Annotated in this window: 45 protein-coding genes and 1 rRNA gene (1 of these 46 running past the window's edge); 31 read left to right on the plus strand and 15 right to left on the minus strand. The window is 37.2% G+C overall.

Features of this window, described 5'->3' with window-relative positions:
• Positions 1-108: 108 nt before the first annotated feature.
• The 5 genes from LEP1GSC202_RS14140 to LEP1GSC202_RS14155 are packed head-to-tail and all read left to right on the plus strand — an operon-like array spanning position 109 to position 3,454.
• Positions 109-375, plus strand: coding sequence for a transposase (locus LEP1GSC202_RS14140; RefSeq protein WP_015675631.1), 267 nt, complete (start codon positions 109-111; stop codon positions 373-375).
• Positions 372-629 carry an IS3 family transposase gene (locus LEP1GSC202_RS19915; protein ID WP_015678486.1) on the plus strand — a complete coding sequence of 86 codons (258 nt, stop codon included), beginning with the start codon at positions 372-374 and terminating at the stop codon, positions 627-629. Before LEP1GSC202_RS14140 ends, LEP1GSC202_RS19915 begins: the two co-directional genes overlap by 4 nt.
• A complete protein-coding gene (locus tag LEP1GSC202_RS14145) occupies positions 623-1,174 on the plus strand; it encodes an integrase core domain-containing protein (RefSeq protein ID WP_015678435.1) in 552 nt (183 codons plus the stop codon). Before LEP1GSC202_RS19915 ends, LEP1GSC202_RS14145 begins: the two co-directional genes overlap by 7 nt.
• On the plus strand, positions 1,171-2,472 hold the full coding sequence (locus LEP1GSC202_RS14150) for a hypothetical protein (RefSeq protein WP_015678510.1): 1,302 nt from the start codon (positions 1,171-1,173) through the stop codon (positions 2,470-2,472). Before LEP1GSC202_RS14145 ends, LEP1GSC202_RS14150 begins: the two co-directional genes overlap by 4 nt.
• A gap of 49 nt (positions 2,473-2,521) precedes the next feature.
• On the plus strand, positions 2,522-3,454 hold the full coding sequence (locus LEP1GSC202_RS14155) for a hypothetical protein (protein ID WP_015678526.1): 933 nt from the start codon (positions 2,522-2,524) through the stop codon (positions 3,452-3,454).
• Positions 3,455-3,660: 206 nt separating this feature from the next.
• Here the strand turns inward: LEP1GSC202_RS14155 and LEP1GSC202_RS14160 are convergent, their stop codons facing one another.
• Complete coding sequence (locus LEP1GSC202_RS14160; protein WP_051125367.1) at positions 3,661-5,955, minus strand: TonB-dependent receptor family protein; 2,295 nt, start codon at positions 5,953-5,955, stop codon at positions 3,661-3,663.
• Between the two features lie 541 nt (positions 5,956-6,496).
• Here LEP1GSC202_RS14160 and LEP1GSC202_RS14165 point away from each other — a divergent pair.
• Both LEP1GSC202_RS14165 and rrf read left to right on the plus strand, forming a co-directional pair.
• A complete protein-coding gene (locus LEP1GSC202_RS14165) occupies positions 6,497-7,444 on the plus strand; it encodes a hypothetical protein (RefSeq protein ID WP_015678545.1) in 948 nt (315 codons plus the stop codon).
• 57 nt (positions 7,445-7,501) lie between these two features.
• A 5S ribosomal RNA gene (gene rrf, locus LEP1GSC202_RS14170) occupies positions 7,502-7,618 on the plus strand.
• Between the two features lie 709 nt (positions 7,619-8,327).
• On the opposite strand, the gene LEP1GSC202_RS14180 is transcribed toward rrf, so the two are convergent.
• Positions 8,328-8,573: a hypothetical protein gene (locus LEP1GSC202_RS14180; protein WP_039929087.1), complete on the minus strand. Its 246-nt coding sequence runs from the start codon at positions 8,571-8,573 to the stop codon at positions 8,328-8,330.
• 73 nt (positions 8,574-8,646) lie between these two features.
• On the opposite strand from LEP1GSC202_RS14180, the gene LEP1GSC202_RS14185 reads away from it, so the two are divergent.
• From LEP1GSC202_RS14185 to LEP1GSC202_RS14220, 8 genes are all read left to right on the plus strand, one after another.
• Complete coding sequence (locus LEP1GSC202_RS14185) at positions 8,647-10,614, plus strand: PAS domain-containing hybrid sensor histidine kinase/response regulator (protein WP_015678548.1); 1,968 nt, start codon at positions 8,647-8,649, stop codon at positions 10,612-10,614.
• A gap of 38 nt (positions 10,615-10,652) precedes the next feature.
• On the plus strand, positions 10,653-11,900 hold the full coding sequence (locus LEP1GSC202_RS14190) for an Nramp family divalent metal transporter (protein WP_039929090.1): 1,248 nt from the start codon (positions 10,653-10,655) through the stop codon (positions 11,898-11,900).
• Between the two features lie 3 nt (positions 11,901-11,903).
• Positions 11,904-13,274 (plus strand): Na+/H+ antiporter NhaC family protein, encoded by a 1,371-nt coding sequence (locus LEP1GSC202_RS14195; RefSeq protein ID WP_039929111.1) that lies wholly within the window; start codon positions 11,904-11,906, stop codon positions 13,272-13,274.
• A gap of 95 nt (positions 13,275-13,369) precedes the next feature.
• A complete protein-coding gene (locus LEP1GSC202_RS14200; RefSeq protein WP_015678518.1) occupies positions 13,370-14,182 on the plus strand; it encodes a hypothetical protein in 813 nt (270 codons plus the stop codon).
• 63 nt (positions 14,183-14,245) lie between these two features.
• Positions 14,246-14,587, plus strand: coding sequence for an STAS domain-containing protein (locus LEP1GSC202_RS14205; protein WP_002989181.1), 342 nt, complete (start codon positions 14,246-14,248; stop codon positions 14,585-14,587).
• Positions 14,588-14,608: 21 nt separating this feature from the next.
• Positions 14,609-17,644 (plus strand): LIC_11026 family protein, encoded by a 3,036-nt coding sequence (locus LEP1GSC202_RS14210; protein ID WP_015678514.1) that lies wholly within the window; start codon positions 14,609-14,611, stop codon positions 17,642-17,644.
• Positions 17,645-17,651: 7 nt separating this feature from the next.
• Complete coding sequence (locus tag LEP1GSC202_RS14215; RefSeq protein ID WP_015678454.1) at positions 17,652-18,227, plus strand: hypothetical protein; 576 nt, start codon at positions 17,652-17,654, stop codon at positions 18,225-18,227.
• On the plus strand, positions 18,224-26,158 hold the full coding sequence (locus LEP1GSC202_RS14220; protein ID WP_015678473.1) for a PD40 domain-containing protein: 7,935 nt from the start codon (positions 18,224-18,226) through the stop codon (positions 26,156-26,158). The genes LEP1GSC202_RS14215 and LEP1GSC202_RS14220 overlap by 4 nt, the downstream gene beginning before the upstream one ends.
• On the opposite strand, the gene LEP1GSC202_RS14225 is transcribed toward LEP1GSC202_RS14220, so the two are convergent.
• Positions 26,155-27,240 (minus strand): aminopeptidase, encoded by a 1,086-nt coding sequence (locus tag LEP1GSC202_RS14225; RefSeq protein ID WP_015678533.1) that lies wholly within the window; start codon positions 27,238-27,240, stop codon positions 26,155-26,157. The genes LEP1GSC202_RS14220 and LEP1GSC202_RS14225 overlap by 4 nt on opposite strands.
• Before the next feature lie 3 nt (positions 27,241-27,243).
• On the opposite strand from LEP1GSC202_RS14225, the gene LEP1GSC202_RS14230 reads away from it, so the two are divergent.
• From LEP1GSC202_RS14230 to purM, 4 genes are read left to right on the plus strand one after another with little or no spacing between them, the layout of a single operon-like run.
• Entirely contained in the window at positions 27,244-28,374 is a 1,131-nt protein-coding gene (locus tag LEP1GSC202_RS14230) for a S1C family serine protease (RefSeq protein WP_015678530.1), read from the plus strand.
• Between the two features lies 1 nt (position 28,375).
• Positions 28,376-29,677 carry a pyridoxal phosphate-dependent aminotransferase gene (locus LEP1GSC202_RS14235; protein ID WP_015678477.1) on the plus strand — a complete coding sequence of 434 codons (1,302 nt, stop codon included), beginning with the start codon at positions 28,376-28,378 and terminating at the stop codon, positions 29,675-29,677.
• Positions 29,678-30,490: a glutamate racemase gene (murI, locus tag LEP1GSC202_RS14240; RefSeq protein ID WP_015678488.1), complete on the plus strand. Its 813-nt coding sequence runs from the start codon at positions 29,678-29,680 to the stop codon at positions 30,488-30,490.
• Positions 30,483-31,511 carry a phosphoribosylformylglycinamidine cyclo-ligase gene (gene purM / locus LEP1GSC202_RS14245; RefSeq protein WP_015678541.1) on the plus strand — a complete coding sequence of 343 codons (1,029 nt, stop codon included), beginning with the start codon at positions 30,483-30,485 and terminating at the stop codon, positions 31,509-31,511. The genes murI and purM overlap by 8 nt, the downstream gene beginning before the upstream one ends.
• Here the strand turns inward: purM and LEP1GSC202_RS14250 are convergent.
• From LEP1GSC202_RS14250 to LEP1GSC202_RS14295, 10 genes are all read right to left on the minus strand, one after another.
• Positions 31,501-33,987: an ATP-binding protein gene (locus LEP1GSC202_RS14250; RefSeq protein ID WP_039929091.1), complete on the minus strand. Its 2,487-nt coding sequence runs from the start codon at positions 33,985-33,987 to the stop codon at positions 31,501-31,503. The two genes, purM and LEP1GSC202_RS14250, sit on opposite strands and share 11 nt — an antisense overlap.
• Complete coding sequence (locus LEP1GSC202_RS14255) at positions 33,974-34,354, minus strand: response regulator (RefSeq protein WP_015678468.1); 381 nt, start codon at positions 34,352-34,354, stop codon at positions 33,974-33,976. Before LEP1GSC202_RS14255 ends, LEP1GSC202_RS14250 begins: the two co-directional genes overlap by 14 nt.
• Positions 34,355-34,358: 4 nt before the next feature.
• Positions 34,359-34,718: a response regulator gene (locus LEP1GSC202_RS14260; RefSeq protein ID WP_015678528.1), complete on the minus strand. Its 360-nt coding sequence runs from the start codon at positions 34,716-34,718 to the stop codon at positions 34,359-34,361.
• Position 34,719: 1 nt separating this feature from the next.
• Complete coding sequence (locus LEP1GSC202_RS14265) at positions 34,720-35,976, minus strand: hybrid sensor histidine kinase/response regulator (RefSeq protein WP_015678506.1); 1,257 nt, start codon at positions 35,974-35,976, stop codon at positions 34,720-34,722.
• Positions 35,973-37,016 carry a protein-glutamate methylesterase/protein-glutamine glutaminase gene (locus LEP1GSC202_RS14270; RefSeq protein WP_039929092.1) on the minus strand — a complete coding sequence of 348 codons (1,044 nt, stop codon included), beginning with the start codon at positions 37,014-37,016 and terminating at the stop codon, positions 35,973-35,975. Before LEP1GSC202_RS14270 ends, LEP1GSC202_RS14265 begins: the two co-directional genes overlap by 4 nt.
• Positions 37,013-38,932: a chemotaxis protein CheA gene (locus LEP1GSC202_RS14275; RefSeq protein WP_015678507.1), complete on the minus strand. Its 1,920-nt coding sequence runs from the start codon at positions 38,930-38,932 to the stop codon at positions 37,013-37,015. The genes LEP1GSC202_RS14270 and LEP1GSC202_RS14275 overlap by 4 nt, the downstream gene beginning before the upstream one ends.
• Before the next feature lie 3 nt (positions 38,933-38,935).
• Positions 38,936-39,436: a chemotaxis protein CheW gene (locus LEP1GSC202_RS14280; protein ID WP_015678450.1), complete on the minus strand. Its 501-nt coding sequence runs from the start codon at positions 39,434-39,436 to the stop codon at positions 38,936-38,938.
• 8 nt (positions 39,437-39,444) lie between these two features.
• Positions 39,445-41,193, minus strand: coding sequence for a HAMP domain-containing methyl-accepting chemotaxis protein (locus LEP1GSC202_RS14285; RefSeq protein ID WP_015678537.1), 1,749 nt, complete (start codon positions 41,191-41,193; stop codon positions 39,445-39,447).
• Positions 41,194-41,317: 124 nt separating this feature from the next.
• Positions 41,318-42,640: a hypothetical protein gene (locus tag LEP1GSC202_RS14290; protein WP_015678457.1), complete on the minus strand. Its 1,323-nt coding sequence runs from the start codon at positions 42,638-42,640 to the stop codon at positions 41,318-41,320.
• Positions 42,600-43,625 carry a hypothetical protein gene (locus LEP1GSC202_RS14295; RefSeq protein WP_015678513.1) on the minus strand — a complete coding sequence of 342 codons (1,026 nt, stop codon included), beginning with the start codon at positions 43,623-43,625 and terminating at the stop codon, positions 42,600-42,602. Before LEP1GSC202_RS14295 ends, LEP1GSC202_RS14290 begins: the two co-directional genes overlap by 41 nt.
• A gap of 19 nt (positions 43,626-43,644) precedes the next feature.
• On the opposite strand from LEP1GSC202_RS14295, the gene LEP1GSC202_RS14300 reads away from it, so the two are divergent.
• From LEP1GSC202_RS14300 to LEP1GSC202_RS14335, 8 genes are read left to right on the plus strand one after another with little or no spacing between them, the layout of a single operon-like run.
• Positions 43,645-43,989 carry a hypothetical protein gene (locus tag LEP1GSC202_RS14300; RefSeq protein ID WP_015678529.1) on the plus strand — a complete coding sequence of 115 codons (345 nt, stop codon included), beginning with the start codon at positions 43,645-43,647 and terminating at the stop codon, positions 43,987-43,989.
• Positions 43,986-45,353, plus strand: coding sequence for a PP2C family protein-serine/threonine phosphatase (locus tag LEP1GSC202_RS14305; RefSeq protein WP_015678512.1), 1,368 nt, complete (start codon positions 43,986-43,988; stop codon positions 45,351-45,353). The genes LEP1GSC202_RS14300 and LEP1GSC202_RS14305 overlap by 4 nt, the downstream gene beginning before the upstream one ends.
• 11 nt (positions 45,354-45,364) lie before the next feature.
• On the plus strand, positions 45,365-46,129 hold the full coding sequence (locus LEP1GSC202_RS14310; protein ID WP_015678456.1) for an enoyl-CoA hydratase-related protein: 765 nt from the start codon (positions 45,365-45,367) through the stop codon (positions 46,127-46,129).
• An 8-nt stretch (positions 46,130-46,137) separates the two neighbouring features.
• Positions 46,138-46,605, plus strand: coding sequence for a DUF192 domain-containing protein (locus tag LEP1GSC202_RS14315; protein ID WP_015678505.1), 468 nt, complete (start codon positions 46,138-46,140; stop codon positions 46,603-46,605).
• A 52-nt stretch (positions 46,606-46,657) separates the two neighbouring features.
• The gene (locus LEP1GSC202_RS14320) at positions 46,658-49,171 is read left to right on the plus strand and encodes a glycogen/starch/alpha-glucan phosphorylase (RefSeq protein ID WP_015678448.1); all 2,514 of its coding nucleotides are present in this window, start codon (positions 46,658-46,660) and stop codon (positions 49,169-49,171) included.
• A 49-nt stretch (positions 49,172-49,220) separates the two neighbouring features.
• Positions 49,221-49,691 carry a response regulator gene (locus LEP1GSC202_RS14325; protein ID WP_015678497.1) on the plus strand — a complete coding sequence of 157 codons (471 nt, stop codon included), beginning with the start codon at positions 49,221-49,223 and terminating at the stop codon, positions 49,689-49,691.
• On the plus strand, positions 49,672-50,751 hold the full coding sequence (locus LEP1GSC202_RS14330) for a HEAT repeat domain-containing protein (protein ID WP_015678441.1): 1,080 nt from the start codon (positions 49,672-49,674) through the stop codon (positions 50,749-50,751). The genes LEP1GSC202_RS14325 and LEP1GSC202_RS14330 overlap by 20 nt, the downstream gene beginning before the upstream one ends.
• Entirely contained in the window at positions 50,748-51,434 is a 687-nt protein-coding gene (locus LEP1GSC202_RS14335; RefSeq protein ID WP_015678556.1) for an LIC_11959 family protein, read from the plus strand. The genes LEP1GSC202_RS14330 and LEP1GSC202_RS14335 overlap by 4 nt, the downstream gene beginning before the upstream one ends.
• Before the next feature lie 8 nt (positions 51,435-51,442).
• Here LEP1GSC202_RS14335 and LEP1GSC202_RS14340 read toward each other — a convergent pair whose 3' ends face one another.
• Positions 51,443-52,972, minus strand: a complete 1,530-nt coding sequence (locus LEP1GSC202_RS14340; protein ID WP_039929118.1) for a hypothetical protein — start codon at positions 52,970-52,972, stop codon at positions 51,443-51,445.
• A gap of 303 nt (positions 52,973-53,275) precedes the next feature.
• Here LEP1GSC202_RS14340 and LEP1GSC202_RS14345 point away from each other — a divergent pair, with 303 nt between their 5' ends.
• Genes LEP1GSC202_RS14345 through LEP1GSC202_RS14360 form a run of 4 tightly spaced genes read left to right on the plus strand, consistent with a single transcriptional unit; the run spans position 53,276 to position 56,854 of the window.
• Entirely contained in the window at positions 53,276-53,491 is a 216-nt protein-coding gene (locus LEP1GSC202_RS14345; protein WP_015678433.1) for an LIC12298 family protein, read from the plus strand.
• Between the two features lie 56 nt (positions 53,492-53,547).
• Positions 53,548-54,297, plus strand: a complete 750-nt coding sequence (locus LEP1GSC202_RS14350; protein ID WP_039929093.1) for an ABC transporter permease — start codon at positions 53,548-53,550, stop codon at positions 54,295-54,297.
• 6 nt (positions 54,298-54,303) lie between these two features.
• Entirely contained in the window at positions 54,304-55,491 is a 1,188-nt protein-coding gene (locus tag LEP1GSC202_RS14355; protein WP_015678461.1) for an ABC transporter ATP-binding protein, read from the plus strand.
• A 58-nt stretch (positions 55,492-55,549) separates the two neighbouring features.
• On the plus strand, positions 55,550-56,854 hold the full coding sequence (locus tag LEP1GSC202_RS14360; RefSeq protein ID WP_015678519.1) for a UDP-glucose dehydrogenase family protein: 1,305 nt from the start codon (positions 55,550-55,552) through the stop codon (positions 56,852-56,854).
• Positions 56,855-56,895: 41 nt separating this feature from the next.
• Here LEP1GSC202_RS14360 and LEP1GSC202_RS14365 read toward each other — a convergent pair whose 3' ends face one another.
• Positions 56,896-57,671, minus strand: partial view of a thioredoxin fold domain-containing protein gene (locus LEP1GSC202_RS14365; RefSeq protein WP_039929120.1) — the 3' portion only. The gene runs 46 nt beyond the window's last position; 776 of the gene's 822 nt are visible here — the last part of the coding sequence; the start codon falls outside the window, past its right edge; the stop codon is at positions 56,896-56,898.

Here is a 57,671-nt window from a genome sequence, read left to right on the forward strand (position 1 = left end):
TGAATGGATCATCGTTAAGCAAATTCAGAAATTCATGGCAATGACCTGCTCCCCAAAAACTGCACCGATATTTAAGTTAGTTTTCTCCGATATTAAGGAGAGAGCATTATGGCAAGAAAGAAGATAGAAGAAAGCGAGATTTTTCGGATATTAAAGGAAGCAGAAACAGGTATTCCAATCAAGGAACTTTCACGAAAATACGGAATCACTGAACAAACATTTTATCGCTGGCGTAACAAGTATGGAGGAATGGAGCTTAGCGAAATCAAGAAGATGAAGGCACTCGAGCAGGAAAATTCAAATCTCAAAAGATTGGTAGCTGACATGGCTCTCGAAATCCAAGCAATTAAGAATGTTTTGGGAAAAAAGTTTTGAGCAGATCAACGAAGGAGAGAGCAGTTGATCTGCTAGTTGAAGAGGGACTTTCTCTAAACAGAAGCCTAGATGTTGTTCTTCTTCCTAAATCAAGTTATTATTATCAGCCGAAAGCTATTGATGAAGAGACAATGAACGAAATTCGAAGACTTGCTTTTCGATGGAAACGGGAAGGCTATCGACGAATTTACCGAAGGTTAAGAAGGTCGGGTAGGACAATCAATCATAAGAAAGTATATCGACTATATTGCTAGAAGGGCTTAAAATAAGGACAAAACCGAAGCGAAAGAAAAGAAATGCATCATCACAGCAACTACCATTGCCTAAGAATTCAAACGAAGTTTGGTCAATGGACTTTGTTTTCGAACGGACGATTGATGGAAGAAAGCAAAGAATTTTAACAGGTATTGATCATTTAACAAGAGAGAATACCATACTTCAGGCAGAGTTTACTTTTTCGTCAGAAAAGTTGATCAGATATTTAAACACCCTCGAAAGACTTCCAAGAGCATTTGTTTTGGATAATGGAACAGAATTTACATCCAAAGACTTCCAGAAATGGGCAGAAGATAAGGGGATAGAAATTCACTTTATTGAAAAAGGAAAACCAACACAAAATGCATTTATAGAAAGTTTCAATGGTAAACTTAGAGATGAGTGTTTGAATCTACACTACTTTAAAAATCAAAGAGAGTTAACCGATGCTTTGCGAATTTTCCAAAAGGAATACAACGACGAGCGTCTTCACTCTTCATTGAATTACTTGACTCCTTCAGAGTTTAAGCGATCTTATGGTTGAAATGTTTAGAGAAAACTAACTTATCCATTGGTACTGAAAATGGGGGCAGGTCAGTAAACCTAATATTTCTTTTCTTAATTTTAGTTAGCCCATTTATTGTATCTATTTGGCCTCACATTACACTTTTTTCTTCCGTTATTTTATTTTTATTGGTGTATTCTTATCTTAATAAGAAGCTTTCTCTTTTTGTCTTACTAAGTTTTGTTTTAGCATATACAAGAGTTGAGTTTTTTGCATTTGCAGTAATAAGTGTTATATTTACCTTTCCATTTCTTTTTGACAGAAGAAGGTTGGGGGCATGGTCAAGTCTATTGGTTTATTGTTTAGGGATTCTAGCTTTAATTTTCAATAATCCAACGACTCAAAGTAGGGCGTATATAGCGTTTTGCCAGCATTATGCATTATCGAAGTTTAACAAAGGTGTTTATTTCGATGATCCATGGACTACGTGTGATCTTTTAATAGAAAAAGATTTTGGTAAAGCAGGACAGATTAAAGAAATTATTTTTGGGAATTTTTCGGCATTGTTAGATCACTTCTCCTCAAACCTAGTCGATTTTTTTAAGGTTTTATCTACTCGCCTGAATGTACCGACTTTTATAGTTTTTGTTCTCATCTTTTTCATGGTTTCATTTGAATTGTTTCGTTTGAAGAGAAGTATTACCAAGAAAAGGCTAATTCCAACTTTTCAGTCCCTAGCTTTGCTTTTTCTCTTAGTATTAACTTTATTCGGTCCTATTTTTTATTTTCCAAGAGATCATTATTTGATTCAAGTGTTGGTTGTCGCTCTGGTTTTTGTGAAGCGAAGTTTAATACTATTTAAGCTTAATTTTATAAGAGCTTTTCCTTTTAAATTTAAGAAGATTTTCATTATAATCGGATTGGTTTTAATTGCATTTTTCGCAAATTGGAGTATCAAAAGTTTTAAAACTTTGAGGAATTCATCTCTGATTGATGAATGTAGTATGGTTCGCTTAGTTGAAATGGTAAAATATGAGGGAATGTTGAGTTATAGCATTTTAAATCCAGAAGGAGATTTCTGTGTATATCTGAAGAATGTCCCGTGTAAAACTACTTTCCCCTTTGAAAAAAAACAAAATTATTTCGGATTTCTGGAAGATCGAAATATAAATATGATAATACTTACCGACTATTATAAGAACAGTCCCATATATAAGGAAGATAAAGAATTTAAACAATTTTTGAGCAATGGTTATGTCGTTAACGATAAAATCAGTTTTCGAGAAAGCCCTTTGGTAAACTGTAAAACAAGGAAGGTATTGATTAGGAATCCTTAATCATCGTTAAAATATTTTTTTAACGTAAATTCTAAAAATCAAAAAAGCTATGAAAAAATATATTATATTTCTATTATTTATTTTACTTGTTCCTTCGCTCCTCAATGCCCAAGACAACTCACAATTCACAGAAGGACCTGTTCAAGAAAAGCCAAGATATCGGTATATCTCCATCAACCCTGGAGTGACTTTGGAGAGTGTTTCTTTATCTATCCAAGGAAGAAGTCGAGATGCATTAATGGTGCAAGATGATCCAGGACGTGTTTCCTGGTTACTCGATGTGAAATCACCAGAATGGCAGATTTCAAAATACTTTGGAATCAATTTACTACTACACAATTCGAACTTCTCTTTGAATCGCCAATCTATCCCTCGCATTTTATCCAGGTCAGCCTCTGTAGAAACTAGCTCTTCTGAATCTGGCTCGTCTAGTTCCGACAATGATTCTGTCGCACCTAAGAGAAATAAGGTGACAGAAGATGTTGGCACTCAAATAGAGGGTTCCTATTCCATGCTTGTGCCTATTTTTTATATCGGGAATCCTGATACTTTTCGTTTGGGGTTTGGAATGGGTCCAGCACAAGTGCGGATGAGAGGCAATGTTGACTTTAAGGATGCTGCTTCTAATTTGCTAATCGCTTTTTCTGGACCGGGACGAGATAATTTTTTAAATAATCTTACTGCCTTTCAATTTGTTTCCGGAAATATCAACCCAGAATCGGATCCAACACTGAGTTATCTTGTTGCGAATCTTTCCAGTGGAAACAATTTAGAGTTAGTTGGATACTATCTGGCAAGTCAAGGATTGTTAAGAGCTGATGCTACTGCATTAACAGCCTATTTAAGTGGCCGTTATAATGCTGTAGAGTCATTAGCAATTAGCAGTTTGATGCGTAACCAAGTAAGTGTGAACGCAACGGCAAGATTCGCATTTATGATGTATTTAGAGTCTCCTGAATTTATTGGATTACGAGCGAGATAATCCTTTGGTGGTCCTATTGTGAAAGAAAATGGTTACACTTATGAACTAAGAACATTCCATCTAGCCCTATATAAACCAATAGAATTTTAAAGTGATAAGAACGAAACGACCTGTTTTGTGTTTCCCTTTGAAGAGTCCTTTTTTTTACTGAAGAAAGTTGTACGTATCCTCAAACATAGAATGTGAGGATACGAATCATGATTGGATTAAAATACGGCGCTTAGTCCTATGAAATAAAAGATTCCATCACCAGGCATGATACCTGGACCAGGATAACCACCTGCACGGCGTGTGAAATACATTTGATTTGTTAGGTTGTTTACGCCACCACGGAGTGAAAAGTTTTCATAAAAATTCCAAACAAAAGTAAAGTCCCTAACAGTATACGAAGGGATTAAACCAATTTGTCCATTTGCTGTGAATGGCCCAGTGTTGGCAGCATCTGCATAGGCCGCTCCCGTATAACTGATCAAATACGTGAAACTAAAAACATTTTTATAGTGATACGTGACACCATAACGATGGATTTGTGAAGGAGCATTCTCCACAAGTTTACCCACTCGGTAAAAGTTTTGCGCATTGGATGGATTTGTTAACACACGAGGGTCTTCCCACTTGATATAACGTGCGTTTACGTTGGCACTAGACGTGAAGAAACTAAATGAACCAAAGGGTTGTGAATCCGTAAGAGCAACAATTGGATCGATTTCAATATATGCTTCCACACCTCGGTGTAAAGAATCTCCTACATTCGTTTGGAAATTTGCCTGTCCAGGAAGAAGCCCTGGAAGTTGTCCCACACGATTGTTATAACGAAGTTCAAAAACACTCATGTCAAATTGAATCCATTGGCCGAATTTACCTCGGTAACCAGCATCTGCATTGTAACCTGATTGGTCTTTAAGGTTGGGATCAACTTCGTTTAAAGTAGCTGTGGGTGCAAATAACTCTGAATACAATACTGGTCGGAAGGCTCTCGAGTAGTTCGCGTAGAAATTAGTTGTTTTTGTTGTTTGGTATTGGGCACCAAGACCATATAAAACTTGTCTCTGTACGCGTTCTAAAGGTTGGATCATTCCACCAAACGGCCTAGTGGCGCTCGGCATCGATTCATTCACTCGGCCTGATGCAGTGGACCGAATCCATTCATATCTTACTCCAGGTGTAAGCGATAGAGCATCTGTAATACGGAATAAATTCTCAACAAAACCAGCATAGTTTAACGTAGAAAAATCTAAATCCGCCACTCTACAATTTCTGGAACCATCATAACATAAGTTATTGAGATTGGTCTCTCTAAGATCAAATTTTGTTCCAGTAGTTCCGTTAGGATTACGGAAACGGTCTGTATTACCATTGAAATAACGACCACCAAAAGAGAGAGTATGTGTTTTATCCAACAAATCATAGTTAAAGATTTGTCTTGCTTCCATACCATAATTGCGATAAGTATCTCTGCCAATTTGTCTTGGACTGTATTCCAATGTCCTTGATTGGATTGAATCTGCAACATTAGCAGCAGACACCACTCCGACAGCATTCCTTTCTCCGTAGAGACCAAAAATTTTTACATTGGTGCGAGAAGTAGGACTTTGTTCGTAATCAATATTCATTGCCGGAACATTCCAAGGTGCACTGAACCAATTCCTTGTCCTACTGGATTGTCTTGGATCTACACGGAATTGTTCATCAGTAAGACCTCCTGCTTGTTGGCTCATGTAAGTGGACTTGGCCATCTCCAAAGAAATTTTTAATTTTTCTGATACTTTATAACCTAAGTTCACAAAACCAGTTTGTATGTTGTATTGTGAATTTTCTCGCCATCCATCAGAACTTCTTCCTTGGTAAAAAACGAAATAACTCCAATCTCCCACTGTTCCACTAACAGAACTATATTGGTTGAGTGTATTATAAGATCCACCAGTGGTTTTTGTTTCCACTTTCACCGGGCGCGTTGGGTCAGCCTTTTTCACAACATAATTGATCATACCACCGAATTGTGGTCCATATTGTAAGGCGCCAGCCCCTCTCACGATTTCCACTTTTTCCAAAGCTTCTAACGGAGGATTGAAATAAGCCTCTGGGTATCCAAACGAATCCGAAGCAATATCGTGACCATTCATCCGAGTATTGAATTCCCAATTGCGATTTGGCGATAAACCTCGCGCCCCAATTCCAGGTTGGATTCCACTGCCTTCGTTTTCCCAAATGGTAATCCCCGGAACTTTCGCATACACCTGACGAGTGTTACCAAGTGCTAAGTTTGCATTGGCTTTGTCCAAACGAATCACTTCGTTTTTCTTACCTGCGTAGATATTGGTTCCCTCCACATCGCCTAGGAATTCGCGATCCGTTTCTTTTTTGGCCTTCACGCGGATGGATGGTGTTTCTTCCTTCGTTTGTGGTTCCGTTTTTGGATCTGGAGTTTTCTCTACACCTTCATCTTGAGAAAATAAGAGAGTGGGGATGATGAATGCCAAAAGGATGAGCCGAATGCTCATTTTTCCTTTAGACTGAGTTTTGTTCTCATTTTCATTTAGCATAACGCCATTGTTTTTGGGAACAGTTCACCATCTACTTTTTTTTCATTTCTGTACCGATTCTTTTGGTTTCGAGTCTAAAGGAGTTTTTCTCGAGGATAGAGTGAGTGATCACTCTGTTAAGATTGAGGAATCGAAACATCGGTGCCAATGCATATGGGTATGGCATTTCCATAGGATAGAAATTCCTACACTGAGGGAGTGGACCATCGTTCGGTTACCAGACAAGGAGCCATTGGAGCATTTGAGATTCTTCTTTCGGCAGTGGTTCGATTGTTTCCTATAGAGGATCATCCTCTAAAAGCGACATTTTAGCAAACGTCATTGTGTGATCCTTTTGTTACCTCGAATTTTGAATGATTTGTGGGGAAGTGAATAGCAAAAGGATGAGAGAATTCATGAAGGAACCAAACAAGTTGGTTCCAAAAAGTAAAGTAGAGATAAAAATTTCCTTGAGTGGGCATCCTATCATTTGTTATTGGATGTAGAGGTAATTCACATAATGAAACGATATTTCGTTTTTCTTTTGGTTCTATTTGCTCTGTTTACGACACCTACCTTTGCACAAGGGAAAGTGGAAGGGAATGCCCTAAGGTTAAAAGGCGGTTTATTTTTAGGTAGTCTCAAAACCGATCTGGAAAAAAGAAATTTTTATACAGATATCGTTGGATTGGAATACAACCAACCTTGGCAAAACAATAATTCGTCTAGCCTAATCAATGACTGGGGTTTTGATTATTTTAAAAGCATCAACGCTGGGATTTTGTCCAATGTCTTTTTGGGATTGCATATCAATCGATTTTCAAGGGGGTATGAATGGAATTCTTTTTACGCAACAGGTCTTGGAATCAAGGAAGCAGATTACCGCTTGTTGTATTCTGATATCAATTTAGGTGTCACTTTATCTCCTACTTCCAATTTTCGAATCCTACCTAAATATGTTTTAAGAAGTTTAAGCCAAACTCTCGAAGGAACCTATTTAGGGTTAGGTGCTCCAAGTTATTATGGCCAAGATTCTAAGACAACAACAGGAACATCCGGACTTGTAGGAGTGGGATTTGAATTCGATTTAAATGATCGAGCGACTCTGTTTGGCGATGTTTTACTCTTTGGACCTTTTTTACTAGGCTCCTCTGGTTTGTACAGTTCGGAACAATTCCGCATTTACAATGGAGGATTTGCATTTAACTATGCGAACGGTGGTTATACTTTCTATTCCGAAAAAATTAGTTTGGGAGCAAGTATTGTTGTCATGCCAAAACTTCGTTTATTTCTCACATTAGATCGTGAGAACATGATTGCAAAAGCAAAAAGCCCTGTTGCTTTCAGCGTGAGCGGAGACAATTTAGATCGTTTAGGCACTCTTATGGAATATGTTGCGGCCACTGCGGACCACAAAATTGAACTCTCCGGTTTGAAATTTGGAGCTACATACGATTTAAATTTATAACTTTTTCTTTAATTTGTACTTGCAAATCCGGTCCACTTAGAAGTAATGGTATTTACTCCTGGTGATTATGGAGAGAAGGCCATACCCGTTCCCATTCCGAACACGGAAGTCAAGCTTCTCATCGCCGATGGTACTATTGGGTTCGCTCAATGGGAGAGTAGGACGTTGCCGGGTTAGCACTCATAACGTATGATAGAGCGTTCACGAAAGTGAGCGCTTTTTTTGTTTTTAGAGCTCGGTGTGAGCCGGCTACCGTCCGCGACTCGCAGTAGCGGTCGCTGCCTCAAACACAGAGCAAGGTGTCTTGCTCAGTGTTTTCCGGCATGATTGCCGGGTGGAATTGGATCCTTTCTTCAAATGAAAGCCAACCGCAAGGTTGGCTTTTTTTATGTACCAAACAAACTGGCTTGAGCGAACCCAATCGTACAGACACGAAAGAATGGTTCGCGAAATGGGTGAGGCTTCCGTAAGAAGCCGAAGCCTGCTAGGATTTTTCCAAAGGAAAAATAGGGGGGCAATAGAATTGGATCGAGCAAGGCTCAGGGCGTATCGCCCGCGGAGCGGAGAAGCGAGTGGGGGTGGAAGTAGGACATTGCCTCTGTTAGCTATTATTGATGGTGAGGGCGTTCATGAAAGTGAGCGCCTTTTTTATTTGTAAGGCGATGTTTGTTCCGGCGAATGTCCGCGACTCGCAGTTGCGGTCGCTGCCTCAAACACAGAGCAAGGTGTCTTGCTCAGTGTTTTCCGGCATGATTGCCGGGTGGAATTGGATACTTTCTTTAAATGAAAGCCAACCGCAAGGTTGGCTTTTTTTTATGTACAAATCAAAATCCATGGAGGGTACACAATCGCAAAGGCTTGGGAGCATACACCGCAATTGGCATCACATCACAAATTGGATCCCGTGGTCTAGATTGGAATTGTATCTTTTCGGATTGATTCTAAATCCAAAATCGTAGTGCTTCCTTCGTTCTTTGGTATCATTTGTTTGCCATGCAAAAAATTGACTGGCCACTGGATTGGAAAAACAATTTGAGTTTCCCATTGAGTCGTGTTGATTCGGAAATTTTCCTTGCATGATGAAGGGAACAATTCCACTCGCAAATGTACCAAGAATGCCTTCCTTCATAGGAAAAGCAAATCAGATGAATTTTAAGGAATCGCTTGCACTTTTCAAGAAAACTCCCCGATATTAGTGTACGATGGACCATAACATTCCAAAGGAGGCTTATTCCTCACTCATCCTTCAATATTTTTATGATGCAGTGATTGTCACAGACTTACAGTTCCAAATTACAAGTTGGAATCTCGCCGCCGAAAGGATTTACGGATACAAAGTGGAAGAAGTCATCGGTAAATCCACGAAAGATATATTAAAAACCATTATCCTGGAAGGAGACCGAGCCAAAAGTATTGCTGACTTACAATCAAATGGAATATGGCAGGGAGAGGTGTTTCAATTCAAGAAAGATGGTTCCAAATTAAAAATTCGATCTGCTGTTAGTTTTCTCAAAGACAAAGAAGGAGAAACAATTGGTGTAATTGCCATTAATAGAGATATCACAGAAGAAAATCGAATCCAAGAAGAATTGGCAGATAGTGAAGAACGATTCCGCATGAGTTTTGAAAATGCTGGCATTGGTGTTTGCCTTCTCGACTTAGAGGGAAAATTTTTACGAGTGAATAAAAAACTACAATCAATGTTAGGTTATCATGAAACCGAACTAGTGGGTAGGCCATCTAAAGATTTTGCATATAAAGAAGACCAAAATATTTTCCATCAATACCGTGAGTCTGCGTTAAAAGGTAAAGATGTAGATGTTGTTTATGAAAAACGATATATCTCAAAAACAAATCAAATTTTGTGGATAGAGATATCCAATTCTCTTGTAAAAGACAGAAATGGAGCTCTTTTATATTTTGTAGTCCATTTCAATAATATTACGGATCGAAAAAATGCAGAATTACATTTGATCCATGCAAAAAAAGAAGCAGAACGAGCAAACCAAGCAAAATCAGATTTTGTCGCGAATATGAGCCATGAGATTCGAACACCATTAAATGGAGTGATTGGATTTAATGAATTACTTTTGACCACAAACTTAGATGAAGACCAAAAGGAATTCGTGAAAAATGCAATCAGCAGTGCACATGGTTTACTCGGTATCATCAATGATATATTGGATATGTCAAAAATTGAAGCTGGTAAATTGGTTTTAAATGAAACAGTTTCCAACCTCAAACATATTATAAAAGATTCCATTGGTGTATTGAAGTGGAAAGCCAATGAAAAAAAAATCCAATTGGAGTCTTTTGAAAATGAGAATGTACCTGAATGGATTCTGGTTGATGCAACAAGGCTTAGGCAAATTTTAATCAACCTACTTGGAAATGCAGTTAAGTTTACGGAAGAGGGAAGTGTTCGGTTGAGCATCACTTCTTTTCCTTTAGAAAACGAAAAAACAAAACTCAAGTTTAGCATTCGTGATACGGGAATTGGGATCCCTGAAACTCACAAAAATAAGATCTTCCAATCATTTTGGCAAGGAGAGTCCAATTCCACTCGAAGGTTTGGTGGGACAGGTTTAGGCCTTCGGATCACCAAATCCTTAATCGATTTGATGGGAGGAGAAATTGAGTTTATTTCCGAGGAAGCCAAAGGAACTGAATTCCAATTTTCCATTGATTGCCTTACTGTAAAAAATGCAAAGGATATGGATGGGGACAAGGAAAACCTTCAATCGGAAATTTGGGAAAAAATCAACCAATCGAAATTGTTAGGCATCACACCGAAAATATTGATCGCTGAAGACAACGCCATGAACCGGGACCTTCTGAAACGAATGATCCTCAAATACATCCCCAATGCCAAGATTTTGGAAGCGGAAAATGGAAAGGATGCTGTTCAGATGGCAAAGGAATTCCAACCCCATTTGATTTTTATGGATGTTCAAATGCCCGAGATGGATGGTTTGGAAGCGTCAATTGAAATCCGAAAGCAGAAACCAAAACAACAAATTCCCATCGTCGCCTTAACCGCTGGTGCCCTTTATGAAGAACGAAAAAAATGTTTTGAAGTGGGTATGGATCATTTTTTGACCAAACCGATTGATATTTTGGCTTTAAACCAAGTCTTATACCATTATTTGAATCCAACTAAACTCGATTAGAGTAGCAAAAACTTTCTCCCTTCGTCATTTTGTCCAAAATGAAACGATTTCCTTTTTTGGCTTATCTCGGTCCAGGTCTTTTGTACGCAGGAGCCGCCGTTGGTGTTTCCCATTTGGTTCAGTCCACACGTGCCGGTGCCGTATATGGATATGGTTTACTTGCTGTTGTTTTATTTGCCAACTTAATCAAATATCCATTTTTTGTTGTCGGTACAAAATATACAATTGTTACAGGGAAATCATTGTTAGATGGATACGAATCCTTGGGAAGATTGCCACTTTGGATTTTCTTTTGTATCTCCGTGGGAACAATGTGTATTATTGTTGCAACGGTAACACTCGTGACTTCAGGATTGTTTTCCAATTTACTTGGGTTAACGATGGAACCTTGGTTACTTTGTTCCATAATATTGTTATTTTGTTTTTTATTATTGGCCATCGGTAAATTCCAGGCTTTAGACGGCCTCATGAAATGGATCGTTGTCTTATTAACAGTGGCAACAATCCTTGCCATGTTACTTTCTTTTTATGCGGACATTCCAAAATTAAACACCGATGGAAAAACTTTTTCGATTTCGGATTTAGGTGATGTAGCATTTCTCATAGCGCTTATGGGTTGGATGCCGATCCCAATTGAGGCAGCCGTTTGGCAATCTGATTGGACGTTGGCAAAAAAAACTCCCGATGGGAAATTACCTCCGATGAAGTACGCACTTCTCGACTTTAATATAGGTTATATTGGTACAACTTTTCTTGCTGTTTGTTTTTTGGCATTGGGTTCTAATATGATGTACAATACTGGAATGGAATTTTCGCCACAAGCAGTTGGATTTGCATCACAACTTGTTAATTTATACACAACTGCGATTGGATCTTGGTCGTATCCTATCATTTTAGTAGCTGCATTTTTTACAATGTTTTCGACAACTTTAACTTGTTTTGATGCATACCCGAGAGTTGTTTCCAACGCAAGTCGTCGTTTGTTTGCAAAGCTTAATCAAATGTCCTCTGAAAAATTATATTGGTATTGGATTTTGGTTGTTGGTTTAGGTTCCATCTTGCTTTTGTTATTCTTTCGAACGAATATGAAAAGTTTGGTAGATTTTGCGACAACTGTATCTTTTCTCAATGCACCTATTTTAGCATTGATCCACCATTTGATTTTATTTGGAAAAGAGATCCCCAAAGAACAAAGACCAAAACCTTGGATGAATTTATTATCTTGGTTTGGAATCCTCTTTTTATTTGGATTTTCAATTTATTATATCAACATTACCTTTTTGTAAATGATGGACGGAGAGAAAAAAAACATACTTTTTTCTCTCACACCTATATTTTATTTAATCCTTTCTATTTTACTCTTTCGATTCGTTTTCGTAATTCCATACCCACATCCATTTGCTTTGTGTCTTGCCGGGATTTTGTCATATTTACAACGTTATCATCGAAATCTAAAATTTTTAAAATCTGCCTTTCGTAAAAACTTACAGTCAGTTTTTCCTGCGATGGAGATTCTATTTTTTGTTGGTATTTTAATTGCTGCTTGGGCCTACTCAGGAGTTTTATTTACGATGATGCAAATAGGTACAAAAATCATCAAACCTGAGTTTTTTTTACCTTCCCTTGCACTTGTGTCAGCAATTGCTGCCATGGTTTCAGGTTCTTCTTGGACCACAGCGGGTACGTTAGGCGTCGCGCTGATGGGTGTGTCTCAAGTATTGGGGTTTGCTGATATGATGTCGGCGGGAGCGATTGTGAGTGGTTGTTATTTTGGGGATAAACTTTCTCCTCTTTCCGATACTACGAACCTTGCTTCCAGTTTGACCCATGTTCCAATCTGGATACACATTCGCCATATGTTAAAAACAACTTTTATCAGTTTTGGATTGGCGGTGTTTTGTTTTTACATTTTAAACATATTTGTTTGGGATCCGATCGGAAATGGGTTATTACCAAATGAAAATCAGTTGTCTCTCCTATTACAAAAGAAAGTTGTAGTTTGGAAATTGATCCCAGTATTCATTGTTTTTAGTTCTTCGTTTTTCCATTTGCCTGTTCGAATTTCTTTTTTCCTCGGAATTGTATCCGCACTTGTTTTTCCCTTTTTAGAAAATTCTTTATCGTTTGGTGTTTGGCATTCTTTGGCATTCGGTTACCAGTCACAAACGGGAGTGGAAACCTGGGACAAATTCCTCAGTGGAGGTGGGATATCTTCAATTTTGCCTACTGAGTTCTTAATAGTAACAGCTGTTTGGTTTGGTGCTGTAGTTGAAGGATTTGGTTATCTAAATGAAATCCTGTTGCGTATCAAAATCTGGGCAAAGGACAAGTTTGATATCCTTCTATCTACCATGGGCACTTCTTTTTTACTCAATTTAGTGACAGCAGACCAATACCTTTCTCTCGTCATTCCAGCACGTGCATTTCGTACCCTTGCCGAAGAAAAATCAATCCCTGAAAAAGACATTTCGCGTGCATTAGAAGATTCAGGAACCATCACATCTCCCTTAATCCCTTGGAATAGTTGTGGTGCCTTTATGGCATCTTCGTTAGGTGTTTCTGTGATCAGTTTTTTACCATTTGCATTTTTTAATTTGATCCATGTTTCCTTTACGATTTCCCTTTTATACTATCAAAAAATAAAAACAAAAAGTTCATAATTGAACATTTAATTTTCATTCTAGTATATTATAACTTTTGTTAAGAATTGAATAATAGTTTTCATTCAGATATAGGTTAGGTATTAACTTTGGCTATGTTACCAAAGATATTAGATGAAAACATTCTTCCCATGATCAGCCAAGCAAGGATCACAGATGAACTTGGACTAGTGAAAGAACATTTACCAATTTGGATGGTGGATCGTTTGGCCAAAAAAAGGAATATTTCAGAAGATGAAAGTTCCGAAATGGTGGTAACGATACTGGAAGTATTCTCCAAAATGTGGGTCTTAAGTTTGAAATACCAACTGACACATGTGCTCGGCTTTTTTGTTACCTATGTTTTCAACCAATACCGAAATCGATTTCGTAAATCAGATATTCCTGAATCAGGAGAATTGTATTTACAACTTTGGAATTATGAAGTTCCAGCGAATGAAGAAGATCCGTATGAGGAAAAATTAGGACTTCTCAAAGAAAAATTAGAAACTTTACCCGCCCTCACTGCCTTAGTGCTTTCCTTACAATATGACCTTCCCATGAAACAAAATACCAAACAATACTTACTCTGGAAATTGCGAGAAAATCAATTGGATGCGGATTCTTTTTTTCGTGAATGGGAGGAGAGACGGTGTGAACAAAGAGAAATGATCCAACGCCTTTCGGTGATGATCACTCGTTATACTAGAAAATTATACGAGTGTAACGATCACCATCGCAGGTCTTGGTATGGAAAACAGAAAAAAATCTGGATGTTACGCAGGTCGAGGGCCCTTGATCGTAGTTTTTTTTCCGAACGTGAAATCGCAAAAACGTTAGGCATCACAAGAAAGGCAGTTCGCAATCTTTTGTCACAAGGAAAACATGAACTTAGGAAAGTCGGCAAAGATTTATTGCACTCCGCATAAAAATTTGCTTTACATTCGGAAAATTCGACAGATCGTATTGGCAACACCATCTTCCGAAGGGTTATGAAAATCAAAGTTACTAGTAAAAACGACGTGCACATCATTAAAATTGAAGGTGCCATCAAAGCTGGAAATGAGTTCGAGTTGTCTGAAAAGATAGAACAGTACATCAAGAAAGGCCAAGTCCCGAAATTCATTATCGATTTGAAAAAGGTTCCATTCATCAATTCCGCAGGTCTTGGAACATTTCTCAATATCTATAAACACATTGATGGGCTGAACGGTCGTCTTGTATTTGCGAACTTAAATTCCGATATCGAAAACCTGATGGAGATTACAAAACTTTCCAGCGTGTTTGAGATTTACAAAACTTTGGAAGAGGCTGAAGACTCCTTCGAATATTAGACGCTAGAGGCGATTCTTGTGATGAATCCAATCCTGAAGAGTAGTTTAGGAATCGCCAAAACCAAAACATTTCGAGGGCTATTTGTCCTCTTCCTCCTCTACAAATTAGTATTTAACCAATTCACTGCCAACTGGCTCTTTCCTAAACTTGTTTCCCATTTCACAATGGCAAAAGTTGAGGGCAAGTTTACTTGTTTTTCCCTTTTTTATGGAATCGAAATCCAAAACCTCAGGGTGACTCCAGGCGGTCCTTTTTCTGAATCTCCGCTTTTGACTGCAAAAGAAGTCAGGCTCCGTTACAATTTACCCTTATTCGCATTCGGTAAAATTCGAATTTCCGATTTCGGCATCACGGAAGCCAACATTCGCATCGAAGAAAGAGCGGGTGAGTGGAACCTTGCATACCTTTTAAAACCAAAGGACAAAGAAGTAGAAGAAACGATTGCGGAAGAACCCAAAGAACCCAGTTCTGAAATTTCCACTTACCTTCCACTACAACTAAGTGCCTATCTAAACCTGAAGGGAATTTCTCTCCAGTACATACGTGAAACGGGCAACCTCCGTTATTTCTCACTTCAGAATTTTGATTTTCAAACCAAACTCATCACCAATCGGTTCACTTCGATCCCGCTTGGAATGGAAGCCTTAGACCAGTTAGATGAAATTCTCGTCCATTTGAATTCGGAAAGGCCACTTTTCATTGAACTGGATTCCAATCAAGTCAAGTGGAAAGAGTCTCTTCCTATGTCCCTAAGGTTGGAATGGGATCGCACTGAATCTCCCGAATTGTTTTTATTTGCGACTGATTTAGGAAAGGATGAAATCCATTTGGATGTTCGCGGCAAAGCAGTCCAAACTGGATTACGTTTGTTATCCGATATCCATTTTGATGCAAAAGAAGATGTTTTAAAAGTGCAACAATTTGACCTACGGGTGATTGGGCAAACTTGGATCCAATTATTTGGTTCGATCTCAAACCTTTCCAAAGAATCACCAGATGTAAATTTAGATATCATTCGTTCTCAAATTCAGTTAGGATCCTTGCAGAACACCTTACAACAGTTACAAGGAATTCTTCCAGAAATTAAAGTTTTAGGTGAACTTTCTTTGGAAGGAACTGGAATTCATGGAAATTGGAATGAGTCCAAAGCTAACGTAAAAGTAAAAGCAAATCAAGTTTATGTGCGTGTTGGAACATCGAAACCACATTCTTTAGATACAGCAAATGTAGATTTGACGGCAACACTCAATCTTTCGAATCAAAAGGAAAAAACTGCAGAATTTCCTTTGCCATTCCTTAAATCATTTCGAATCTCTCCTTCACAATTGGTTTATAATCAATCTTCCATTTTTTTATCTGGAGAATATTCAAAAAATTCAGGGATTAATCTATCGTTATCATTAGACAAACTTCAATTAGGTGAGTATGCAAAGGGAGTTGCTGGGAAACTAAAACTAAACTTAGTTGTATTAGGTGAGACGTTTCAAAATTTGTTATTACAATCGAAAATTAACATCGATGGATTCCGATACCAAATTGATCGTTCAAGGTCTCCTGCTTCCATTTTAGGTTTGGATTTAGAAACAAATTTAATTTTTGATAAACCATTTGGATTAAAAGAAATTCAAATCAAAAATCTGATATTAGACCAAAAGACAATCACAGGAAACAAAGCCTTGGATTTGCAAATGAAGGGGAATGTCCAATTGGGACAAACCATGTTTGTTTCATTGTCGCCATTGGACATAAAATTAACAACTCCAAATTTATTAGTTGTATTGCCACTTGTATTGAAAGAAAAAATTTCACCTATTCAGAATTTACTTGGTGTCCAACCAAAAATTAAATTAAGCGCTCGTTATGTGCAAGAGCCAAATGCAAAATTAATTTCTGCAAATTTAAATGCAGATTTACCTGGATTGGAGATGAGAGATCTAAAATTAACAACGGATCTTACTATTTCGGGTACCAGTGCAAATGAAATTTTAATCAAACAATTGAAGTTAATGGCTTTTAATGGTGTGTTACAATCATCGTTAAGTGGAAAATTAAATAAACTTGAAAAACAAAAACCTCCACTTGGTCCCTATTTTGGAAATTTAGATTTAAACTTATTTATCCATTCTCCAACAAAACAGTATTTGGCAAAAGGTATTTCCGTTCATGGTGATCTTGGATTAAACTTAAAAATCAAAGATTATGATATAAACGGAGAGTTTTTTACAAAATTACCTTCATTAGCATATAACAATCAAAAATGTCCCGGAGAAAATTGTAAGGCATACTTAGTTGAGGAGATAAACTCCAAAATTCCGATCCAACACAATCTTGCCTACCAACCTGAAGAAAGTTTGATCATTGGAGATAAGTCAATTTTTATCAAAAACTATGGAAGGACAAACACACCAAATCTTACCATAGGAAAAGTGATAGGAACTCATCCCAACATTCCCAATTTACCTTTTGAATATGTAAAAAAACAAAACGAATCTCCCGGATTCAGTGCCTTTATCGAATACAAAGAAAATTTTGCAAACATTGAGTCACTTAAATCCTACTCCATGGATGGAATCATTTTAGGTAAAAATTTAGTATTCAATTTAGGGAATTTAGATCCTAAGTCCATGGAGTTTCGTGGGAATTTACTCATTCGTGACATTGATCTAAAACAATTAATGGCTCCAAAAGTTAGGGACAAAATTGATGATGGGAAACTCAAAGCTGACTTGAATATTAAAGTTAGAGATTTAAGTGAACCCATTGCTAACTTAGATTTATTTTTTTCCATCTTTCAGATTGGAAGGGATTTCGGGAAAAGTGCTTTGAATGTAATATCAGCTCAAAACTTTTTAATCGATCGTATCACTGATAGTTATCCAATCAGTAAAATTGATGTATCCTTATCAAAAGGATTGGTTTACGCGGATGTTTATTTTGATCGGTCCTTGTTGTCATTGATAATGAATTTAGAAGATGGGAAAATTTCGCAACAAAGGATGCCTCTTGCCAACTTTTTGAAAAGAGCACAAAACGAAATCCAAACATACCAAGAGTGAGGTAGTTATGAAACGTATATTGGTTATTTTTTTACTGATAGGATGTAGTTTAAAAGTTCCTCCAATTACCATTACCAATGCGCAAACTGCCGCCGAAAAACAGATGGTAGGTGAAGATCGTGAATTGGAAAAAGAAGGATGGATGATTGGTTCCATCCAATCCTCAACCAACGGTCAAAATAACCAAGAAAAATTGGCCAAAGAAGATTCGGATCCAGAAATAAGAGCTCACCGAGTTCGATTAAATTATCTTTCAACTGAAATTAAGAAATACAAGACAGATGGAATTTTGGGTGAAACACCTCTGGGTTTTATCAAACTCAATCCCTTGGCTTCCTCATTGCCTACATATGTAAATTATGAAATCCCTGCCAAACGCAAACGAGTTGAAGATGTAATTCTTTTTCTAAATGAGTCTAGAAAATTTATCATAGAAAAAGAAATGATCACTCAAAAGAAAAAAGGTAAAAAGGAAGACGAATTACTAAAACTCAAACAAACACTTATTGATGAATATTATAAAAATGTTTCGATTGGAGAATACTTTGAAACAACGCAAGGTCGATGGGAAAAATACCAATGATATCTTTTCAAAGATCCATTTTATACCTAATATTTTCTATTTTTACCTTCAATTGTGCTTTATTCCAATCTAATGTAAAATATTCGAATGTAAATTTTGATTATTCTGCTATTTCCAAAAATTATTTTTCACCGTCACAGTCAAAGCCATTCCCCCTAACAGTACAAAGGGGAAATAACTTGTACAGTTCTACTACAAAAGATGGACGTTATCTTTTTTATGCAACTGACCAAAAAGGTAATTTTGATATTTGGTTTCGTGACTTACAAAGTTCGATAGTTGTTCCAATCACAGATAATTCCTTTTCCGAAACGAAGCCGGCTATTTCACCTGATGGGAAATACCTTGTGTTTGTTTCAGAAGAATTTGATTCAGAAGGTGATTTGGTTTTGTTGCCTATCGACACTGAGGAATGGATTAAGGAATATCTAAAAGGAAATCGATTTATTAGTGATGAGTTTGTTAATTTAACCAACCAACCAAACAGAAAGGGCGAATACCAAAAAGGGATCATTGATACAGATCCTGTTTGGTCGCCAGATGGAAAAACGATTTACTTTGTTTCAGATCGATTCACACCAGGCATTCCAAATTTATGTTCAATTCAATTGAATCAACTTAAAGAAATTAACCAACTGACAACAGTCGGAGTAACCTCTCCATATGTTTCATCAGATGGACAATTTATATATTTTGTTTCTTATTTTGAAGATAATAAAGGTGAGATTTACCAATTCCAACTTTCGAATCGATCGGTGAACCGGATCACTAATGACCAATTTCTCGATTTTTCTCCTACGGTGGATAGTCGGTCGAAAAATTTATATTATGCGTCGATTCGTAAAGATACAAACGGTAACGGTCGCTTAGATGACAGAGACCATAGCCTTCTTGTAAAAAAGAATTTAACATCGGGAGAAGAACGAGTTCTCTCTTCAGGGGAAACATCCAATTTTGATGTAAGGTATTCCAATTTTAATGGCGGCTCCATTTTATTTTCCGCCTCTTACTTTAATGCGATTAATATTTATTTTATTCCAGAAAACGGTTCCATTCCGAAACAATCAAACATTAAAGAACAATTCCAGTATTCGAAGACCTTATCGCCAGGGCAAAGTATCGAGTCTTATTTTTTAGCTTTAGATTCTGTGGAACTTTTTTATTCAGAAGATCCACTTTTTCCTGTATATGAAGCACAAGTTGCCTACCTAAAGTATTCCACTTTGAATCGAGTTGGTAAAGCGGAAGAAGCAAAAAACCTTATCAAAAATTTCAAAAGAAAAGTTGAGTTAGAAAAAAACCAATTCGCTATCGTTTACATCAAATGGAATGAAGCAAAACAAAATGGTTCTGCTTTCAATTTAGAAAACGAAATGAAACAAAGTTTTGTTTCAAAATTTTCTTTAGATGGTGAAGCTGTATTGTATCATCTATATGCTGATCAACTCGAACAAGAAAAAAAATTTTCAAGTGCTAAGGAGATTTTATTAAAAATTTATCAACTCTATCCAAACTACCACCAAATTGACGAAATTAAGCGTAGGTTAGGTGGATATGAATTCAATCCAAATGAAAATCAATTGTCTACTTTTTATGAAGAGATGATTCTCTCTTGGGAGAAAGAAAAACAAATTTATTTAAATGACCCTAATCATATATTTTCAAATGATCGAAAACGAGATTTGCGTTTTCTATTGGAAGATGTAATTTTTAAAATCACTGACTCCAAAAACAGTGAACTAGTTTTAGGTTATGTAAATTCTGTCTTAGATAAAAAAGAATCCAATAAAAATCCGATATTTTTACAAACAATCCAATTCATTAAAGCAAAAGCACTGTCTGATTTAAGACGTTATAATGAATCCAATCAAGTGTTGGACTCCATCATTCCGATCCCCATTCAATTGGATTTGGAACCTGCAGGGAAACCATCGGTCTTTGAAATCCGTAGTTTTATGGCAGAATACAAAAACCCAATTTTATTACGTGCCAATCTTTTAAAATATTATAACCAAAAAGCAGCCGGAAATACCTCGGATGCCCTTCGGAATTTAAAAATCTACTTAGAGTTTTATGATCCGTTACTTGGTGTGGATTTGGGTGCGGAAGATATCAAAAGTGCGTTTTTTTATTTTGAAAACAAAGCCGTTGAATTTGAAAGGATTGGTGACTTATTACAATCATCGTTTCATTATTTTTTTAATAATCAAAATATGTTTTTGGTTAAAACTAGAAATTTGTATTTAGATTCCTTATACAAGGAATATGCGATCTATTACCAAAGGAAGATGGTAGATACAATTTTTAGTTATGGTAAAAAGATCAGAGAAGAAGAAGAACGTGCTCTATTAAATCAGATCAATATTCTAAGTAAAGATAAACTCAATTTGATTGGCAATTTGGCGAGTATCACTTCTATCGTAACTGATAGGGAGCTTGTTCGTGGGATTGTAAATATAAAAGATTTCGAGAATATTGAAGTATTGTCCGCGAAGGCTCTTGGTTGGACAGAATTGTATTTTAAACAAGCCGTCCCGAGGGCCAGACCATATTTGGATTTAGCTACTCTATATGGTTATTCTTATTATTTAATCAATAAATATGTTACATTTGAATCTTATTATTATGCAACGGGAACAATGACCGATGTTCGTAAGGCAGAAATATTGGAGAATTTCAAACGTGCAGAATTGGAACTTCGATGGATCATTTATGCGGATCCGACACATTATGATGCATACCAATTACTCGGATGGCTGTACCAATATGTGGATCTGATGAAATTACAAAAAGATCCCTCATCCGGGGATGTTGACTTTGATATTTACGAAAATTTGTATAAAAAGTATTTTCCGGATAAAAATTTAGAAGCCAATATAGAATTGTACAATCAGATTTTAGTGTTTTTGGGAGAAGAGTATCCAAACAAAAAGGTAATTTCAGATTTAAATTTAAACTTAGGGAATAATTATTTTTTATTAAACAATTATCCGAAAGCAAATGAAAGTTATCGAAAGGTAGAAGAAAGTTCTAATTCTTTATCCGTTAAAAATCAATTCGAAGGATACAAACAAGAAGCAATTTATCGATTTAATTATGGAAAATCTTTGATTTACCAAGGTCAGTATAAAAAAGCTTCGGAGCAGTTTTCAAAGTCCATTGATATTTATTTTAAAAATGAGTATTATCAGTATGTAAACCAACACGCCCAAGAAGCCAATGTGATCTCACTTTCAGGGCTCAATGGGATTCGCTCAAAGTTGGCTTTACTTTTTTCATTACGTGGATTATCTGAATTGGAGTCTGGAAGTTATGAAGAAGCTATCGTTTCTTTCCAAACAGCAATTGCTTACAACAAAGATGTAAAATTCATTAGCCCAATCAATTTGGCTAATTACCTCGCTATCGCTTTTCAAAAAAGTGGCCGATTCCGAGATTCCTATCAAATGTTGGATTTGGCAGAAAAAGAATACCAGAGTTCCAAAGAATCTTTATACACTCGTTGGAAGAAGTGGAGTTTGTGGAATTTGATTCTAGGTGATAACGTTCGAGTGATAGGCGATGGCCGTTTCCCAGGAGAGTTCCCTCATAACTTTAAATATTTATTAACGCTTGGGATACGAATTGAGAATCATATTGAACAAGAAGAGTATGTTGCTGCATTAAAGGAAATCCAGAATCGAAATTTATTAATCACTTCTAATGGATTGGATGGAACCATCATTGGAAAAAACATATTAGCAAAATCAAGGCAAGTAGAAGCGCAGATATACCAAAAAAGTGATCTTTTAGAAGAGGCAAATAAACGGTACCAAGAACTAGTGGAAGTTTTATTTAAATCTGCAACTAACAAAGATTTGGATAAACTTTTCCATAATTATAGCCATTCGGCATTTATGATCCAGGAAAGTTTTTCATTAAACAATGGACTTAAAAAACAAGTATTAACCGAATTTTTTGCTGATTTGAAAACTTGGAAAGAAAGAGATTTGGCGAGTTGTAAACTTGAGTTGGAAATTTGTTTTACAAATTTTAGAATCTCCAATCCAAAATACGATCTGTACTATGGAACTGCGTTGTATTATCTGGCTTTGCAAAACCAACGGGAAAATAAGGATTTTACTTCAGTTTTATCGGAATCGATTTTTCATTTAGAAAACCCTGGACTTGTCGATCCAAAGTTTATCGGTTTATCAGGTGATCCGATCTCAAGGCAAACTAGAGTCAGAGTATTACTAAATTTATATTCCATTTATATGATGCTAGGTGACGAACTTATGGCAGAAAAAAAATGGAAAGAAACCTCGGAGATGGCGTATGAATTTCGATTGGATGAGGAAAAGTTTTGGTCAAATGTAATTCGGTCCAAATGGGAATTTGAAAACACTGATTCCAAGGGGAAATTTGAACCTTTCCTAAAAGAAGCCTTCCAAACATACCAAACTAATTTGCCAGTTCGGATGTTTACTCCGAAACATAGATTGGTTGGTTTTCTAGATATTCATTCGAAAATTCAAATGCAAAAATCAAATTTCGTACCTTTGGTGAATTTATGGGAAAACTTCCGAAGTTTGGAATTATTCCGTGATTTAATCTCGGCACAATTCGAATTTGAAGATTCAAAACTCAATCTGAATTATCAAGACATTCGGAAATGGTATAACCAATACAAACGAATTGCAACTCAAACCATTGAAAAAACAATCAAAAGAGAATCCGTTACTTCACTTCTCAAACAAGAAACGTCTGAAGCAAATCGATTATCAATTCTTTTGGATAAGTTAAAAACGATTTCACCGGAACGAAAATTCTTTTTAGAGCCAAATCGAGTTGCAAATGATCGATTTTTTTCGGAATGGAATGGTTATTTTCAGATTGGAAACATGATCCACAGCTTTTATTTTAAGGATGGCAAACAAATCCATCAAAACTGTGATATAGAGTCAAATGTAAGTGAATGCATTCCAAACTTAGGATATGAATTCCCTCAAATTCAATTATTAGGTAAAAGAATTGATGGGCAAAAGTTAAATTATATCCTCTCGATTGCAAAACAACAAGGCAAACACCCATCCATTATTTTTGATCGAAATCATACCGAACTATTTGATGAACGAAATGAAAGACGATTGAAATGGGTGACTGTATTCGGAGGAGACGAACAAAAATTTCGCGATTCTCATATTCGGACAGTGAATGAAGGAAATTTAGGAATCCTTTTATCCAATACAGATTATTTGATTTCAAAAGAGAAATTAGAAAACCAAAGGAGTTTATTTGGTGATGATGTATCACAAGTATTACCTTTACGCGAAATGTTTCAAGGCAGCGGATCTGAAATCTCGATTGTTGGATTAGGTCGGGATAATTTTGTTTCTCAAAAACATTGGGATAGGCTTGGGTATATTTACGAAGTGTTACGTTCCAAACGAATTCAGAATATCATTCCAATTGATCTTAACCAAGAAAAAGAATTTTTTCCCTCTAAACTAGAAGATTTAGCTAAAAGACAAAATTCTTTTATGATAGGGAACTGGAAACCATTCAAAATCTCAAACGAAAATTTAACTCAAAGTGCAATTCAATTTATGGAGTTAGGCTTCCAAAATGAAAAAGCAAAAGAAACAAATGAGGCATACGAAAATTATTATACCGCATCCACATTGTTAGATGATGGAAATGAAAAATTACCAGCCTTAGAATTAAAACTGGCAAAACTTCGATCGGAGATATTTCCCTTTGTTTCCAAAAAAACAATTTTTAGACCGTTGTGGAAAAAATATGAAAACTCTCCATTTCAAAATCAAATTCGATATGAATATTTGGTTTCCTGTTTTTCTTCCAAAGAGAAGGAGGATTGTTCTTTCGAAACCAATAATTTTATTGGGATTGAACGTGATACTTATTTAGGAGCACTTGGATTTTATTCTCAACTTAGAAGTGGAAAATTCAATGATTTCAAGTCCAAAAATGAAGCTCGGGCAAAAATCGAAAAAGAAGAGGATCCATTTTTGCAAGCCTATCGTTTGGGTAGTTTATACATTCAGAATTATATGTTCCATGAAGCAGATACTGAAACGAAAAAACTCTCATTGTTTGCGAAAACCTCAAAAGAAAAGAATGTAGTCAAAAATCGAATTTTAGAAATATATTTTCATAAGGCGTTTGTATTCGGTGACAAAGATATTTACATTACCTCACTTAATTCAACATCAGCTTATAATTATGGATTTAAAAAAGATTGGAAACAGTTTGATGAAAAAATCCTTTCTCGTGATTTCACAAAATTTGGTTATTCAGATTCTATTTATGATTCCTATCGACTTAAACTTTACTCTTCATGGAAGGATTTATTGCAAACAGGTTATTCTGAGGTTCTTACGTTAACACCAGAATACTTAACCAATGGTCAATCCGTTTTAACCAAACTCTCCCATTTGAATAGAAGTTTGTTTTTTCATTTGTTATTAAATTCAATTCCCTTTCAGAAAAACCAAGAAGTGAATTCTTTGTTTGAACTATTGTTACAAATGGAACAAGAAGAAGGTAGGAATTATAGGGTTTTATTTTTTCAATTGGAATTCGTTAAAGCATTGTATTTGCGAGGAGATTTAGAACTTGCAGAGTCTTTGGTATCTAAAATCCAAAAACAAACGAAGGAATTGGGTCCAGGGAATTCCTATTGGTTGGACAAGTGGAATGATTTCCTTTGGAAACGCGATTACCTAAAAAAACAAATGGGGAATGTGAAAAATCCGGAGAATGCATTTCAGAAAGTATATGAATTAGCAAAGACTAAAAAACCGGAAGACTATGTATCCATTATCAACGACTTAAATCGAAAAAACAAAAATGAATTTCTAAGTTCAGAGTTGAAAAAGGAATATGAATTTTTATTCCAGTACCTTCTGCAACAATGTTTGGATAAAAATAGTTCTGAAAGTTTTTTCGATTTAGCAGTGGCAAGGGAAATCTTTCGTTACACTTCAGAAAGATTTTCAAATGAATTATTGTATGTTAGAAATATTCCGACTTTTGAGATCTATGCAGAGAAATTAAAAAAGAAAATGACCGGTAAACAAGAGTTTCACGGAATTTTTGATTTGGGCAAAAAAACATATTTATTAAGTTTTGCGGGAGGTAAGTCTCTTGGTCGGGAACTTTTCCCTGATAATAAGTCAATCTATCGTGAACTCGTAAGATACTTCCGATCCGCCGAATCTGGCAGTCAAGAAGTGATTTTACGTGAATCATTGTCTGACAAATACCGAACAAATTTGCGATTCAATCAAAAAAATCGCCATTATCTTTTTACTTCGGGAATCCACGCAGTCGTTCCGTTGTCCATACCTGATACGGAATACTATGCCGTTTCTTCCGTTTCCGATTTTTTATTGAACCCTCCATTGAAATTAAAAGATATATCCCCTAAAAAACCAACTGTTTCAGCAATTGGATATCGTTCTTCTTTGGAAAATGAAATCAGTGCTGGCTTAGTTCTTTGGGAGACAAATGGAAACAAAGATTCTCTATCTCCTTATTTGGTAGATTTTTCCGAACTAGGTTGGTGTAATTCTACTTACCTTTGTTTGGATGGACAAGCGTTAACTGAGATCAAGCCAAAATCAAATTCGACTGCCGTTGTATATGCAAACCAACAAATTGGTCCTTCGCTTCAATACACAAATGACTTTTCTGGGATTGCCTATTATTTGGCTAAAACAAAAAAGGGACTCTTTGTTTTGCATTCTGGAACACAAACAGGAGTTCATAATTTGTTTTTTATACGTCAATTCCTTGCTCAAGAAGAGTTGGAGAAACCCTTACATATTCGATTATTGGATGGAAAAAGAGCAGCAAAAATTCATTCTATCGATGATCGGTATTGGATTGGTTATAAACTTTTCACAACCTCTATCATTGAAGATTAATGAGTTGGTTCTAAAAACTCTTTTCTAGATTCTTCAGGTAATGAAAAAAGGTTTTGTACTTCTTTATGAAATTTAGATAGGTCTCGATTTGATTTTTCATATAAACTAAAGAAACTCACTTCACCAGAATGGTAACGAAGAGCTCCTAAAAAATCTTCGTTATTCCATTCTCTAACTAAAAATTCTTTCGATTTTTCTTCAGGGATTAGGTTTTCTGAAATGATTTTATTTTTAAAATCTAGAATGATTGATTTTTTTAATTCTAACTTTGATGAATCCTCTTTATCACTTTCATAAACAGATTTCAGTTGGTCTGCATATTGTTTGAGAAGTTTTAATATTGATTCTCGTTTGAGTTTTTCTTTTTTAAATTTTATGAGATGAGGACTATTTTCTCCTTCTTTTGCGACGTAAAACATTTCTGTTCCAATTTCTTCCACAAAACTCGCGTAAGATTCATTTAATGTTGTGTCACCTGGCAAATAGGCTGTTGCATGTGCCATTTCATGGATGACGAGTCCTACCAAACGATGGTCAGGCCAAGTTAATTGTGGAGATAAGACTGGATCAGAAAACCAACCTAATGTCGAATATCCACCAATGGGTCTAACCCTGGTATCGTAACCTTTTTCTTTGAGTTCCTTTTCGAGTTCGATCGCCAATTCTTTGTTAAAGAATCCTTTATAAGGGACTGTACCTGCTATTGGGAACCACCACGTGTATGATTTCAAATTTAATGATTCTGAGGCACTCACATTCCAACCAATTTCTTCCCGGTTTAACTCTGTAAAGTATTCGAAACCTCCTTTTTCGTTTAGCGCTAGTTTATCGATAGCAAATTCCCTTACTTCTCGGATTAAATTTAATTTTTGTTTGGTTTTTGGATCAAGATTTGGTTTTGTTAAGACTAGTTCAATTTTTTCCCTGCCTAAAATGATTGCAGATTGTTCTTTCCCTAAATGGTATAGATATGGCAAACATCCGGTCACGAAAAATGGAAAGAATAAGATTGTAATGATCGTTTTTCTCTTTTTCGTTCGACACAGGAAGGGAATCGGCAAAAGTGGAGGGGGTTTTGGCATTCTATGGAAAGAAAAAATTCGATTCCGCCAGTCGTCTACATTAACTTTGCCTTAGTATTTGTACTTTTGTTTGCAATCTTTTTCCCGGAAATCCGGTCCGCATTGACAAAACTTTTTTCCTCTCCAAAACCGATCTCCGCAAGCAAACAAAGCCAAGCCATCCAAATCCAATCCAGTTTTCGAAATGTTTACCGTGAAGCCCAACAATTTGTTGTTTCCATTCGAACCAAAAAAACAGAGATGATTTTCCATCCATATGCCTTTGGAGAAAGTCGTGAAGATCGCATTTCTTCCATTGGGAGTGGATTCATCATTGATGAACGTGGGTTTGTTGTAACCAACTACCATGTCATCAAAAATGCCGAAATCATAGAGATCATCATGTCCGATGGTAGGATTTTTCCGGCACGGTATGTGGGAAGCCATGAACGTGCCGACATTGCTCTTTTGAAAATTCCAAGTGAAGACAAATTCACACCTGCTTTTCTTGGAAATTCCGACGAAATCGAAGTGGGAGATTGGGCCATCGCCGTTGGTTCTCCCTATGGTTTGGAGAAAACTTTCACTGTGGGTGTGGTCTCTGCCAAGTCCAGAGAAGATTTAGATGAAACGGGCCAAACCCATATCCAAACCGACACAGCCATTAACCCTGGCTCCAGTGGTGGTCCTCTCCTCAATATCTATGGAGAGGTGGTAGGAATCAATCGCATGATCCGCTCCTCCAGTGGGGCAAGTGCCGGCATCGGGTTTGCCATTCCCATCAATTATGCCAAACGTGTGTTACGTCAAATTGAACAAAATGTAGGGCAAAACATTCGCCCTGCAACCCTCGTAGTCATGGCGACGGCACCTCTCCCTGACCATAGGCGTTCCCTAGGCATCCCAAGTGAAGCCATAGGAGTTCTTGTGTACGACATCGAACCACACTCTGCGGCAGAGAAAGGGGGACTCCGTCGTTACGACTTTATTGAAGGTGCCAATGGGCTTGTGATCCGCCATATCAACGATTTACGGGAACAAGTGGGACTTGTCGGACTTGGGGGCGTCTTACGGTTGAAGATATTAAGGGATACCCAAGAGATGGAATTATCGATCCCTTTGGTGGAGGCCACTTACCAAAAGGGCAAAAAATGATATGAGAAGAAATATAGTCCATTCGGGGGCAGATGCCCTCATTTACGAAATCCGCCAAATTGTTGCCCTTGCCAAACAAATCGAAGCGATGGGTGTTCCCATCACTTGGGAAAACATAGGGGATCCCATCCAAAAAGGTGAGAGTATCCCAGCTTGGATGAAAGAGATTGTCAGTGGACTTGTGAACCAAAATAAATCTTGGGCCTATACGGCAACCCAAGGTGATGAAACCACTCGAAAGTTTTTGGCAGAGAAAGTCAATGAGAGGGGTGGAGCTCAAATCACATCTGAAGACATTTTGTTCTTCAATGGCCTAGGTGATGCTGTAGCAAAAATATTTGGTTTTATGAGAAGGGAAGCAAGGATCCTTGGACCATCTCCAGCCTATTCCACTTTGTCATCTGCAGAAGCAGCACACTCAGGATACGAACACCTAACATACGAATTAAATCCTAATAACGATTGGATGCCTGACTTAGAAGACATTGAAAACAAAGTCAAATACAATGATTCGATTGCGGGGATATTACTCATCAATCCTGACAACCCAACAGGTGCAGTGTATCCAAAAGAAGTGATGCGAGAGATAGTCAAAATTTGTGAAAAGTATGATATCATCTTAATTTGTGACGAAACCTATGCCCATGTGAATTATTCCGAGTGGGGTAGCATCCATTTATCCGAGGTCATTGGAGAGAAGGTTTGTGGTTTTGCTCTTCGATCGATTTCAAAAGAGTTTCCATGGCCAGGTGCACGGTGTGGTTGGTTGGAAGTGTTTAATCGTAAAAATGATGCTACATTTGAACGTTACATTAAATCGTTGTTAGACGCGAAAATGCTGGAAGTTTGTTCAACAACCTTACCACAACTTTCGATTCCCTTGGTGTATTCCCATCCAGAATTTTTAAATCACTTAAAAACTCGGAATTTGAAATTTAAAAAACGAGCAGAAAAAGCCACTTCCTTATTGTCAGGAATTCCTGGTGTAAAGGTGATCCAACCAAAAGGTGCTTTTTACCTAACCGTTTTATTTGAAGACGAAGTTTTAAAGTCACATATGACGTTGCCAATTCAAAATGAGAAGGTAAAAAACTTTGTAGCTCCACTTATGGAAAAAGCTGCATTAGATCGCCGATTTGTTTTACACCTTTTGGCATCTGCTGGAATTTGTGTAGTTCCTCTCAGTTCATTTTGTTGCAGTCGAAATGGTTTTCGAGTCACCTTACTTGAAGAAGACGACGCAAAGTATGAGTGGATTTATAAAACTTTAGCTGAGAATATTAAGAAGTATTTAGCATCTTAAATGAATTCACGTGGCAGATATAAAATTGGTATCTTTGACTCAGGATTAGGTGGGTTATCTGTATTACGAACTTTATGGAAAGAAACTTCCAACATTGATTATATTTATTTTGGGGATTTAATCCACGCACCTTACGGACAAAAATCCAAACAGGAAGTGATTGAGTTATCAAAACATGCATTTGAATATTTGATCGAAAAAGATTGCGAAGCTGTTTTATTTGCTTGTAACACTGCGACTTCAGCAGCTGCCGATTTTTTAAGAAAACAACATACGATTCCTATTTTTGGAATGGAGCCTGCCGTTAAACCGGCGCTAGTTGAGAATCCGGGTGTCAAAATTGCGGTTTTTGCTACTGAATTAACCCTTAAAGAAGAAAAGTTCAAAAATTTAGTTTCTGGCCTTGCGATTGGAACAGAAATTCTTCCCATTCCATGTGAAGGACTCGCCAAATTGATAGATTCTGATAATTGGGAAGAAGCATGGAATTATTTGGATTCCAAAATCAAGTTAGTTTTACCTGAAACTGAAATCATTGTACTTGGATGTACACATTATGTTTTTTTGAGAGAACGAATCAGTTACCATTATCCAAATTTGAAAGTTTATGATGGTAACATGGGCACGTCCCTACATATGAAAAAAATTTTAAAGTTACCTGATGGATGTAAGGAAAATAAAAATCAACTGGATATTCTTTTGAATACTCCTGATTCCGATTATGTTCACCTTGCAGGTAGAATTGCAAAAACCATCACTCCGAATCATACCTTATCACTCATTAATACCACAATAGGAAAACTCCATGTCTAACCAAAACAAAGTCACATACAAAGATGCTGGAGTTGATACAGAAAAAGGGCAAGAGTTTGTCCAAAGAATCAAAACAAATGTTGCATCCACTCATAATCAAAATGTATTGGGTGGCCTCGGAGGATTTGCCGCCTGTTACGATGTTAGTTTTTTAAAATCGTACCAAGAACCAATTTTGTTGTCTGGAACCGATGGTGTTGGCACAAAACTACAAATTGCCCGATTACTTGGTATCCATAATACAGTTGGGATTGATTTGGTCGCAATGTGTGTGAACGATATTTTGGTAAATGGTGGAAAACCACTTTTTTTCCAAGACTATATTGCCTGTGGGAAACTTCATTTACCTACTATGGAAGCAATCGTTTCCGGTATTGTGAAAGGTTGTACCTTGGCAGATTGTGCTTTAGTTGGTGGCGAAACAGCGGAACATCCTGGTGTTATGCCTGATGATGAATACGACTTGGCTGGATTCGTTGTCGGTGTTGTGGAAAAAAATAAAATGATTGATGGTAAATCCATTAAATCAGGAGACACAATCATTGGATTAAAATCATCAGGTCCACATAGCAATGGTTTTTCGCTCATTCGTCGATTGTTACTTAAGGATGGTAAATTACCAACTTCTGACTGTGAATTAGAATTTTTAAAAGAACATATATTCCTTCCCACTCAAATATATGTAAAATCGATTTTATCACTGATTGAAAAAGTATCCATAAAGGGAATGGTTCACATAACTGGCGGTGGATTTTATGAAAATATTCCAAGGGTATTGCCAAAAGGGATTGGTGCTGAGATTTTTTCTCTTCCAGAGTCTTATGTTTTTTCAAAATTAGAAAAAGACCATTCCTTAGATCGTCATGATATGTATGGCACGTTTAATATGGGTATTGGTTATATATTAGTCATTGATTCGAATTTAGTAGATACTGCGATGTCTACATTGGAATCACTTGGAGAAAAGTCTTTGGTAATCGGAAAAACAAATAACTCAGGTAAAATTTCGATTACGATTTAAAAGGGAAAACCACTTTAAAAAGAGTCCTTCCTGGACTTGAATCAAAACTGATGTTGGCGTTGTGACGATTGACAATTTCTTTCACAAGATAAAGACCAAGTCCAAGACCATCACCCGATGTTTTTGTTGAAAAAAATGGCATAAACACTTTCGTTTGTTGTTCGTAAGGGATTCCTATTCCTGAATCTTCGATTTCGACCACAACAGAATCACCTAATTGGTAACTACGAATCCAAATTGTACCTTTTGATGAAACTGCTTGGATGGCATTCCAAATCATTTGGCTCCAAAGTTGGACCAAATCTCCTTGGATACAACGAATTTTACCCTCAAACTCTAAATTCAAAATTAGATTGATGTCACGTAAAAAGTATTCTTTATACAATGAAATGGCAGAATGGATTGTATCTTTTAAAGAAAAATCAATGAGTTCTAAATTCGATTGTAAACCAGCAAAGTTTTTTAAAGTAAATGTAATTTTGGAAAGACGCCTGATAGAGTAGTGGATGTGTTCTGATGATTGTTTCATTAGAAGGAATTTTTTAAGTTTTTTGAAATCATCTAGGTTTTGCACACTGGATTTGATTTTGTTTAAAATTGAAGCGGATAAATTTCTGATTCCAGAATCAACAAAAAGTTCTGCTAGTTCCTCTGGGTATATAATTTCATTTTGTTTTAGTAATTCTGATAATGATTTTCGTGTTTGACGGTTAGAAAGGCCGGTGAGAATCCTAAGGCCGGATTCATTTGAATTGATGATTAAATTTAAAATTTCATTGACTGATCTATTGTTTTCTTCTTCAGTTTCTTCTTCCCATTCTGAGATCAATGTCTCAACGGAAGATTTGATCATTCCAATTGGGTTATTGATTTCATGTGCAAGCCCAGAGACAAGTTGTCCTAAGGAAGCAAGTTTTTCATTTTGAATCAATTTTTCTTGGGCTTCTCTTAAGGCGAATAAAGCAGAATTAAGTTCTGTATTACTTGTTTGTAGTTCGATGGTTCTGGCTTTTACTTTTTCCTCGAGAGATTTGTTTAATTCCTTTAATTCTAATTCGGCGGTTCGTTTCGATGTTTGGTCAATCCCTATCCAAATGATTTTGGCAGGTTCATTTTTATTGTCACGAATGATCCCAAGCCTCCACTCCAAATAAAGAGTTTGTTTTTGTTGGTTTACAAATCGTAAAATAAGACTCTCTGCTATATTTTGAATTTCGTTGATATCATCCAAAACTTCTTTTAAAAATTCTTTATCTTCTTGTACTAATATTATATTTTGAATGTATTCGCCGATGACTTCTTCTTTGGACAAACCGAGTAAGTTTAATGCAGCGGGATTTATGTTTTCCAATAAACCTTTTGAATTGGTTAAGAGAATAAGGTTGGCTGCGTTATCGAAAATCGTAGAGTTAAGATTCTTTTCTTGTAGAAGTGAGATTTCAATTTTTTTCGAACTTGTGATGTCTAACGCCACCACATCGATTCTTTTTTTGATCCCTAAGATATCGTTGGATGCATTTACGTAATGTTCTGTCCAAACGATTGAGCCATTCGCATGGATCATTCGCAAAATGATCGGTGATTTTCCTTCGTATAAATCTTTTATTTTATGTTGGTCTTCGGGAATGACAATATCTCGAAAGAAATCAGAATTCTCATAAAAGAAATTAATCCCATAACCTGTAATTTCCTCCATTTTTGAACTGATGTAAGATGTCCTGGGTTCCGGTAGGAACTCAATATTGTAAATAATGGCTGGAAGTTGGTTGTACATGATGAGCAGTCGTACGTTGACGTCTTTGATCGCCTTTTGTAAGGTTTCTAATTCGAATAGTGATAAATTTAGTTTTTTTGTTTGGACCTGGAAACTAAAAAGGATACACGCAACTCCGAAAAGAAACATGAATAGAGTGCTTAGAGTGTATCCCCAGGGACGGTATTTTTCTAAGGTAAATAAATAAGGGAAAAACAATCTTTGGAGCGCTAATAAAATACAAACGATTAAAAAATAGATTCTAAGGCCTGGAGCATAATCTTTTAGATTAAATGTAATGATTCCAAATGAAAAAAGTACAACTGCATTAAACACCGAAGTAGGTGTTGAAAGCCAAAAAAATTCAACGCCTGAGACTAATAGGGAAACAAATGTAACATAGAAAGTGATTAAGATAGAATAAATCCATTTTGTGGAAATATATTTTGAAAGTATTGGCAATACCGAAGCAATAATTAAGTAGGAGCTAAACAATGTTAGAGATTCGGCAAAAAAGAAAAATAATTCATTTTTGGAAGATCCAAAAAGATACAACATAAAATTTCTCAAAACAAAGACAGCTATAAAAAAAGCAGTAAAGTTAAGTTTGATTTCTGATTTAGAATTTTTTGATAATTGGAAAAGTATAAGTGAAATAACGGAATTAAATGTAACCGAAAGTAGTGTTACAGCAAATATAACATCAAGTTCAATTGGCATCATCGGGTTCGACCAACTCGGAGACGTTTTTGATTAGTTCTTCATTTTTAAAAGGTTTTACGATCCAACCATCTGCTCCATCAAATAAGGCCTTTGATATCACCTCTGGTTTTTTTTCAGATGATAAAACCAATATTTTGAATTTAGAATTTTTGATTATTTTTTTTGATTCTTTGATCAGTTCGTTTCCACTAAGACCAGGCATGTTATAGTCAAAAATCCCAAGGTCGATGTTTGGGTTTGATTTTAATGTTTCTAAAGCAGATTCACCTGAAGATGCGATGAGTATATTGTGACCTTGGCTACTCAAAGCAAGGCGTACAATTTTTAACACTGCAGGTGAATCATCGACAACTAAAATTGATGCCATAGACCTAAATCAGTTGAGTGATCAGTTTTGTGAGTGACTCATTTGCAAAAGGTTTCACAAGCCATCCAACAGCTCCGGCTGCTTTTCCTTTGTTTTTCATTTCATCACTCGACTCAGTGGTCAACATTACTATTTTCATTGTTTTCCCATTTTCAGTCTTTAGTGCTTTTTCTGTTAATTCGATCCCTGTCATGCCGGGCATATTCACATCAAAAATTCCAATATCGAATTTGGAGTTTTCAATTTTTTCTAATGCTTCCATACCATTGGAGGCAGAAACAACTTCATGACCTTCAGTAGTTAAAACCAAATTTAGAATTTTTAATACCGCAGGTGCATCATCGACGGTTAGTATCTTTGCCATTTTATATCTCCTCTTGTAATAATGGTATTCGAATTGTTAAACAGACATCTTTTGTATTTTCGTTTCGTAAGTTGCTATCAATATTATAAATTTGCACGTTTGCTTGGTGTTGGTCCATTATCTTTTTTACTAAAGTTAATCCTAAGCCAAAGCGGAACTGTTCAAATTTTGCATAATTATCATCTACAACGGAAGAGATGCGAAAAAAAGGTTCAAAAACATAATTTTCGTATTTTTCTGGAATTCCAAAACTATCATCTTCGTTGGGATAGGCAGGGTTTATGATTTTAATTTCTAAAAAATTTTCTCTATGGAAAAAGATGACATAGATTTCATCACCTAATTTGGAATACTTAATTGCATTTAATAAAATCTCGCGAATCACATATGAAAATTTAGCCTGTTCAAAACGTATTTTCCGATTGATTGCCGAGTTAGGCAATTGGCTTAAATTTATCTTTTGTTTTTTTAGAGAAAGAGCTTCTTCTAAAAATTTTATTTCCTCTTCAAAAAGTGGTAATAAATTTTGTGTTGTTGCTTTTGATTCTACTAATAAATCATCATCAATCACTGACTGAGAGATAGACATGCTATCAAACATACTTTTTGCAGCATCGTAATTTTCTGAAACTAAATCCAAAATTGGTTTCGGAACTAAATAGACATTTTGGTCCAAATCAAGTTTGCTTTTTGCAATGAGAATACTTACAACACTCATAAGTGTGCCTATTCCGCTGCCTTGGAACAAACTAATATTCATTTGGTGGATAATATCTGCGGAAATATTTTCATTTTCTTTGTGGGTAAGTGATTTTTTCCAATCAAAGATATCAATCACTCGTTTGAAAAGTTGATTTTCTGCTTCATGAATGAATTGTGATTTCATTTTGGTATTTAGATATTGAAGGGAACGGTCTAATGTGAACTTTAGGTGTTCTGAATCAATGGGGGATTGGATAAAATCATAGGCATTGTGTCTTTTTAACAAGCTAGCTGTTAATGCCCAGTTCAAGGAATCAGTGATCAATATCATCAAAACATTTGGATATGAGATAGAGATTTTGGAAAGGAGTTCTTGTGATTCATTATCTTTAAGGTTTTTGACATGAATAATGATGAAATGAAATTTCTGATTTTCCAAAATAGAAAGTACGTCATTGAGTTTGTTTACACGTTCATATGTGTAATTGATTTCGTTTAAAGAAGAAATTAATTCACTGGTTTCTTCTGAATCTAATATTAAACTATGTGGAATCATTTTGAACCTATTTCTCTGATTTTGTCACAGAGGGAACTTATTGGTAATTGATACATCACAGCTCCCATTTCAAATGCTACTTTTGGCATTCCATATACAACACAAGTTTCCTTGTTTTGGCCAAGAGTAAGACAACCATTGTTTTTTAAATTGAGTAATCCTTTTGCACCATCACTTCCCATACCAGTAAGGATGACTGCTATTGAAGAACTTGCGAGGTCATTCTGAACGGCAGAGTCAAATAATACGTCAACAGAAGGTCTGTGTCCATTCACCTTATCGGATTGTGTAATTTTTGTATATAATTCACCAGCAAATTTTTGAACATTTAAGTGGTAATTCCCAGGCGCAATGTAAACTGTCCCATTCTGAAGTGGTAGTTTGTCTTTTGCTTCTACTACATTTATTTTTAATTCAGCGTTTAATCTGCCGGCAAATAAGGCAGTGAAATTTTCTGGCATATGCTGCGCAACAAGGATGGGGGGAAACGTTTCATCTACATCATCAAGTAACTTACGTAAAGCGGTTGTACCACCTGTGCTTGATCCAATTAAAATTAATTTTTTCTTAAAAGGGATTTGTTTTTTTTGTATTCCAACTTCTTTTGAAATTGATTTTTTGAAACTATGTTCGTTTGAAAAATTATAATGTAATGATTCGTAAAGTTTGTTTAAAAGGTCTTCTTTTGCTTCGATTAAACTCTCAGGTGTCCCAGAAGGTTTGGTTACGTAGTCAAATGCACCCGCATCCAAAGCTTCTAATGTAATGGATGTTCCCTCAATTGTGGAGGAGCTAATCATAATGACGGGCATTGGGTGTTGCGGTAATAGTTTTTTTAAAAACTCAATGCCATCCATTTCAGGCATATGTACATCAAGTGTCATCACGTCAGGTTGTTTGTCGATGATAAGATCCCTTGCTTCGAATGGATTGGAAGCTTCTCCTACCACTTCCCAATTGGGATCGGATTCAATCCAACGTTTGATCATACTTCGCACACTTCTTTGGTCATCAACTATGATTACTTTGTGTTTTTTCATGAGGATACAATGGCCATATGTTGGTTAATGAGTTTTCTAACATCTAAGATAAGCCCAGCATGCCCATTGCCTAGGATTGTACATCCTGCTAGGCCATTGATGTTTTTAAAAATGGGAGATATTGGTTTGATAACAATGGATTGGTTACCCAAAATTTCATCGAATACGATACCCATTTGTTTTTCGTGTGATTCTGCAACGATGACATACTTTTTTTCCAACTGATTTTGTTTGTTTAACTCAGAGTCTTTTCCGAATAACAAATCTATGTCGACTACCGATATTTGATTTTCTCGGTATTGGAAACTATGATTGTTTTTGTACAACTCATGAATGGGTTCTTCTTGGATAAATAACGTTTCTTTGACATCAATGGAAGGGATGATGAAATAGGTTTCAGCTTTTCTCACAACTAACCCTTCGATAATGGCAAGGGTCAATGGAACTCGGATTAAAAAAACTGTGCCTTGCCCATATACAGAACTAACATCCACAAATCCTTTGAGTGTAGAAACATTTTTGCGAACCACATCAAGACCCACACCTCTACCTGATAAATCGGTGACTTCTTTGGCAGTGGAAAAACCTGGATGGAATAAAAATTCCCAAACGTTTTCATCACTTAAAGTTTCAATTTCGCTTGGATGGATTAATCCTAAAGATAAGGCTTTGTTTAAAATTCGATCACGATTCAAACCTTTTCCATCATCACGAACTTCGATCCATACTTCTTTACCCGATTGGATCGCTGATAATTGGATTTTCCCTTTGGGAGGTTTACCAGCTTCTTTTCTTTCGTCTGGAGATTCTAATCCATGATCGATTGCATTCCGGATGATATGGACGAGGGGATCATACATCTCTTCTATGATGGACTTGTCTATTTCTGTATCTTCACCTGAGATAATGAGTTCTACTTGTTTACCGGTTTTTTTTGCAGTGTCTCGGACAAGTCGTTCCATACGCGAGAATACTCCAGCAATAGGAACCATTCGTAGGCTTAATGTAATTTCTTGTAGATTTCGGATCAGTTTTTTTAATTGTAAGGCAGATTTCTGATAATTGTCTAACTTTAAGTTTTTTAATTCTGCGTGTTCTGTAACCATCGGTTCGTTGATCACAATTTCGCCAACAATATCCATTAGAGAATCCAGTTTGTCTGTATCTATGCGGATATCTTTTTTTTGAATTGGTTTCTTTTCCGATTTTGCCTGAGGATTTGCGTTTGGAGATGGATCTAACTTGGCCGGGGATTGGTTTTCTTTCGTTGCTGCGAATAATCCAAATTCCTCAGTTGGTTTTGTTTTGTTATCATTAAATAAACCAAACTCTTCATCCGTATCTTTCTTGTTAGATGGAGTAAAAAGTCCAAATTCTTCTTTCCCTTCTTTCGTTTCAGAAATGAACAAACCAAATTCTTCCGTTTTTGGTTCTGTTTCATTGAATAAACCAAATTCAGAGCTTGTCGTTCCTTGTGTGGTAGTGGTCTGTTCTTGGACTTGTGATTTTTTGAGTGCATCCAATTTTAGGTTGGTACGTCTGATGAGCAAATGTTGTTCTTCGTTGTACAAATCTCCACCACTGGGTTCATTTTCTTCATGAGCAACAAGTTCATTTAAATGATCCAAAGCGGTTAATAAAATTTCTAAAGTCTCTTCGTCTTGTGCTTCTGGAGTTTTTCTTAAATAGTCCAACAGATTTTCTGCGGCATGTGCCACTTTTACGATACCGGATAATCCAAAAAATCCTGAACTACCCTTTACTGTATGGAAATGTCGAAATAACGTATCAAGAAGATCTCTGTCTACCAAACTACCATCTAACGTAGTTTTTTCGAAGTTAAGAAGGCCTGATTCTATGTTCTCCAGACTTTCTTTCGCTTCCAACAAGTATTCTAATACATCTTCTCTTTCCATGAATTAAGACCCTGGAAGTTCTTGTAACATCAAATTTTCTTCTTGTGTGAGCAGGCGATCTAAGTTAATTAAAATTTTTACTGTATCACCAACACGTCCCGTTGCATAAATAAACCTGGATGATTTGGACTCTCCAATTTTGGGAGCAAGATCTATATTCTCTGGAGGAATTTTTACAACGTCATTTACTTTATCAACAACAAGTCCCAGTGGATTCCCATCAAGTTCCACAAGTAATACACAAGTCCTTTCATGGTATGGCAAAAAAGGCATATCAAATCGAAGTCGAACATCCATCACAGGAATGATTTTTCCTCTGATGTTGATTACACCTTTTAAAAATGGGGCAGTGCCAGGGATAGTTGTGATTGCAGGTAATGCTAAAATTTCTGTTAGATACCTCACTTCAAATGCATAAAAACGTTCATCCAAACTAAAACAAAGATACAAGTCTTTCATTGTATCTTCTTCGATTGATTCCCATGACTTAGGTGATGTGTTCATAGTGAGACCTATAAAACAATTCTTGGTTTTTCAATGCGAGTGAGTGCCGTTGACTTGGATCCTTCTTCTTTTAATTTGAAACCCATAATCACCGATCGCATGATTTCCACTTGTCGTTTTAACGTTTCGCTAGATGCGGCAACTTCTTCTGCCGATGCAGCAGTAGTGCTTGTAACGGTTGTTACTTGGTCTATTCCTTGTGTGATTTGTAAAACTGCTGATTTTTGTTCATGGATGGAAAGTGCTAGGTCTTTTGTGAGGTTACTCACATTGTCTGCACTTTCCGAAATTTGCCCAAGGACTTCTGCTGTTTTTTCCGTTGCATCATTTCCCAGTTTTACTTTTTTCATCGATGATTCAATGAGTAAGGTAGTTTCGTCAGCTGCATTGGCACTTTTTTGTGCAAGATTTCTCACTTCCTCGGCAACCACTGCAAATCCTTTTCCATGTTGGCCTGCGCGCGCTGCTTCCACTGCCGCATTTAAGGCGAGAATATTGGTTTGGAAGGCAATGTCGTTGATTACCTTATTGATTTTAGAAATTTGTTCAAATGAATTGCTAATTTCTCCCATTGCAGAAACTAAATCTTTCATTCTAGAATTGCCTTCTACAGCCTGTTTGGCGGTGGATTCAGAAAAAACAGTCATTTGTTCGGCATTTTCTGCATTGGACAAAAAGCTATTGCTAATCTCAGTTAAAGTGGCAGAAATTTCTTCTACGGCGCTTGCTTGTTCACTTGCTGCTTCCGAAAGGGAAGTGCTTGCGTCTGCCAATTGTTGTGCACCTAAATCCACTTCCTGGGAAGTAAAATAAAGTTTTTCCACAACTTCCGAAAGATTGATTAACATTCTTTTTAAACTAAGGCCCAATTGGTCTCTGTCTGACTTTAACGTGACATCGGAACTAAGGTCTGAGTTTGCAATTCGTTCTAAGTGATCGGCTCTTTCTTTGATGAATTCGACTAACTCCATAAAGGCTTCGGAAAGTTGTTGGATTTCATTTCCTGGGAGTTGTCTTGTATTTCCTGTTTGTTTTTGTTCCGTTTCTAAATTGACATTTAAGTCTCCAATGGAAATGGACTGAGCAACGGATACAATTCGTTTCATCGGTCGTGCAATGGCATCGGAAAAATAGATCGCAATGAAAAATACCAAAACAAAAGAAGCAATGACAACGGATGTTACGATGACAAGAGAATGTTGGAACTGTTCTTCTGATTTATGGTATTCCTCTTTGGCAACTTTTAATTGTACGCGGATCAAATCATCTAGGTGATGGGTGAGTGGTTCGAAGATAGGATACATCTCAGTGGATACAAATTTTTCTATTTCGACTTCATTCCGTGTTTCTAATAAGAGACGGAGTTTTTTGATACCTGCTTTTAGAGGTGGGAATTCTTTTTCCATTTCCGCAATGATGGCTTTTTCTTCAGGGACTAAGTAAGTCGACAAATACACTTTCCAAACTTCATCCGCTTTGGCTTCCGATTGGCGAATGGATTCCAATGCCTCTTCAATGGTCATTTTTCTGTCTCGGACCTTATTGGATGAGTCCACAATCCCAATCAGATAAGCATCTGATACCTCTTTGATTTGGCTAATCGGAACAACCCGGTCTTCAAAAACGGTATGTAAGGAAGCTAAGATTTGATTGGCAGAGTAAAAGCTGGCAGCAGCTACAACGATCATTAAGAGAATGGTGACCATAAAGGCCAGAAGGAGTTTTGCGCGAATTTTAAGATTTTGAATCCATTTCATAGTCGGTCCCCTAGAGGTGGGGCAAAGTATGGATTCATTTTTCAGATAGTCAAGTCTTTCCTAATATTACGATGTAAATTCCTTCGATTCTTTGATGGATTATGACAAAATGATTTGGAACGATTTAAAACGTTTTTGAATACCCTAAGCTAACATAAAATAAATGGATAGGAATCTTTTGGAGTGTGTACGATTCACGCAAACTTGTTTTGATCAGGCTGTCATTTAGTGAATTCCCTGTATTCACTCCTTCGATCGCGTTTAGGATTGCGGTATTGTACGCACCATAGACACGCGAAGGGTCCACAACTTTTCCATCCTCTGAAGTTCGGTTCCAACTCGCTTTGTCAGGATCCCCACCTGCATAACCAAAATAATTATTGGTATCGTAAAGATAGGCATTTGGGCGAAAGATATGAGCTCCCTTTACAAAAAAATCACCGAAGAAAAAGGAAATTGCTGATGTTATCTCTTGTATCCCATTCCGGTTATCCACCATATTATTGCTCATGGTATAACCGATATTGCTTTGTGGTTGGATTCGGAAAAACTTCCCCTCAAAAAATGTGTAACTGGCACTGAGGGAAAGATAGTTTTTTCCAGCCATAAGCCCGCCATTTTCCGTTGAGAATTGAGTGTAATAGGAAATGGTTGGTTTCACAATCCGTACAAAAGGTAACTTCCAATGGAAAAAATACTCATGCCATGAAAGTCGTGTTTGGGCATCGGGGTTGTTTGCATTGAAGGCATTGGCCGCTCCCCCAGAAACAACAGGATTTGGTTTTTGAGTGGATGGGAGAAGGAGAGAGTTCGGAGTTTTTTGGAAGGTATTGTAAAACCAAATGCCCACACTAAAGTCCCCTAGAGCGCTCGGGTCAAAATGATAACTCATGGAAAAAAACATCCCATCGGCTCGTTTGTTTCCATTGGGTTCTCGTTTGGGTCCATACCCGTTGTTCGGGATGAATCCAGAACAAGCTGGGTTTGCCGCGTCTCTACCCGTGATTTGATTTTGGACAGATTGTACGCATGGGTCCTGGTTGTACGGATCATAAAAACGAGGGTCTTCTCCCAAATAGGAAGGTCCTACAGCACCTGGACTTGTTTGCAAAATTCGTTTGTCAGAATCTCTATCTTCTCTATTTGTCAGTTGGAAATTTCCAAATAACATCCATTCAAACTTTTTATCAGGAGACCAAATATTGATCGTTGGTTGTAAGGCAGGCGCATAGGTAAAACTTTGGTAAGACTCACCATTCCTACGTTTTTGTCCTTCACCTGTGAAAGAATAACCCCTCCAAATAAAATCGGATACAATTTCAGTATTCGTATCAATGGTAATTGATTTTGGTTCTTCTTCTTTGGGTTGTGAAAATACAGCATACGGTGAGATTAAACATAATAAATTAAGGAGAATGAGAAAAGAGTATCGTATGGAATAATTCACGGAATTTTCGACCTCCTTCTTTATGGATCGGTTCTGACAAAAGCACTTCTCGTTCTGAATTTGTTTTAAGAAAAACCTTATATTCATTTTTCAAAACAGATACGTGAATGTATTGGGCAAATGCTTCGGCAAATGTATCATCCGCATTGGTCGCTGCATAGAGAGACAGAAATTGTGTATTTGTCAATTTTTTATATAAAAACTTTCCATCGGGGAAAATCGGAATTGTAGGATTTTTTTGGTAAAATTTGAGCTTTGGTCTTTCTGGAAAAAAAGTGTTTTCATACGGAGAGAAGGTTTCCGACCACCATACGTCTTGGAAATATGGGTAACCTCGAAAGTCCCTAATTTCTTCAGAATAATCTGGTGCATAGTGTTTGACAATGGCAAGTATGTGCCCGAGTTCATGCAATAAGATAAAAGATAGTGCAGTTTGTAATGAATTGGAATTGTCTAAATGAACTTCTATTGACTGAGTTTCCGATTTTTGGAATGCGCTATTCTCTTTTTTAGTGGCCCAATCATTTCCACCCTCACTGAGCAATTCGGAATCTAAAAAAATGATTCCTCCCATTGGTTTGCCATCCTTATCTCGTATAATTCCTGTTAAACCGGTAGAACCCAAATTGCGAATAAAATAAATTCCGTACACCAAATCATTTGCTAAATCATTTACTTCTTTGGGGTAAAGTTTGTGTAACTCAAACAAACGATTTTTCCAAAGGGAAAGGTCTTTTGTTGGAGACGGGACATCTTCGACTCCATCTATCTCGTTGACTTCTAATAATGTTTTTGTCCTTTCCGAATCCATAGGATACACACGTTCACTCCAAACACCTGATTTTTTAGGCATTGTGTTTTCTTGCAGGCCCATACTCGTTTTTGCCCAGTTGGCATAAGGGTTTTTTGGTATGGTAAATTCTTTTTGTGAACAATTCACAAAAAGGCAGATTAAAGCGGATATCAAGTAAGGAATTGGTTTCATTTGCCGATGGTATTTCTATATGAAAGGATTTGTTGGTCTATGCTTTTTTTTACCAGGAATCATTTTCGCAGAGATCAATCCTTGGAATCTTAGGCCTGATGTTCGGATCTTAACTAGAAAAGAAGTTTCACATATCGTTTTTGAGAAAAGAGAAGATCATTTTCGTGTGACTCTCATTGTTTCAGAGAGATTTCCCTACAATTATAAAGCTTTGTCCCATCCATTTTTCTTTCGGATGGAGGATGAGAAAAAAGCAATGGAACTTGCGAATCAAATGGACAAGTTTTTGGACACAGGAAAAAGTTTCACCATCACCTTGAATGGATCTGAGATCCAAACTTTGGTATGGGGAGAACCCGATTGACTCGTTCGTTTTATATCTACTTCAAAGAAATTTTTCACAAACCAACCAGACAAGAATGGGATATCTTAAAACTAGCAGTACCTCGTTTTGAGAAAGAATATACTTTCTCCATCTTTTTAACTCATTTCATTATTTATAGTTTACTTCTCGTTCCACCTTTTGCAGAGATACGGAGTGACATCTTACCCTATTTGTTAGGTGTTACCATCTTACGTTTCATATTATTGTTACAGTTTTATACCAAAACCATTCCTTTAGAAAAAGTCATTTATTTGAGTGGCTTTATCGCTGATGGATTGGTATATTTGGTATTTATAAAAGGAATCCAATCAATTCCTACCCTCGGGAATTTTTATTTGTTAAATTCCTATCTCATGTCATTCATCATTCCTATTTTACTGTATAGCACTCGACTGAGTCCAATGGGATGTATCATCAATGCTTTTTATTTATCTTTCTTTCATCTCTTTTATGTCTTTCAACTTCCACAAGAGATCTCGTACGCCACATCGATTTTTAGCCAATATTTTTTATTCTTTGTATATTGGGGCAGTGCTTTTCTCGGAGTGATCTTTGTTTTGAACAAACGAAAGGACACAACCGATATGTACAGTTTGTCCGAAGAAAAAAGATTTATGTTACAGGAACTCGAACTCGCCAAACGAGTACAAGATGCACTTTTCCCGGGGAATATTAAGATCCCAAATCTGACGTTTACCTTTTATCGAAAAAGCCCAAATGTGATTGGTGGTGACTTTTTTGATTTTGTACAACTCAGGGAAGGGAACGTGGGAGTTTTTCTCACTGACGTGGCAGGTCACGGAATTTCATCTGCTATGGTTGCTTCCATCATGAAGGTCCTTGTATCCACAATTCCCTATCGTTTCAAAACGGCACCAGCAAGACTCATGGATTATTTGGATGATCGATTGGCCAATGATCTAAACAAATACCATGCTTCTGCGATTTATCTCTTTTTTGATTTTATCGAAAAAAAACTCATCATTGGAAATGCCGGCCATCCTTATTTGATTTTGGCAAAAAAAGACGAGGAATTTTCTGAATTGGAAACGCAAGGCGCCATTCTTGGATTCAATATCAAAATCCCTCCCATCTCGGAAAAAACCCTTCCCATCGCCAAAGGTGATCGGTTTTTTATCTATACCGATGGCCTTATCGAATCGATGGACCACGAAGGCAATTGTTTGGGAACAGAAGGATTACTTGCCTTACTCAACCGCCATCGAAATAGCGCAAACGTCAAAGAGTTGGAATCCAATCTTTTGTATGAACTGAAAACCAAGTTCGGTTTGGATACTTTTTCTGATGACACCATGTTCCTGATATTGGAAGTAGAAGAATAAGGAGAAATCATTTGTCTTTTTTAGAGATCCAAATCAAATCCAATTTTGCCCTTGTCACAATCAAAAGACCAGAGGCTCTCAATGCTTTAAACGATGTCGTTATCACTGAAATCGGTGAGATGGTGGATGCATTAGAATCCAACCCCCAAGTGAGAGGATTTATTTTAACAGGTGAAGGTAAGGCTTTTGTAGCAGGTGCCGACATAGCCAAAATGAAAGAGTTCAATGTCAATGAGGGCCAGGCATTTTCGGAACTCGGACAAACAGTATTTCGTAAAATGGAATTATCAGGACTGATTTCAATCGCAGCCATCAATGGATTTTGCCTCGGTGGTGGAATGGAACTTGCGATGGCATGTGACATCCGTTATGCGTCCACTGCAGCAAAATTGGGATTACCTGAAGTGACTTTAGGATTATTACCTGGTTTCGGTGGTTCCCAAAGGTTGCCTAGACTCATTGGAGTGGGAAGGGCAACGGAACTCATTTTGTCAGGAGATATGATTTCTTCCGATGAAGGATTTAGGCTTGGGCTTGTGAACAAAGTATGTGATCCCCAAGAACTCTTAAACGAGTCAGAAAAAACGCTTTCTACCATCCTATCTAGAGGACCTAACGCAATCAAGGCGGCAAAAATGGCAATTCGCCAAGGATTGGAAACCAATATGGACCGCGGACTTGAGTGGGAAAAACAATTGTTTGGTGGAAGATTCGCCGACAAGGAAACAAAAGAAGGGCTTTCTGCCTTTCTCGAAAAACGAAAACCCAATTTTTAAGGTAACTTATGATCATCACACGGTTTTTTCTACTTTTAATTCTTTTTTTAGGACTTGTTTGCAAACAGGCGGAATCCTTTCCATCGCAAACAAATACTCCTGAAATCATATTTGGAAGTGTGGCTGACCGTGTTTTGAAATTGGAAATTGCAAACACTCCTTCTACTCGCGCTACAGGACTCATGTACCGCACAAAACTTGGGGAAGATGAAGGTATGTTGTTTGTATTTCCCAAACCTGAGTATTTAAACTTTTGGATGAAAAACACCCTTATCCCTCTCTCGATTGGTTATTTTTCAGAAGATATGCGACTTTTAGAATCATTCGATATGAAACCGAACCAAACGGAAGAGGTGTACAATTCAAGGAAACCAGCGATGTATGCACTAGAGGTCAACCAAGGTTGGTTTGCCAAACATAAAATTGGAAAGGATGCCGTCCTTACCTTAGAAAAGAAAGTATCTGCAAAAGACTAATTTTTCTCTTTTTACTTGAATCCTCTTATCAGGTTGTTTACCATTTCGAAGCATGGTAGTCAACAATCCTCGTTTGATCAATTTATTATCCGAAGAACAAAAAGCCGATTTGGCTTCGATGGAAAAACAATTTGCCCACCACTTAGAATATACCATTGGAAAAAATCGTTATAATTTAAAAAACGAAGACATCTACAAAGCGCTCGGTCATACGATACGCGACTTTCTGATCGACAGACTTAATTTTACTAACGAACGTTATAGAGAACAGAACCCCAAAAAGGTTTATTATTTTTCTCTCGAGTTTTTGATGGGGCGAACTCTACTGAATGCCCTGATCAATTTAGGATTATATGAAACCATACAAGAAATGTTACGTGGGATTGGATTTGAACTAACAGATGTTTTAGAGTTTGAAACAGATGCGGGGCTTGGAAATGGAGGACTTGGAAGGTTAGCGGCGTGTTTTTTAGATTCCATGGCCACTCTCAATGTTCCAGGATTTGGATATGGAATTCGATATGATTATGGGATATTCAACCAAATCATCGCAAATGGAAGCCAACTCGAAATGCCAGACCACTGGGATGCAGATGGTGTTCCTTATGAGGTGATGAGATCAGATATCTCTTTTTCCGTTGGTTTTTTTGGTCATACCGAAACTAGGGTCTCTGGAAAAGGTAAAATCCAACATGATTGGGTACCTGACGAAACGGTTTTAGCCTCTGCACATGACTATCCAATTCCAGGATTTAACACGAGTACGGTGAACTATTTAAGGTTATGGGCTGCAAAATCGTCTGAAGAATTCAATTTAGATTATTTTAACCATGGCGATTATATGAAAGCCGTCCAAGACAAATCGATTTCTGAAAATATTTCAAAAGTATTGTATCCGAATGATACCACCGAACAAGGAAAAGTGTTACGCCTGAAACAACAATACTTCATGGTTTGTGCTTCCCTCCAAGATATCCTCATCCAATTTCGAGAGTTTAAATACAATTTGAAAGAACTCCCGGATTATATCGCCATCCAATTGAATGATACTCACCCAAGCATCGGCATTGCAGAACTCATGCGTATCTTTTTAGACAACGAAGAAATGGATTGGGAACCTGCTTGGGACATTGTCACAAAGGTATTTTCTTATACCAACCATACGGTCTTACCTGAAGCATTGGAATCTTGGCGAGTCGAGTTATTTGAAAAATTATTACCTAGGCATTTGGAAATCATTTATGAGATCAACCATCGTTTTTTAACAGAGGTTCGTAACAAAGGGATTTTATCCGAAAATGAAATCCAACAAGTCAGTATCATCGAGGAGGGCAATGAGAAACGAGTCAGAATGGCAAACTTAGCAGTGATAGGATCCTATCGTGTGAATGGAGTTGCAGCTTTACACTCTGACCTAATCCAAAAAACAATTTTCCAAGCCTTTACCAAAGTATTTCCGGAAAAATTTAACAACAAAACCAATGGGATCACACCAAGACGTTGGTTGTTACAATCCAATCCAAGTCTTGCCAACTTGATTTCTAAAAAAATTGGGAACGAATTTACAACCAACTTATACAAATTAAAGGATTTGGAGGCCTTTGTTGAAGATGCCGATTTCCAAAATGATTGGAAACAGGTAAAGTTCACTGCAAAAAATGAATTGGCACGTATCATTAAAAGTGAAACTGGAATCACAATTGATCCCAATTCACTTATCGATGTTCAAATCAAACGATTCCATGAATACAAACGACAACTTCTCAATATTTTACGAGTGATTGCCTTATACCGTAGAATCAAAGAAAATCCCAATACAGAGATCACACCCCGCACGGTTGTGTTTGGAGGGAAAGCTGCCCCTGGTTATTATATGGCCAAACTCATCATCAAACTCATCAATAATGTAGCTTGGGTAGTGAACCGAGATAAAGATGTAGCAGAACGATTAAAAGTTGTTTTTATCCCTAACTACCGAGTGAGCCTTGCTGAAAAAATCATACCAGGAAGTAATTTGTCTGAACAAATTTCCACTGCAGGGACTGAAGCATCTGGAACAAGCAACATGAAATTTATGTTAAACGGTGCTTTGACAATCGGAACTCTTGATGGAGCAAACGTTGAGATTTTGGAAGAAGTAGGGGAGGAAAATATATACATCTTTGGACTCCATACGGAAGAAGTGTATCGGATGAAGGAAGTTGGATACAATCCTACACATTTCATCCATAAAAATGAAGACTTACACCGCATCCTCCTCATGATCCGTGAGAACTTTTTTTCGATGGGGGAACCGGGTGTATTTGGTCCGATCTATGACAGTTTGTTTTACACGGATAATTACTTGCTTATGGCTGATTTTGTTTCCTATGACGAGACACAAAACCGTGTGGCACATGACTTTTTAGACGAGACCTCTTGGACAAAAAAATCCATCCTAAATGTGGCAAGATCAGGCAAGTTTTCTTCTGACCGCACCATCCGGGAATATGCCAAGGAGATTTGGAAGGTCCCCCTACTTGACACAATTCCTCCCCAAACTCTCTACAAATTGCCACAAAACTGAATCGACAAGAGAGAAGAGTAGGATTATCATTCCAAGGAAAGGGTTTCAAATGAGTAAAGGTTATATTATATGTGTCGATGATGAAGTATCAGTGTTGGAAACGCTTGCGGAGCAACTACTGGCACGGTTTGGGGAATCCCATATCATCGAAACAGCGAGTAGTGCGGAAGAGGCACTTTCTCTCATTGATGAAATCATAGGCAGTAACGATATCGTAGAACTCATCGTTTCCGACCAAGTGATGCCAGGAATGAAAGGGGATCGATTTTTGGAACAGGTGCACCAACGCCTTCCCGATGCGATCAAAATCCTTCTTACGGGACAAGCGGGACTTGATTCGGCAATTTATGCCATCAACAATGGGGGACTCAGTCGGTATGTCGAAAAACCTTGGAACATTGAAGAACTCTCCAAAGACATCAAAGACCTACTGGATAAGTTTCGCCAAAATTTGGAAAACCAACACCTCATCCAAGCTCTTAATCGTAGGATCCTCGAACTTGAGGCGAAACAATCCTAATCCAATCCTCGGTTTTATAGTCTTAATTTGCCTTTCTCTTTCGCCAGTCCTTGGAAAAGAGAAAGAACTCTCTCCTGAACAAATTTCCAAAAAAAAAGATGTACTTTCCAAAATGATTCGTTACGGCACGAGCCAAGAACGAAAACAGGCATTAGGTGAACTAGTTCGTTTCCCAAAAGAAAACGCAAGTGAACTTTATGTTTTGGTGGGTGAACAATTAAAATCTGAAAAAGATATGGGCATGAAGATTGTCCTTCTCAAAACAGTTGGTGATCTGGATTTAAAAGAAAATCATGAAACCATCATTTCGCTTTTTGAAGATACAAATGAAGATGTAAACAAACAAGCAGTGACTTCAGCCAAAAAAATGAAACTCATAGAAGCAACAAGTCCTCTTCTTGAAAAAGTGAAAAAAGAAGATTTCACAAAAAATTCCAATTCACTTGCTTTGTACATCAGTGCCCTCGGTGAATTACCCGAAGGGAAAATGGCTGCTCCTTTTTTAGAAACGAAATTTCGAGAGAAGTTCAATAATCCTGACATCCGTGGTCAAATTGCACTTTATTTTGGAACTGTACAATACAAGGAAGCAGAATCTGCGCTCCTTGAAGTTGCATTCGACGACATCCAACCAACAACCCTTCGTTGCTATTCGATGAATACTTTGGGAAAACTCAAATCAGACTCAGCAAAACCTAAATTATACGAACTTCTCGATTCATTAAAAAAAACATCCGGTAAATTGGACGCAAAAAAAGCCCAATCTCTCAAAATTTATGCCATTGGTGCTCTTGTGACTATGGGAGACAAAGAAGTATTCCAAGAACTAAATGAATTTGCTCGCGATGATGATAGTATGGTGAGACTTCGCGCCATTGAATTTATGGGAAGTCTCAAAGACCCAAAGGCCTTAGAGCTTTTAGAATACAAACGGGATCGGGACCCAAGTCCTAAGGTACAAAAAGCGGCAAAAAAAGCCATTGATATGATCAATGGAAAAGAGATTCCTTCGGAAGAAGAAAAAACCAATGAAGACAAAGTCGAAGAAGAACTCAAATGAAGTTGGAAAAGTATCATAGAAGGACGATTCGAAAACTCGGCATTGGGTATCTGATTGGTTATTTTCAGTTTCATCAAAGTCGTTGGATTCAGAATTGGTTTTCACAATCGGAAGAAGAGAACATCATGCTGATTCGTTTAAATGGGTACTTAAAACAAATCGGAAACATGATTTCTCTTATCAAATTCAAATATCTTTCTTTTGTATTCGTTTATTTCATTTGTTTCGTTTCCATCACCAATTCCTTACAGGCTGAAACGGATTCTAAGTATACAGGTCCAATTGCAAGGTCCGAAAAACGCATCTTAGATGGAAAATTAGAATATGAAAAAACTGGGAATTTCCCTTTGGAATGGAAATTGTATTTTAAAGCCAAACAAGGGGATTTTGTTGTTTTTTATGATCTCAATGGAGATGAAATCCATTTCCGATACAGACGTAATAAGTTTGATTTGGATGGAGAATTTTTTGTAAAAGACCTTTTCATTGGTAATCCTTACTTGGTGAAAGGGGAATGGATCGGGTATTATTTTTATGCCGTAGATGAAAGAGGAAAACGTTCCTCACTCCCCACTCCCAAAAAACTTCCTGGGGAAAAAAAAGAAATCATAGAGAGACAAACCATTCCTATTTTCCAATTAAAAGAATACACTGAAATCAGAACGGATGATTTATTCTATTAACACTTTGATTAAATTTCCATACGGTGTAAAAACTGAAAATTGATAAATAAAATTGGATTGGGACTTTCTTCTCTTTTCGAATAACTCACATTCAGTGACAAAAATGAACTCACAAATTTTAGTTTTAGAATTTCTTCACGATCTGATAAGTTGATGTTGAAGTCTGAAGCATATGTCCAATTTTCAAACCAAGATCTTGTATAAAGCTGACCTTCGCGAAATAATGCACTGAGTTCAATGAGTTGGCCAGACGAAATTGGGATTGCAATTTTACCTTCCCACTGACCTCCTCTTTCTCTTGATTCAAAACCAAGAGAGATAACTGTTTTATCTTTCCTCCATTCATAAAATACACCTCTTCCAATTTCCTCAAAGTGGTAATTCCCCGTTTCGTTGTATTTCCGGTACCGGTACAAAAGATTCCCCCAATTCGATGCGAACATTGGGAAAAAGACAGACGAACCAGTTTCATAACGATGCCCTTCTTGAGAAGAAAGTCCTTCACCACCAAATAGGTGTTTGTAACTCCCCCTCGCATATCCCAAAGTTTGTGGAATTTCTGGTCTGATTTCACCATTGGCGACATTTCCATAAAGCAGGGGAGAATCTCTGTATACTGTGGAATCAAAAAAATAAACTGAGTCTTTCGATTCCGATTTGGTATATAAAAATCCTACAGATTCTTTTTTGTCGAAAATGGTTTCTGATTGGATGCGATGGTTTCCAAAAGTATCCAATTGAATTGTATCATTTACAAAGAAACTCGATTTTTGACCACCAGGTGACCAAACTCCCGCATACGAATTGTTTGGTGAACTGAAATAGATTCCTGGATGATGGGAAAATCCATTGGCAAAAAAGCCACCTAACTCTCCTTTTTTCCCTTCATAGGGAAATTGGGTACCGAAGAAATGGGAACTTTGGATGGGTTGGGGGAGAGGGGATCCAGGTCTGTCCAGCTGCGAATAAAAATTGGGATCTTTGTCGAAGTAAAAATGGGGAATGGGTTTGTAACGACTGCCTGAGGTGATCCGGTAGGACTGTAGATTCAAATCGATTCCATACAAGAACTGTTCGTCACGTTTTTCTAAAACATACCGATTCCCATTTTGATTTCCTCCTATGGAAACCGCAGAATGATTTTTTTCTTCCAATGGTAAATTCCGCACATCAAGGTTTTGGGTACTGAGACCAACAAAAACTTCATCTACTTTCGTTTCGCTGGTTTGGCTCGGATTTTGGTTACCTTTTGCTACTTTTGCAAATTCCTTCTGAGTCGGTTTTCCCTGCTGCAGTTCGGATTTTTGTGCCTTGGGGTAACTAAGGTGCAAGACTTTCCAAACTTTGGAGACTAGCTTTGCATCATTTCCCGCAAGCGAGCGCTTCCACTCGAAAAAGGATTCGCGGGATTGGTTTGCCTTCGCTTTCCATTGGGCAACCAATTTTGGGGAAAGGCCTTGTGCTAATAATTCCTGAACGGAAACATCTTTCGGAGTTTTTTCGCCGGCAAACAATGACTGTACGAAGAATAACCACAAAAAAAACGCTTTTTTCTGCCAATCCACCAGGATTTGGGTCAGAAATTTTGTATTTTTTCCTTCATTCCGTTTGCTTTTTTCAGAAAACGGGACATAGTATCGGGTAGAGCGAAAAAAAATTCCTACTTGGGACGGGTTTTGTCCCATATGAATGCTAAATTGTTAATACAAACCAATCAAAACGTGAAAAAAATATTGACTTAACTTCTCATATGTTAAGTAGTGTAAACAAGCGTTTAGTATATTATTGGTGTTATTTTTTAGTTTTATGTCGTCTAACTAGATGACGGGGAGGAAAAACCTATGATCGTTCGATCCATCCAACAACCCGCTTATAACCGCCACAAGGACACTGGGCTTCCAGGCCAAGGTCCTAAAAAGGGATTTGCCCAAAACCAATCGGAGAAAACTTTCGAAGAGTACCTAATGGAAGCATTCCAAGGAGAGGTAGTCCAAAAAGGAAATTGGGTATCACCCCAACTCTCTGACTTAGGGAAAAAGAATCTAAGGAAGATGTGATTCCCACTCTCTGGTTTCTGGTCTAGAATCAGAACCCAGGGGCCGACAATCAAAGTATGGAGAAACTTTCCATACTTTGGGCACTCGTTCGGCGTGACTACGCTCTGCAATACGCAGGTTCCTTTCTGGGAATCTCCTGGATGTTTTTGCAGAACCTAGTACTCATCAGTTTGTACGCCCTCGTTTTCCTTGTCCTCAATCTCAAACAACCATCCACTCAAGAGGATTTCACTGCTTACCTACTAACGGGCCTTCTCTTTTGGATCCCCATCCAAGAACTCCTCGTACGAGGCACTGGGATCCTCACAGACAATCGTTCTTTACTCAAACGTTCTAGCCTTGGCATTGATTTGTTTTTGTGGATACCCTATGTCCAATTTTTGATCCATAGTTTTGTTACTTCTATCCCTGTATTTTTGTATTTGGCTTATTCTGGAAAACTTCGGTTTTCTGGAGTTCTCATCGGTTATATGGTCCTTGTGTCCTCGGGATTGTATTTGATGTTACTCCTCCATTATCTCTCCAGGTTAAATATTTTATTAAAAGACATATCACCTTTGATTCGTTTGGTGAGCCAATTGATTTTTTGGGGTATCCCAGTATTGTATTATCCCACCGGTTATTTGAAAAAATGGAATGAGTGGAACCCGTTTACCATTCCTTTGGATGTCTTTCGTACGTCTGTGATCAATGGATTTCAGGCTCAATTTGATTGGTATCACATCCTACCGTTTTTGTTTTTCTTTTATCTCGTCTTTCTCCTGGCAAAAAGAAAATTCCAGTCCGTGATTTTGGACCACCTCTAATCTAAGATGGTTTCTATTCTCATCGAAAATCTTTCCAAGGATTACCATGGATTTTCTAGGCCTTGGAAACGGATCATTGCTGGACTTAGTTTTGGATATTTCGGAGTAGATTCAAAGTTTACCGCCATACGTTCGTTAGGATTAAAAATTCAACCAGGAGAAATTGTTGGGATCATTGGAAGGAATGGCGCTGGAAAATCCACACTTTTAAAACTCATTACGGGAGTGATCCAAAAAGATAAAGGTACCCTCCAAGTGAATGGAACCGTGCGTGCCCTTTTGGAATTAAGTGTTGGTTTTAATCCAGAACTTTCTGGTGAAGAAAATGTTTATTTTAATGGACTTGTTTGGGGATACAAACCTTCTGAAATCAAATCCCTTGCTGATTCTATTTTTGCTTTTTCAGAACTAGAAGAATTTCGAAATACACCTTTAAAAAACTATAGTTCTGGGATGGCGATGCGACTTGGATTCAGTTTGGCAACGGCCAAACGCCCCGATATCCTCATCGTCGATGAAGCGTTAGCTGTCGGTGATGCCAGTTTCCAACAGAAATGTTTAAAAAGGATTAAAGAATTCTCGGCGAGAGGATCTTCCATTTTGGTTGTGAGCCATGATTTAGGACTCGTTTCTTATTTTTGTACCCGTGCTGTCCTAATGGAAAAAGGGGAACTTTTGTATGATGGACATCCGAAGGACACCATTGAACGATACATGTTTGTCCTTTCGGGAGATGCAAAACAAGTTGATAAACATTTGAGACATACAAACCTCAATTTGTTTGTCCAAATGCAAAATGAAACAGGTGTTCGGTCTGAGATTTTTTTCATCGGTGCGAAGGCAGAACTCCTCATCTCTTTCGAACCCCATTTTGATTGTGAAGGGGCAACGGTTGGTTTCCATATCGACAATGAAAAAGGGATTCGGATTTTCGGAACGAATACCCATCTTTTGGGGAACCGCCAATGGAACCTGCAAAAAGGGAAACATTATTCCGTGCGATTCCAATTCCCCATCCAATTTGGACCTGGAAAATACAGTGTGGGCATTTCGATCCACAAGGGTGAGTCGCACATCGAAGGAAGTTTTTTTTGGAGTGAATCGATTTTAGATTTCGAAGTAGAACAAGGCCAAATCCAAAAATTTGTAGGGGTTTGCCACCTGCCTACCGAATTCCAAATCCAAGAAGGTTAGAGCGAGTCAAAAGAAAAACAGTTTCCTTTTCGGTGAAAATTGAAACTCTGGAAATCCTATGAAAGTTTGTGTCGTCGGAACCGGATATGTGGGCCTCGTTGCAGGTACCTGCTTTGCTGAATATGGCAATGATGTGATTTGTATTGATAAAGATGAAAAAAAAATCACCGATTTAAAAAAAGGAATCATCCCAATTTACGAACCGGGTCTTTCCGAACTCGTAGAACGTAATTATAAAGAGGGAAGGCTTAAGTTTTCTACATCCTTAAAAGATGGAGTGGAATCTTCAGAATTTGTTTTTATCGCAGTGGGAACACCGACATCTGACAACGGTTCTGCGGACCTACGATTTGTATTTGCAGTTGCTGAAGAAGTGGGAAAAACGATGAACGGTTATAAAATCATCGTAGATAAATCTACGGTTCCTGTTGGCACAGCCGATAAAGTCAAAGAAATTGTATCAAAAAACACAAAACATCCGTTTGATGTAGTTTCCAATCCAGAATTTTTAAAAGAGGGTGCTGCGATTGAAGATTTTATGCGCCCGGAACGCGTTGTCATTGGTGCAGAATCGGAAAATGCTGCTAAAAAAATGAGTGAGTTGTACTCACCATTCGTACTCAATGGAAACCCAATCATTACCATGAGCATTCGTTCCGCCGAGCTCACTAAATATGCTTGTAATGCCTTCCTTGCTACCAAAATTTCTTTTGTGAATGAAATTGCCAATTTATGCGATGCGTTAGGTGCAAATTATGATGACGTTCGAAAAGGTATGGGAACGGACTCTCGTATTGGACGCCAGTTTTTATATGCAGGGATTGGTTACGGAGGGTCTTGTTTTCCAAAAGATGTTAGAGCACTTCTGAGAACCGCAGAAGAAGTAAACGCACCCATGCACATCATTCAATCCGTTGAAGACGTAAACGAAAAACAAAAAACTCGTCTTACGGATAAAATTTTTGAACATTTTAAATCCACCGATATGAAAGGGAAAACTTTCGGAATTTGGGGACTTTCGTTTAAACCTGGAACTGATGATATGCGTGAGGCACCATCGATTCCGCTCATTTATGAACTGCATAAAAATGGAGCAAAAATTCAAGTTTTTGATCCAGCAGCGATGGAAACTTCCAAATACTATTTTGATGGAAAGGTTGAATATAAAAAAGACGCTTATTCTACCTTAGAAGGTGCAGACGCAATGTTACTCTTAACGGAGTGGCGTGAATTCCGAGAACCTGATTTTAACAAAATTAAATCACTGTTAAAGTCACCTCTCATCTTTGATGGAAGAAACCAATACAAACCAAGCCTTATGAATGAACTAGGTTTTACTTATTATTCGATCGGGAATCGATAGTTTAAAATTTCGGCAATGTGTTTACCAGAAAGAGAGAGGGATTAAAAACCTCTCTCAATTTCAGATAATGCTTCTTCACATAACGATTTGTCCGCATCAGACACAAGTTTTGGTTTGATATCTGACAAAATTTCTTTTGCTTGTTTCCTTTCCCCAGCTTCCTTTAAGGCAATCCCATAATACAAGGTAGCTGTGATGATCCGTTTTGAGTTTGGATAGAGTTTGATGAATTCTTTCCAAGAAACAACTGCTGAATCCTTGGATTGATTCACTGATTTGACTAAATTTAAATTGAAATGAGAATTTTCACGAACCAAAGGTTGGTCTTTTGCTTTTTGCATCGATTCCAAAAATTGAGTTTCAGCTTTGTCATATTCTTTATTCTGAAAATACAATAGTCCCAATCGAAAATGATAGTTTGGGTTTTGGTTATCTTTTCTTTGTTCTGTTTTGAGATAAGATTCTAAATTAGGTTCCTGTAATATTCTTTTGGAAACAGTAAGGATATCTTCTTTAGTGGCAAGGCCTGCGATCTTTGTGACAAAGTTACCTTCTCCATCTAAAAACAAAATTGTGGGATAACCTTCGATATTGTATTTTTTTCGTAGATTGGGGAACTCCTCCCCATCTAACCGAACCCGTACGAACTGGTCCAAAATCCGGCTGACTTCAGGGTCAGGGAAAATTTCTTTTTCCAACACCAAACAGTAGGTGCACCAATCTGCAAAAACATCAACGATGATGAACTTTTTCTCTTTTTTGGCAGTTTCAAATCCCTTTTGGATTGAGTTCCCCCATTGGGAATTGGCAGAAACAG

It is taken from the genome of Leptospira yanagawae serovar Saopaulo str. Sao Paulo = ATCC 700523 (assembly GCF_000332475.2).
GTDB classification, from domain to species: domain Bacteria; phylum Spirochaetota; class Leptospiria; order Leptospirales; family Leptospiraceae; genus Leptospira_A; species Leptospira_A yanagawae.

Excerpts from the sequence above, each read along its gene's own strand:
- LEP1GSC202_RS14140 (WP_015675631.1), top strand. The coding sequence starts at position 109 with ATGGCAAGAAAGAAGATAGAAGAAAGCGAGATTTTTCGGATATTAAAG.
- LEP1GSC202_RS14155 (WP_015678526.1), top strand. The coding sequence starts at position 2,522 with ATGAAAAAATATATTATATTTCTATTATTTATTTTACTTGTTCCTTCG.
- LEP1GSC202_RS14160 (WP_051125367.1), bottom strand. The coding sequence starts at position 5,955 with ATGAGCATTCGGCTCATCCTTTTGGCATTCATCATCCCCACTCTCTTA.
- LEP1GSC202_RS14165 (WP_015678545.1), top strand. The coding sequence starts at position 6,497 with ATGAAACGATATTTCGTTTTTCTTTTGGTTCTATTTGCTCTGTTTACG.
- LEP1GSC202_RS14180 (WP_039929087.1), bottom strand. The coding sequence starts at position 8,573 with ATGAAGGAAGGCATTCTTGGTACATTTGCGAGTGGAATTGTTCCCTTC.
- LEP1GSC202_RS14185 (WP_015678548.1), top strand. The coding sequence starts at position 8,647 with ATGGACCATAACATTCCAAAGGAGGCTTATTCCTCACTCATCCTTCAA.
- LEP1GSC202_RS14190 (WP_039929090.1), top strand. The coding sequence starts at position 10,653 with ATGAAACGATTTCCTTTTTTGGCTTATCTCGGTCCAGGTCTTTTGTAC.
- LEP1GSC202_RS14195 (WP_039929111.1), top strand. The coding sequence starts at position 11,904 with ATGGACGGAGAGAAAAAAAACATACTTTTTTCTCTCACACCTATATTT.
- LEP1GSC202_RS14200 (WP_015678518.1), top strand. The coding sequence starts at position 13,370 with ATGTTACCAAAGATATTAGATGAAAACATTCTTCCCATGATCAGCCAA.
- LEP1GSC202_RS14205 (WP_002989181.1), top strand. The coding sequence starts at position 14,246 with ATGAAAATCAAAGTTACTAGTAAAAACGACGTGCACATCATTAAAATT.
- LEP1GSC202_RS14210 (WP_015678514.1), top strand. The coding sequence starts at position 14,609 with ATGAATCCAATCCTGAAGAGTAGTTTAGGAATCGCCAAAACCAAAACA.
- LEP1GSC202_RS14215 (WP_015678454.1), top strand. The coding sequence starts at position 17,652 with ATGAAACGTATATTGGTTATTTTTTTACTGATAGGATGTAGTTTAAAA.
- LEP1GSC202_RS14220 (WP_015678473.1), top strand. The coding sequence starts at position 18,224 with ATGATATCTTTTCAAAGATCCATTTTATACCTAATATTTTCTATTTTT.
- LEP1GSC202_RS14225 (WP_015678533.1), bottom strand. The coding sequence starts at position 27,240 with ATGCCAAAACCCCCTCCACTTTTGCCGATTCCCTTCCTGTGTCGAACG.
- LEP1GSC202_RS14230 (WP_015678530.1), top strand. The coding sequence starts at position 27,244 with ATGGAAAGAAAAAATTCGATTCCGCCAGTCGTCTACATTAACTTTGCC.
- LEP1GSC202_RS14235 (WP_015678477.1), top strand. The coding sequence starts at position 28,376 with ATGAGAAGAAATATAGTCCATTCGGGGGCAGATGCCCTCATTTACGAA.
- murI (WP_015678488.1), top strand. The coding sequence starts at position 29,678 with ATGAATTCACGTGGCAGATATAAAATTGGTATCTTTGACTCAGGATTA.
- purM (WP_015678541.1), top strand. The coding sequence starts at position 30,483 with ATGTCTAACCAAAACAAAGTCACATACAAAGATGCTGGAGTTGATACA.
- LEP1GSC202_RS14250 (WP_039929091.1), bottom strand. The coding sequence starts at position 33,987 with ATGATGCCAATTGAACTTGATGTTATATTTGCTGTAACACTACTTTCG.
- LEP1GSC202_RS14255 (WP_015678468.1), bottom strand. The coding sequence starts at position 34,354 with ATGGCATCAATTTTAGTTGTCGATGATTCACCTGCAGTGTTAAAAATT.
- LEP1GSC202_RS14260 (WP_015678528.1), bottom strand. The coding sequence starts at position 34,718 with ATGGCAAAGATACTAACCGTCGATGATGCACCTGCGGTATTAAAAATT.
- LEP1GSC202_RS14265 (WP_015678506.1), bottom strand. The coding sequence starts at position 35,976 with ATGATTCCACATAGTTTAATATTAGATTCAGAAGAAACCAGTGAATTA.
- LEP1GSC202_RS14270 (WP_039929092.1), bottom strand. The coding sequence starts at position 37,016 with ATGAAAAAACACAAAGTAATCATAGTTGATGACCAAAGAAGTGTGCGA.
- LEP1GSC202_RS14275 (WP_015678507.1), bottom strand. The coding sequence starts at position 38,932 with ATGGAAAGAGAAGATGTATTAGAATACTTGTTGGAAGCGAAAGAAAGT.
- LEP1GSC202_RS14280 (WP_015678450.1), bottom strand. The coding sequence starts at position 39,436 with ATGAACACATCACCTAAGTCATGGGAATCAATCGAAGAAGATACAATG.
- LEP1GSC202_RS14285 (WP_015678537.1), bottom strand. The coding sequence starts at position 41,193 with ATGAAATGGATTCAAAATCTTAAAATTCGCGCAAAACTCCTTCTGGCC.
- LEP1GSC202_RS14295 (WP_015678513.1), bottom strand. The coding sequence starts at position 43,625 with ATGAAACCAATTCCTTACTTGATATCCGCTTTAATCTGCCTTTTTGTG.
- LEP1GSC202_RS14300 (WP_015678529.1), top strand. The coding sequence starts at position 43,645 with ATGAAAGGATTTGTTGGTCTATGCTTTTTTTTACCAGGAATCATTTTC.
- LEP1GSC202_RS14315 (WP_015678505.1), top strand. The coding sequence starts at position 46,138 with ATGATCATCACACGGTTTTTTCTACTTTTAATTCTTTTTTTAGGACTT.
- LEP1GSC202_RS14320 (WP_015678448.1), top strand. The coding sequence starts at position 46,658 with ATGGTAGTCAACAATCCTCGTTTGATCAATTTATTATCCGAAGAACAA.
- LEP1GSC202_RS14325 (WP_015678497.1), top strand. The coding sequence starts at position 49,221 with ATGAGTAAAGGTTATATTATATGTGTCGATGATGAAGTATCAGTGTTG.
- LEP1GSC202_RS14335 (WP_015678556.1), top strand. The coding sequence starts at position 50,748 with ATGAAGTTGGAAAAGTATCATAGAAGGACGATTCGAAAACTCGGCATT.
- LEP1GSC202_RS14345 (WP_015678433.1), top strand. The coding sequence starts at position 53,276 with ATGATCGTTCGATCCATCCAACAACCCGCTTATAACCGCCACAAGGAC.
- LEP1GSC202_RS14350 (WP_039929093.1), top strand. The coding sequence starts at position 53,548 with ATGGAGAAACTTTCCATACTTTGGGCACTCGTTCGGCGTGACTACGCT.
- LEP1GSC202_RS14355 (WP_015678461.1), top strand. The coding sequence starts at position 54,304 with ATGGTTTCTATTCTCATCGAAAATCTTTCCAAGGATTACCATGGATTT.
- LEP1GSC202_RS14360 (WP_015678519.1), top strand. The coding sequence starts at position 55,550 with ATGAAAGTTTGTGTCGTCGGAACCGGATATGTGGGCCTCGTTGCAGGT.